The 57671-nt window shown below is 72.5% G+C and carries 52 protein-coding genes and 1 tRNA gene (2 of these 53 only partly in view); 37 read left to right on the top strand and 16 right to left on the bottom strand.

All coding sequences use genetic code 11. The features are described from left to right. The 3 genes in view from D1J63_RS16925 to D1J63_RS16915 are tightly spaced (at most 59 nt apart) and all read left to right on the top strand, a layout consistent with a single transcriptional unit that may run on beyond the window. Positions 1-552, top strand: the 3' portion of a protein-coding gene (locus D1J63_RS16925) for an alpha/beta hydrolase (RefSeq protein ID WP_125629650.1). 468 nt of this gene lie to the left of the window's left edge; 552 of the gene's 1020 nt are visible here — the last part of the coding sequence; its start codon lies beyond the left edge, outside the window; the stop codon is at positions 550-552. 59 nt (positions 553-611) lie between these two features. Further along, positions 612-1556: an NUDIX hydrolase gene (locus tag D1J63_RS16920; protein ID WP_125629648.1), complete on the top strand. Its 945-nt coding sequence runs from the start codon at positions 612-614 to the stop codon at positions 1554-1556. Further along, positions 1553-2395 (top strand): MBL fold metallo-hydrolase, encoded by an 843-nt coding sequence (locus D1J63_RS16915; RefSeq protein WP_102929370.1) that lies wholly within the window; start codon positions 1553-1555, stop codon positions 2393-2395. Before D1J63_RS16920 ends, D1J63_RS16915 begins: the two co-directional genes overlap by 4 nt. Positions 2396-2473: 78 nt before the next feature. Here D1J63_RS16915 and D1J63_RS16910 read toward each other — a convergent pair whose 3' ends face one another. Then, positions 2474-3148, bottom strand: a complete 675-nt coding sequence (locus tag D1J63_RS16910) for a Crp/Fnr family transcriptional regulator (protein ID WP_003975365.1) — start codon at positions 3146-3148, stop codon at positions 2474-2476. A gap of 369 nt (positions 3149-3517) precedes the next feature. Between D1J63_RS16910 and nth the strand changes: the two genes are divergently transcribed. From nth to D1J63_RS16890, 3 genes are all read left to right on the top strand, one after another. After that, positions 3518-4573, top strand: coding sequence for an endonuclease III (nth, locus tag D1J63_RS16900; protein WP_164712862.1), 1056 nt, complete (start codon positions 3518-3520; stop codon positions 4571-4573). 127 nt (positions 4574-4700) lie between these two features. Next, the gene (locus D1J63_RS16895) at positions 4701-5390 is read left to right on the top strand and encodes a CoA pyrophosphatase (RefSeq protein WP_164713191.1); all 690 of its coding nucleotides are present in this window, start codon (positions 4701-4703) and stop codon (positions 5388-5390) included. Between the two features lie 45 nt (positions 5391-5435). After that, positions 5436-6641, top strand: coding sequence for a MarP family serine protease (locus D1J63_RS16890; RefSeq protein ID WP_102929371.1), 1206 nt, complete (start codon positions 5436-5438; stop codon positions 6639-6641). 58 nt (positions 6642-6699) lie between these two features. Here D1J63_RS16890 and D1J63_RS16885 read toward each other — a convergent pair whose 3' ends face one another. The 6 genes from D1J63_RS16885 to D1J63_RS16860 form a co-directional block, all read right to left on the bottom strand. Next, complete coding sequence (locus tag D1J63_RS16885; RefSeq protein WP_078884646.1) at positions 6700-6885, bottom strand: hypothetical protein; 186 nt, start codon at positions 6883-6885, stop codon at positions 6700-6702. Positions 6886-7034: 149 nt separating this feature from the next. Beyond that, on the bottom strand, positions 7035-8009 hold the full coding sequence (locus D1J63_RS16880) for an alpha/beta hydrolase (protein ID WP_102929372.1): 975 nt from the start codon (positions 8007-8009) through the stop codon (positions 7035-7037). Beyond that, positions 8006-8494, bottom strand: a complete 489-nt coding sequence (locus D1J63_RS16875) for a phage holin family protein (RefSeq protein WP_102929373.1) — start codon at positions 8492-8494, stop codon at positions 8006-8008. The genes D1J63_RS16880 and D1J63_RS16875 overlap by 4 nt, the downstream gene beginning before the upstream one ends. Positions 8495-8558: 64 nt before the next feature. Beyond that, positions 8559-9983, bottom strand: coding sequence for a Na+/H+ antiporter NhaA (nhaA, locus tag D1J63_RS16870; RefSeq protein WP_102929387.1), 1425 nt, complete (start codon positions 9981-9983; stop codon positions 8559-8561). Between the two features lie 213 nt (positions 9984-10196). Beyond that, positions 10197-12152: an acetate--CoA ligase gene (acs, locus tag D1J63_RS16865; protein WP_125629642.1), complete on the bottom strand. Its 1956-nt coding sequence runs from the start codon at positions 12150-12152 to the stop codon at positions 10197-10199. 305 nt (positions 12153-12457) lie between these two features. Beyond that, a complete protein-coding gene (locus D1J63_RS16860) occupies positions 12458-14992 on the bottom strand; it encodes a SulP family inorganic anion transporter (RefSeq protein ID WP_125629640.1) in 2535 nt (844 codons plus the stop codon). A 255-nt stretch (positions 14993-15247) separates the two neighbouring features. Here D1J63_RS16860 and D1J63_RS16855 point away from each other — a divergent pair, with 255 nt between their 5' ends. After that, a complete protein-coding gene (locus tag D1J63_RS16855; protein WP_125629638.1) occupies positions 15248-16543 on the top strand; it encodes a hypothetical protein in 1296 nt (431 codons plus the stop codon). 31 nt (positions 16544-16574) lie between these two features. Here D1J63_RS16855 and D1J63_RS16850 read toward each other — a convergent pair whose 3' ends face one another. Continuing rightward, the gene (locus D1J63_RS16850; RefSeq protein ID WP_164712861.1) at positions 16575-17555 is read right to left on the bottom strand and encodes an ATP-binding protein; all 981 of its coding nucleotides are present in this window, start codon (positions 17553-17555) and stop codon (positions 16575-16577) included. 111 nt (positions 17556-17666) lie between these two features. On the opposite strand from D1J63_RS16850, the gene D1J63_RS16845 reads away from it, so the two are divergent. After that, positions 17667-18491: a Fic family protein gene (locus tag D1J63_RS16845; RefSeq protein ID WP_125629634.1), complete on the top strand. Its 825-nt coding sequence runs from the start codon at positions 17667-17669 to the stop codon at positions 18489-18491. A 419-nt stretch (positions 18492-18910) separates the two neighbouring features. Here the strand turns inward: D1J63_RS16845 and D1J63_RS16840 are convergent, their stop codons facing one another. Beyond that, on the bottom strand, positions 18911-19768 hold the full coding sequence (locus D1J63_RS16840; protein WP_206436775.1) for an HAD-IB family hydrolase: 858 nt from the start codon (positions 19766-19768) through the stop codon (positions 18911-18913). Positions 19769-20375: 607 nt separating this feature from the next. Between D1J63_RS16840 and ssd the strand changes: the two genes are divergently transcribed. The 7 genes from ssd (at position 20376) to D1J63_RS16805 (ending at position 26312) form a co-directional block, all read left to right on the top strand. Further along, positions 20376-21569 (top strand): septum site-determining protein Ssd, encoded by a 1194-nt coding sequence (gene ssd, locus D1J63_RS16835; protein ID WP_125629632.1) that lies wholly within the window; start codon positions 20376-20378, stop codon positions 21567-21569. Positions 21570-22054: 485 nt separating this feature from the next. After that, entirely contained in the window at positions 22055-23224 is a 1170-nt protein-coding gene (locus tag D1J63_RS16830; RefSeq protein ID WP_164713190.1) for a TadA family conjugal transfer-associated ATPase, read from the top strand. Positions 23225-23289: 65 nt separating this feature from the next. Further along, positions 23290-24255 carry a type II secretion system F family protein gene (locus D1J63_RS16825; protein ID WP_197923530.1) on the top strand — a complete coding sequence of 322 codons (966 nt, stop codon included), beginning with the start codon at positions 23290-23292 and terminating at the stop codon, positions 24253-24255. Then, entirely contained in the window at positions 24252-25049 is a 798-nt protein-coding gene (locus tag D1J63_RS16820) for a type II secretion system F family protein (RefSeq protein ID WP_125629630.1), read from the top strand. Before D1J63_RS16825 ends, D1J63_RS16820 begins: the two co-directional genes overlap by 4 nt. A gap of 105 nt (positions 25050-25154) precedes the next feature. Next, positions 25155-25394, top strand: coding sequence for a DUF4244 domain-containing protein (locus tag D1J63_RS16815; RefSeq protein ID WP_125629628.1), 240 nt, complete (start codon positions 25155-25157; stop codon positions 25392-25394). Then, the gene (locus D1J63_RS16810) at positions 25381-25839 is read left to right on the top strand and encodes a TadE family type IV pilus minor pilin (RefSeq protein WP_269671178.1); all 459 of its coding nucleotides are present in this window, start codon (positions 25381-25383) and stop codon (positions 25837-25839) included. The genes D1J63_RS16815 and D1J63_RS16810 overlap by 14 nt, the downstream gene beginning before the upstream one ends. An 11-nt stretch (positions 25840-25850) precedes the next feature. Further along, the gene (locus D1J63_RS16805; RefSeq protein ID WP_125635526.1) at positions 25851-26312 is read left to right on the top strand and encodes an Rv3654c family TadE-like protein; all 462 of its coding nucleotides are present in this window, start codon (positions 25851-25853) and stop codon (positions 26310-26312) included. Here D1J63_RS16805 and D1J63_RS16800 read toward each other — a convergent pair. Continuing rightward, a complete protein-coding gene (locus D1J63_RS16800; RefSeq protein ID WP_164712860.1) occupies positions 26275-28731 on the bottom strand; it encodes a DEAD/DEAH box helicase in 2457 nt (818 codons plus the stop codon). The two genes, D1J63_RS16805 and D1J63_RS16800, sit on opposite strands and share 38 nt — an antisense overlap. A gap of 82 nt (positions 28732-28813) precedes the next feature. Between D1J63_RS16800 and bldG the strand changes: the two genes are divergently transcribed. The 14 genes from bldG to D1J63_RS16730 all read left to right on the top strand — a co-directional run bounded on the left by bldG (position 28814) and on the right by D1J63_RS16730 (position 48178). Then, positions 28814-29155, top strand: a complete 342-nt coding sequence (gene bldG, locus D1J63_RS16795) for an anti-sigma factor antagonist BldG (protein ID WP_003975386.1) — start codon at positions 28814-28816, stop codon at positions 29153-29155. Between the two features lie 108 nt (positions 29156-29263). Then, positions 29264-29695: an ATP-binding protein gene (locus D1J63_RS16790; RefSeq protein WP_102931021.1), complete on the top strand. Its 432-nt coding sequence runs from the start codon at positions 29264-29266 to the stop codon at positions 29693-29695. A 299-nt stretch (positions 29696-29994) separates the two neighbouring features. Beyond that, the gene (locus D1J63_RS16785; RefSeq protein WP_102931022.1) at positions 29995-32400 is read left to right on the top strand and encodes a sodium-translocating pyrophosphatase; all 2406 of its coding nucleotides are present in this window, start codon (positions 29995-29997) and stop codon (positions 32398-32400) included. A 227-nt stretch (positions 32401-32627) separates the two neighbouring features. Then, the gene (locus D1J63_RS16780; RefSeq protein WP_061443334.1) at positions 32628-33218 is read left to right on the top strand and encodes a hypothetical protein; all 591 of its coding nucleotides are present in this window, start codon (positions 32628-32630) and stop codon (positions 33216-33218) included. A 61-nt stretch (positions 33219-33279) separates the two neighbouring features. After that, complete coding sequence (locus D1J63_RS16775; RefSeq protein WP_125629622.1) at positions 33280-34797, top strand: methyltransferase; 1518 nt, start codon at positions 33280-33282, stop codon at positions 34795-34797. Between the two features lie 225 nt (positions 34798-35022). Further along, positions 35023-35220, top strand: coding sequence for a hypothetical protein (locus D1J63_RS16770; protein WP_102931024.1), 198 nt, complete (start codon positions 35023-35025; stop codon positions 35218-35220). A 268-nt stretch (positions 35221-35488) separates the two neighbouring features. Then, positions 35489-38335 carry a type I DNA topoisomerase gene (gene topA / locus D1J63_RS16765; protein ID WP_125629619.1) on the top strand — a complete coding sequence of 949 codons (2847 nt, stop codon included), beginning with the start codon at positions 35489-35491 and terminating at the stop codon, positions 38333-38335. Between the two features lie 145 nt (positions 38336-38480). Beyond that, positions 38481-41801: a dTMP kinase gene (tmk, locus tag D1J63_RS16760; RefSeq protein WP_125629617.1), complete on the top strand. Its 3321-nt coding sequence runs from the start codon at positions 38481-38483 to the stop codon at positions 41799-41801. A gap of 273 nt (positions 41802-42074) precedes the next feature. Then, a complete protein-coding gene (locus D1J63_RS16755; RefSeq protein WP_125629615.1) occupies positions 42075-43280 on the top strand; it encodes a DNA polymerase III subunit delta' in 1206 nt (401 codons plus the stop codon). Between the two features lie 116 nt (positions 43281-43396). Beyond that, complete coding sequence (locus tag D1J63_RS16750) at positions 43397-45016, top strand: alpha/beta hydrolase (protein WP_125629613.1); 1620 nt, start codon at positions 43397-43399, stop codon at positions 45014-45016. Positions 45017-45133: 117 nt separating this feature from the next. Next, positions 45134-45207 (top strand) — tRNA-Thr (locus D1J63_RS16745). A 149-nt stretch (positions 45208-45356) separates the two neighbouring features. After that, a complete protein-coding gene (locus D1J63_RS16740) occupies positions 45357-47354 on the top strand; it encodes an aconitate hydratase (protein ID WP_240798743.1) in 1998 nt (665 codons plus the stop codon). A gap of 66 nt (positions 47355-47420) precedes the next feature. Next, positions 47421-47636 (top strand): hypothetical protein, encoded by a 216-nt coding sequence (locus D1J63_RS16735; protein WP_125629611.1) that lies wholly within the window; start codon positions 47421-47423, stop codon positions 47634-47636. A 92-nt stretch (positions 47637-47728) separates the two neighbouring features. Continuing rightward, positions 47729-48178: a hypothetical protein gene (locus D1J63_RS16730; protein WP_206436774.1), complete on the top strand. Its 450-nt coding sequence runs from the start codon at positions 47729-47731 to the stop codon at positions 48176-48178. Between the two features lie 88 nt (positions 48179-48266). Here the strand turns inward: D1J63_RS16730 and D1J63_RS16725 are convergent, their stop codons facing one another. Beyond that, positions 48267-49958, bottom strand: a complete 1692-nt coding sequence (locus D1J63_RS16725; protein WP_125629609.1) for a bifunctional 3'-5' exonuclease/DNA polymerase — start codon at positions 49956-49958, stop codon at positions 48267-48269. 50 nt (positions 49959-50008) lie between these two features. After that, positions 50009-50770: a Clp protease N-terminal domain-containing protein gene (locus D1J63_RS16720; RefSeq protein ID WP_125629607.1), complete on the bottom strand. Its 762-nt coding sequence runs from the start codon at positions 50768-50770 to the stop codon at positions 50009-50011. Positions 50771-50855: 85 nt separating this feature from the next. Between D1J63_RS16720 and D1J63_RS16715 the strand changes: the two genes are divergently transcribed. Continuing rightward, positions 50856-52010: a DUF2786 domain-containing protein gene (locus tag D1J63_RS16715; protein ID WP_125629605.1), complete on the top strand. Its 1155-nt coding sequence runs from the start codon at positions 50856-50858 to the stop codon at positions 52008-52010. A 51-nt stretch (positions 52011-52061) separates the two neighbouring features. Here D1J63_RS16715 and D1J63_RS16710 read toward each other — a convergent pair whose 3' ends face one another. The 3 genes from D1J63_RS16710 to rpmB are packed head-to-tail and all read right to left on the bottom strand — an operon-like array spanning position 52062 to position 53292. Beyond that, the gene (locus D1J63_RS16710; RefSeq protein WP_315978771.1) at positions 52062-52697 is read right to left on the bottom strand and encodes a hypothetical protein; all 636 of its coding nucleotides are present in this window, start codon (positions 52695-52697) and stop codon (positions 52062-52064) included. 53 nt (positions 52698-52750) lie between these two features. After that, positions 52751-53056 carry a 30S ribosomal protein S14 gene (gene rpsN, locus D1J63_RS16705; RefSeq protein WP_102930481.1) on the bottom strand — a complete coding sequence of 102 codons (306 nt, stop codon included), beginning with the start codon at positions 53054-53056 and terminating at the stop codon, positions 52751-52753. Continuing rightward, a complete protein-coding gene (rpmB, locus tag D1J63_RS16700; RefSeq protein ID WP_125629603.1) occupies positions 53056-53292 on the bottom strand; it encodes a 50S ribosomal protein L28 in 237 nt (78 codons plus the stop codon). Before rpmB ends, rpsN begins: the two co-directional genes overlap by 1 nt. Positions 53293-53364: 72 nt before the next feature. Here rpmB and rpmG point away from each other — a divergent pair, with 72 nt between their 5' ends. The 5 genes from rpmG to D1J63_RS16670 all read left to right on the top strand — a co-directional run bounded on the left by rpmG (position 53365) and on the right by D1J63_RS16670 (position 55794). Further along, positions 53365-53529: a 50S ribosomal protein L33 gene (rpmG, locus tag D1J63_RS16695; RefSeq protein WP_059301677.1), complete on the top strand. Its 165-nt coding sequence runs from the start codon at positions 53365-53367 to the stop codon at positions 53527-53529. A gap of 6 nt (positions 53530-53535) precedes the next feature. After that, positions 53536-53790, top strand: coding sequence for a type B 50S ribosomal protein L31 (locus D1J63_RS16690; protein WP_061443319.1), 255 nt, complete (start codon positions 53536-53538; stop codon positions 53788-53790). Then, positions 53787-54989 carry a GTP-binding protein gene (locus tag D1J63_RS16685; protein ID WP_125629600.1) on the top strand — a complete coding sequence of 401 codons (1203 nt, stop codon included), beginning with the start codon at positions 53787-53789 and terminating at the stop codon, positions 54987-54989. Before D1J63_RS16690 ends, D1J63_RS16685 begins: the two co-directional genes overlap by 4 nt. Before the next feature lie 4 nt (positions 54990-54993). Further along, a complete protein-coding gene (gene rpsR, locus D1J63_RS16680; RefSeq protein WP_125629598.1) occupies positions 54994-55233 on the top strand; it encodes a 30S ribosomal protein S18 in 240 nt (79 codons plus the stop codon). 309 nt (positions 55234-55542) lie between these two features. Beyond that, positions 55543-55794: a DUF397 domain-containing protein gene (locus tag D1J63_RS16670; protein ID WP_061443316.1), complete on the top strand. Its 252-nt coding sequence runs from the start codon at positions 55543-55545 to the stop codon at positions 55792-55794. 93 nt (positions 55795-55887) lie between these two features. Here D1J63_RS16670 and D1J63_RS16665 read toward each other — a convergent pair whose 3' ends face one another. Continuing rightward, positions 55888-56352 carry an ATP-binding protein gene (locus tag D1J63_RS16665; protein WP_125629594.1) on the bottom strand — a complete coding sequence of 155 codons (465 nt, stop codon included), beginning with the start codon at positions 56350-56352 and terminating at the stop codon, positions 55888-55890. Positions 56353-56730: 378 nt separating this feature from the next. Between D1J63_RS16665 and D1J63_RS16655 the strand changes: the two genes are divergently transcribed. Together D1J63_RS16655 and D1J63_RS16650 are read left to right on the top strand one after the other, a co-directional pair. Further along, positions 56731-57555 (top strand): helix-turn-helix transcriptional regulator, encoded by an 825-nt coding sequence (locus tag D1J63_RS16655; RefSeq protein WP_102930492.1) that lies wholly within the window; start codon positions 56731-56733, stop codon positions 57553-57555. 77 nt (positions 57556-57632) lie between these two features. Further along, positions 57633-57671: the start of an aldehyde dehydrogenase family protein gene (locus D1J63_RS16650; RefSeq protein ID WP_125629590.1), read on the top strand. 1422 nt of this gene lie beyond the right edge of the window; only the first 39 of its 1461 coding nucleotides appear in the window; it begins with the start codon at positions 57633-57635; its stop codon lies off the right edge, out of view.

Genomic DNA, 57671 nt, shown 5'->3' with positions numbered 1-57671 from the left:
GCCGGGCCCTTCGCCGGGCAGGAGTTCTACGTCTCCTACTTCCAGCGGCCCGGCCGCGCCGAGGCGGAGATCGAGCCCGACGTACGCGGCTGGCTCGCCGGCCTCTACGCCGCCCTGTCCGCCGACACCATGCCGGGCCCGGAGGCACCCGACCCGCACCTCGTCGCCCCCGGCGGCACGATGCGCGACCGGTTCCCGGCCGGCGGGGGGCTGCCCTCCTGGCTTTCCGAGGAGGACCTGGACGTCTACGCCGGGGAGTTCGAGCGCACCGGCCTGACCGGCGCCCTCAACCGCTACCGGAACATGGACCGCGACTGGGCCGACCTGGCCGCGTACCAGGGGGCCCCGATCACTCAGCCGTCGCTCTTCCTCGGCGGCGGCCTGGACGCCTCCACCACCTGGCTGTCCGAGGCGATCGAGGCGTATCCGGTCACCCTGCCCGGCCTGAGCGGCTCCCACATCCTCGACGGCTGCGGCCACTGGCTCCAGCAGGAGCGTCCCGAGGAGACGAACCGGCTGCTCACCGAGTGGCTGACCGGGCTGCCCGCCTGACGCACACCCGGTCCCGGGGGCCACTCGAACATCCGCCCGTCACCGGATAGCCTCCGGCCATGGCGAATGGTCAGGCGAATGGTCAGTGGTACCCACCGGAGTGGCCGGACCGCATCCGCGCGCTGGCGGCCGGCACCCTCACCCCGGTCACCCCGAAGCGCGCGGCCACCGTCATGCTCCTCAGGGACACCGGCGCCACCGGGTCCGGTCCCGCCGTGCACATGCTGCGCAGGCGCACCTCCATGGCGTTCGCGGGCGGCGCGTACGCCTATCCGGGCGGCGGGGTCGACCCGCGCGACGACGACCGCGCCATCGGCTGGGCGGGCCCCACGCGCGCGTGGTGGGCGGACCGGCTCGGCGTCGACGAGGCGGGCGCCCAGGCAATCGTCTGCGCGGCCGTACGGGAGACGTACGAGGAGGCCGGCGTCCTGCTCGCGGGACCGACCGGCGACTCGGTGGTCGGCGACACGACCGGCGCCGACTGGGAGGCCGACCGGGCCGCCCTGGTCGACCGCGAGCTGTCCTTCGCGGAGTTCCTGGACCGTCGGGGTCTCGTCCTGCGCTCCGACCTGCTGGGCGCCTGGGCGCGCTGGATCACCCCGGAGTTCGAGTCCCGGCGCTACGACACCTGGTTCTTCGTGGCCGCGCTCCCCGAGGGCCAGCGCACCCGCAACGCCTCCACGGAGGCCGACCGCACGGTGTGGATCACGCCGGCGGAGGCCACCGCCGGCTACGACCGGGGCGAGCTGCTGATGATGCCGCCCACCGTCGCGACCCTGCGCGGCCTCGCGGCGTGCGGCACGGCGGCCGAGGCGCTGGCGTCGGCGCCCGGCCGCGACATGACGCCGGTGCTGGCCCGCGCCCGGCTGTCCGGCGACGAGGTCGTCCTGTCCTGGCCGGGGCACGACGAGTTCACCAAGCACGTCCCGAGCACGCACACGGCCTCGGCGCCGACCCCTTCGGAGCCGACCCCTTCGGACCCGACCGGGGGAGCCTCCGCATGACCGACGCAGCAGCACTGCCCGGACAGCCGCGCGGCGGCGTCCTGTCGGGACCGGCCACCGCGCGCGCGGTGAACGTCCTCGCGCCCAACGCCTCGGCGATGACCCTGGACGGCACCAACACCTGGATCCTCGCCGAACCCGACTCCGACCTGGCCGTCGTCGTCGACCCGGGCCCACTGGACGACACCCACCTGCGGCGCGTCGTCGACACGGCCGAGCGGGCCGGCAAGCGGGTCGCGCTGACGCTCCTGACGCACGGTCACCCGGACCACGCGGAGGGCGCCGCGCGTTTCGCCGAGCTGACGCGCACGCACGTGCGTGCGCTGGACCCGGCGCTGCGGCTGGGCGACGAAGGGCTGGCCGCGGGGGACGTGATCGGGGTGGGCGGCCTGGAACTGAGGGTCGTACCGACGCCGGGGCACACGGCCGACTCGCTGTGCTTCCATCTCCCGGCCGACCGGGCCGTCCTGACGGGCGACACGATCCTCGGCCGCGGCACGACGGTGGTGGCCCATCCCGACGGCCGTCTCGGCGACTACCTGGACTCGCTGCGCAGGCTCAGGTCGCTCACGGCCGACGACGGGGTGCACACGGTGCTTCCGGGGCACGGCCCCGTCCTGGAGGACGCGCAGGGCGTCGTGGAGTACTACCTGGCCCACCGGGCCCACCGGCTCGCCCAGGTCGAGACGGCGGTGGAGGACGGCCACCGCACGCCGGGCGAGGTCGTCGCCCACGTGTACGCGGACGTCGACCGCTCGCTGTGGCCGGCGGCGGAGCTGTCGGTGCGGGCGCAGCTGGAGTACCTGGGCGAGCACGGGCTCATCCAGCGGCCCGAATAGCTCCCCCGGGGCTCCTCGGGGCGTCCTGCTCCTCCCGGGGCGTCCGGGTTCTCCCGGCCTCCCCGGGCGCTGCCGGCGTCAGCGGGAGCGCTTGGCCAGCCGCTCCACGTCCAGCAGGATCACCGCGCGGGCCTCCAGACGGAGCCAGCCGCGCTGGGCGAAGTCCGCCAGCGCCTTGTTGACCGTCTCGCGGGACGCGCCGACCAGCTGGGCCAGCTCCTCCTGCGTCAGGTCGTGCACCACGTGGATGCCCTCCTCGGACTGCACGCCGAAGCGGCGCGAGAGGTCCAGCAGGGCGCGGGCCACGCGGCCGGGAACGTCCGAGAAGACCAGGTCGGACATGGCGTCGTTGGTCTTGCGCAGGCGGCGCGCGACGGCGCGCAGCAGGGCGGTGGCGACCTCGGGGCGGACGTTCAGCCAGGGCTGGAGGTCGCCGTGGCCGAGGGCCAGCAGCTTGACCTCGGTCAGCGCCGTGCCGGTCGCCGTGCGCGGGCCCGGGTCGAAGAGCGACAGCTCGCCGATCAGCTCGCTGGGACCGACGACGGCCAGCATGTTCTCGCGCCCGTCCGGGGACGTGCGGTGGAGCTTGACCTTGCCTTCCGTGACCACGTAGAGGCGGTCTCCGGGGTCCCCCTCGTGGAACAGGGTGTCGCCGCGGGCGAGGGTCACCTCACTCATGGAGGCGCGGAGCTCCGCGGATTGCTCGTCGTCGAGCGCCGCGAAGAGCGGGTTGCGCCGCAGAACGTCGTCCACGAGTTCTCTCCTTGTCGACCGGCTCAGAGGATCTTGTTCCCCCGGTGTACCAGGGGTCCGTGGTGCCCATTTTGCCGGACAGTCCAAACAGTGTGATCTGTCACAAGGATGCCGCACCGATGTCCCGGGGTACGCGGCAGGGGTCCAATTGGGCGCCGATCTTCGAGGTCCGGGGCGGATGTCGGTGCCGGGCCGTAGGCTGGCCGGGTGTCCAAATCGCCGGTGAGAGCACAGGCTCAGGGGGATGCGAGGGTGAGTGCACGGCGTGATTCCGCTGTGGGCGAACAGGGCTCCGATGGCGGTAGGAAAACGGCAAAAGCGACGAAGAAGGCAGTGCCTGCCAAGAGGGTGACTGCGGAGAAGGGTGCCGTGAAGAAGTCCTCCGCGAGCAAGAAGACGGCCTCGGCCAAGGGGGCCGCCGCAGAGAAGACCGCCGTAGAGAAGGCCGCTGCCGAAGAGCCCGCCGGCAAGAAGACCGCTGCCAAGAAGGCTGGAGCCAAGAAGGCCACTGCCAAGAAGGCCGCAGCCAAGAAGGCGGCGCCCATGAAGCGGCAGGCGCCCGCGAAGAAGCCCGCCGTCGTTCCGAAGAAGGCCGCCGCGGCCGTCAAGGGCGTCGCCCCGGCGAAGACCGTCGCCGCGAAGCCGCCGCGCGGCGAGTCGCGCACCGCGCTGGTGCGCCGCGCCCGCCGTATCGACCGCGAGCTGGCCGAGGTCTATCCGTACGCCCACCCGGAGCTGGACTTCGAGAACCCGTTCCAGCTGGTCGTGGCCACGGTGCTGTCCGCCCAGACCACCGACCTGCGCGTCAACCAGACGACGCCCGCCCTCTTCGCCAAGTACCCCACCCCGGAGGACCTGGCAGCCGCCGTCCCCGAGGAGGTCGAGGAGATCCTGCGCCCGACCGGTTTCTTCCGGGCCAAGACCAAGTCGGTCATAGGGCTGTCCAAGGCCCTGGCGGAGGACTTCGGCGGCGAGGTCCCCGGGCGCCTCGAAGACCTCGTCAAGCTGCCCGGCGTGGGCCGCAAGACCGCCTTCGTCGTGCTCGGCAACGCGTTCGGCCGTCCCGGCATCACCGTGGACACGCACTTCCAGCGTCTGGTGCGGCGCTGGCGGTGGACCGAGGAGACCGACCCGGACAAGATCGAGGCCGCCGTCGGCGCGCTCTTTCCGAAGAGCGACTGGACCGACCTCTCCCACCACGTGATCTGGCACGGCCGCCGCATCTGCCACGCCCGCAAGCCCGCCTGCGGTGCCTGCCCCATCGCCCCGCTGTGCCCGGCGTACGGGGAGGGCGAGACGGACCCGGACAAGGCGAAGAAGCTGCTCAAGTACGAGAAGGGCGGCCTGCCGGGGCAGCGGCTGAAGCCCCCGCAGGCGTACCTGGACGCGGGCGGGAAGCCGGCGCCGCCGCTGGGGGCCGGGTGACGGAACGATCTCGGGGGCGTCTGGCGTTGGAGTCTGCAGGACGGGGGTGGAGATGACACGGGTGAGCGACACGCAGGGGCCCACGCGGGGCCACGCTCGGGACGGGGTGCTCAGCGCTCGGGACGCGATGCTCAGCAAGGAGGGCCTGCCCGGCTGGCTGGACCCGGTGGTGCGGGCGGCCGAGACGGTCCGGCCCACCCAGCTCAGCCGCTTCCTGCCGCCGGCGGACGGCGCCGGCCGCCAGTCCGCCGTCCTGATCCTCTTCGGCGACGGCAGGAGCGAGGGCCCGGACGGCGAGGAGGCCGGCCGCGGCCCCGAGCTGCTGCTCATGGAGCGGGCCGGCTCCCTGCGCTCCCACCCGGGCCAGCCCGCCTTCCCCGGCGGCGCCCTCGACCCCGAGGACGGGGATCCGCGTGGTGACGGGCCGCTGCGGGCCGCCCTGCGCGAGGCCGAGGAGGAGACCGGGCTGGACCCGTCCGGCGTCCAGCTCTTCGGTGTCCTGCCCAAGCTCTACATCCCGGTGAGCGGCTTCGTCGTCACGCCGGTGCTCGCCTGGTGGCGCGAGCCCACCCCGGTCGGTGTCGTCGATCCGGCCGAGACCGCGCGCGTCTTCAAGGTCCCCGTGGCGGATCTCACGGACCCCGCCAACCGGGTGACGACGATCCACCCCAGCGGTCACCGAGGCCCGGCATTCCTGGTCGAATCGGCGCTCGTGTGGGGCTTCACCGCCGGCATCATCGACCGGTTGCTGCACTTCGCGGGCTGGGAGCGGCCCTGGGACCGGGAGAAGCAGGTCCCGCTGGACTGGCGCGCATGACAGGGTGGCCTGCGTACCGCAGACGACAAGACGAGGCCTGAATCGGTGAACGTGCTGGACATCCTGTTGCTGCTGGCCGCCGTCTGGTTCGCGATCGTCGGCTTCCGGCAGGGCTTCGTCGTCGGCATCCTGTCGGTGATCGGCTTCCTCGGCGGCGGTCTCGTCGCCGTCTACCTGCTGCCGGTGATCTGGGACGCGTTGACGGACGACGCGGAGGTGAGCACCACCGCCGCCGTCGTCGCGATCGTCGTCGTCATCGTGTGCGCCTCGGTCGGCCAGGCCCTGACGACCCATCTGGGCAACAAGCTGCGCCGCTACATCACGTGGTCCCCGGCCCGCGCCCTGGACGCCACCGGCGGCGCCCTGGTCAACGTCGTCGCCATGCTCCTGGTCGCCTGGCTGCTCGGCTCCGCCCTGGCGCGGACCACGATGCCGACGGTCGGCAAGGAGGTGCGGCAGTCCACGGTGCTGGCTGGCATACAGGAGGTGCTGCCCGCCGGCGCGGACAACTGGTTCGACAACTTCACCTCGGTCCTCGACAAGAACGGCTTCCCGCAGGTCTTCAGCCCGTTCTCCAACGAGCCGGTCCTCGACACACCGTCACCCGACCCGGCGCTGGCGAACAGCCCGGTCGCCGTCAACGCCAAGCGCTCCATCGTCAAGGTCATGGGCACCGCCCCCGACTGCGGCAAGGTCCTCGAAGGCACCGGCTTCGTCTTCGCCGACCGCCGCGTCATGACCAACGCCCATGTCGTGGGCGGCGTCGACGAACCCACGGTGCAGATCGGGGGCGAGGGCCGCAAGTACGACGCGACGGTCGTCCTCTACGACTGGCGGCGCGACATCGCCGTACTGGACGTGCCGGAACTGGACGCGCCCGCGCTGCGGTTCACCGACGAGGACGAGGACGCCGAGCGCAACGACGGCGCGATCGTCGCGGGCTTCCCGGAGAACGGGGCGTACGACGTCCGTGCCGCCCGGGTGCGCGGGCGCATCACGGCCAACGGCCCGGACATCTACCACCGCGACACCGTCCGCCGGGACGTCTACTCCCTGTACGCGACCGTCCGTCAGGGCAACTCGGGCGGCCCGCTGCTGACCCCGGAGGGCGAGGTCTACGGCGTGGTCTTCGCCAAGTCCCTGGACGACCCCGACACCGGGTACGCGCTCACCGCGGACGAGATCCGCGACGACATCGGCAAGGGCCGCACGGCCGACCAGCAGGTGGACAGCGACAGCTGCGCGCTCTAGGCCCGCCCGTTGCGGGACCGTCTGCGTGCCGGGGCGCCGGTGCGGTGTCCCGGGTCCCTCAGGTCCGTGGGTGGCGCAGGCGTACGGACACCCAGCGGGCCCGGCGGCGCAGGATGCGCGGAATGCCCACCCGCAGCTCCGCACCCGCGAGTTGCGGGGTGCCGCCGCGTCGGTGGGTGCTGCTCACGCCGCTCGTGGAGCGGCCGTCGCGTGCTACGTCACTGTAGTCGTGCGTCCAGCCCATACCCGGACGTGTGCCCCCGCCCCAAGGTCGATAACCGCTTCCGGGGCCCCCAATTGGCCTATGCGCCGGGCAAGTGGCCGTTCATAGGACAAGCGTTCCGGTTCGGATACCGGGTGCGTCCGTTCGGTGACCGATCGCTCACGAAACGGTCACCGGTCGGGTTCGGGATCCTTCAGCCAGTTGATCAGTTCGGTGGAGAACGCGACCGGATCCTCTTCGTGCGGGAAGTGCCCGAGCCCGTCGAACAGCCGCCAGCGGTACGGCGCCTCGACGTACTGCCCCGACCCGGCGGCGCTCCGCGTCCGCATCACGGGGTCGAGGGAGCCGTGCAGGTGCAGGGTCGGCACGCGCACCGGCCGCTTCATGCGGCGGTAGAACTGGATGCCGTCCGGGCGGGCCAGGGAGCGCACCAGCCAGCGGTACGGCTCGACGGAGCAGTGCGCGGTGGAGGGGATGCACATGGCGCGGCGGTACGCCGCCACCGCCTCGTCGTCCAGCAGCCGCGGCCCGGTCCAGTCGTGGAGCAGCCGGCCCACCAGCGCGCCGTCGTCCGCGGTCAGTTGACGCTCCGGCACCCAAGGGCGCTGGAAGCCCCAGATGTACGAGCCCGCCCGGCTCTGGCGGACGTCCCCGAGCATGGCCGAGCGCCAGCGCCGGGGGTGCGGCATCGAGGACACCGCGAGCCGCCGTACGAGCTTGGGGCGCATCGCGGCGGCCGTCCAGGCCAGATAGCCGCCGAGGTCGTGACCGACCAGCGCGGCGTCCGGCTCGCCGAGGGAGCGGATCACGCCGGTGATGTCGAGGGCGAGCCCTGCCGGGTCGTAGCCGCGGGGGGTGCGGTCGCTGCCGCCGACGCCGCGCAGGTCCATGGCGACGGCACGGAAACCGGCGTCGGCGAGCGCCACCAGCTGGTGCCGCCAGGTCCACCAGAATTGCGGGAAGCCGTGCAGCAGCAGCACCAGCGGCCCGTCGCCCAGCTCGGCGATGTGGAAGCGGGCGCCGTTGGCCGCGACGTCCCGGTGGGTCACCTCGGGCCCGCCGGGGATGCCGAGGCGTACGACCGAGGTGGGGTTGGGGTGCTGCGGCGAGGGGGATTGCCCCGAAGGGGTGGTGGAGCCCGTCATGAGGACGAGCGTGCCACAGCCTCGATCGCCTCGGGGGACCGGTCCGCGGGCAGTTCCGGACGCGGGTGCGGCTTGGCGTTCTGGAGGACGCCCGCCGACTGCTTCACCGAGGAGGCGACCTTCTGCGGTCCGCGGCCCTTCTTGGCCTTCTTCGCGAAGACGATGCCGATCAGGGCCAGGAGGCCGGCGATCAGGACATTGGCGGCGAAGGACAGCAGGAAGCAGACCGCGAGGTTCCAGTGGCTCCAGGTCCGGATGCCGTAGGCCAGCGCGAAGCTCAGCATCGGCAGCGAGAACACCAGGAGCAGGCCCGCGGCGGAGAACGCGCCGCCCGCCGTCGCCCCGCGCTTGACGTCCTGCTTCAGCTGCGCCTTCGCCAGTGCGATCTCGTCGTGCACGAGCGCCGACATTTCGGTGGTCGCCGAGGCGAACAGCTGGCCGATGCTGCGTTCGGTGCCGACCGGGCTGCCGTCGGGTGCGCTCATCGCGGTCTCCCTCTTCTGCTGGCTCTTCTGAGTACGGTTCCGTCTTTTGTACCGTCTCGTCAGATCATGCCGGACGGTCGTCCTCCTCGCCTGCCCCGCCCGTCACTTCGGCAAGCCGTGCCGACTCCATCTCCTCGGCGATCCGGCGGTGCTCGGCGGCCTTCTTCTCGAGGAGGGCGGCCATGCGCAGGTGGTACGCCGGGTCGTCCTCCTCGTAGATGTCCGGGACACCGCTGAGGTCGTCGTCGCGCTCCTCCTCCGCGACCATCCCCCGGTACTTGGCGTTGCGGATCTTCAGCAGCACCGTGGCCAGCGCCGCGGCGATCAGCGAGCCGGACAGCACGGCGGCCTTGACCTCGTCGGTCATCGCGGTGTCGCCCTCGAAGGCCAGCTCGCCGATGAGCAGCGAGACGGTGAACCCGATGCCGGCCAGGGTCGCCACCGCGAACACGTCGGCCCACTCCAGGTCGTCGCTGAGCGAGGCCTTGGTGAAGCGTGAGGTCAGCCAGGTGCCGCCGAAGATGCCCAGCGTCTTGCCGACGACGAGCCCGAGCACCACGCCGAGGGTCTCCGGCTTGGTGAACACGTCGGCGAGCGCCCCGCCGGAGACGGCCACCCCCGCGCTGAACAGGGCGAACAGCGGCACGGCCAGGCCGGCCGACAGGGGGCGCACGAGGTGCTCGATGCGCTCGCCGGGGGAGTGGTCCTCGCCCTCGCGCGTGTGGCAGCGCAGCATCAGGCCCATCGCGACACCGGCGATGGTGGCGTGGATGCCGCTGTTGTACATCAGGCCCCAGATCACCAGGCCGAGCGGGACGTACACGTACCAGCCGCGTACGCCCTTGCGCAGCAGGAACCAGAAGACGACGAGGCCGACGACCGCGCCGCCCAGCGCGGCGAAGTTCAGGGTGTCGGTGAAGAAGACCGCGATGATCAGGATGGCGAACAGGTCGTCCACCACGGCGAGCGTCAGCAGGAAGGCGCGCAGGGCACTGGGCAGCGACGTCCCGATGACGGCGAGCACGGCGAGCGCGAAGGCGATGTCGGTGGCGGTCGGCACGGCCCAGCCGGACAGTGAGCCGCCGCCGGCGGTGGCGGTGACCGTGTAGACGACCGCCGGTACGGCCATGCCGCACAGCGCCGCCACCACCGGGAGCGCCGCGGCCTTGGGGTCCTTGAGGTCACCGGCGACCAGTTCGCGTTTGAGCTCGATACCGGCGACGAAGAAGAAGATCGCGAGGAGTCCGTCGGCCGCCCAGTGCGCCACCGACAGGTTGAGACCGAGGGCCCCGGGGCCGAAGTGGAAGTGGCTGACGCTCTCGTAGCTGTCGTGCAGCGCCGGTATGTTCGCCCACACCAGGGCGGCGATCGCGGCGAGCAGCAGCAGGACGCCGCCGACGGTCTCGGTGCGCAGCGCATCCGCGAGGTAGGTGCGCTCCGGAAGGGACAGCCGTCCGAAGGCCTTGCGGGGGGTGCGGGGCGCGGTCACGGGGAAGAACCTCCGGTGGGTGGGCAGCACGGAACACGTGCCGACCAGACTTCCCGGCGCACCATGAGGATCCTGAAAAGGATCTTGATGAGTCTCTTACGTTCTCCCAGCTTACCCGGGACCCGGACGTCACACAGAGCGAGGGCGCCCGGCGCGTGCGCGACGCCGGGCGCCCTCGGTGTGCGTGGCTCAGTCCCAGGTTCCGTCCTCGGCTCAGTCCTCGCTGGGCGCCGCCGGGAGCTTGGACTGGATGAGGTCCATGACCGTCGAGTCCGTCAGGGTCGTGACGTCCCCGAGCTGCCGGTTCTCCGCGACGTCGCGCAGCAGGCGGCGCATGATCTTGCCGGAGCGGGTCTTCGGCAGCTCCGCCACCGGCAGGATCCGCTTGGGCTTGGCGATCGGGCCGAGGGTGGCGCCGACGTGGTTGCGCAGCTCGGCGACCAGGTCCTCGCTCTCCGCCGCCGCGCCGCGCAGGATCACGAAGGCGACGATGGCCTGGCCGGTGGTCTCGTCCGCCGCGCCGACCACGGCCGCCTCGGCGACCGACGGGTGGGAGACGAGGGCCGACTCGACCTCGGTGGTGGAGATGTTGTGCCCGGAGACGAGCATCACGTCGTCGACCCGGCCGAGGAGCCAGATGTCGCCGTCGTCGTCCTTCTTGGCGCCGTCGCCCGCGAAGTACTTGCCCTCGAAGCGCGACCAGTAGGTGTCGATGAACCGCTGGTCGTCGCCCCAGATGGTGCGCAGCATCGACGGCCACGGCTCGGTGAGGACCAGGTATCCGCCGCCGCCGTTGGGCACCTCGTTGGCCTCGTCGTCGACGACGGTGGCCGAGATGCCGGGCAGCGGGCGCTGGGCGGAGCCGGGCTTGGCGTGGGTGACGCCCGGCAGCGGGGTGATCATCATCGAGCCGGTCTCGGTCTGCCACCAGGTGTCGACGACCGGGGTGGCGTCCGCGCCGATGTTCTTGCGGTACCAGATCCACGCCTCGGGGTTGATCGGCTCGCCGACCGAGCCGAGGACGCGCAGGGAGGACAGGTCGAACTTCGCGGGGATGTCGTCGCCCCACTTCATGAACGTCCGGATCGCGGTGGGCGCCGTGTAGAGGATCGTCACGCCGTACTTCTGCACGATCTCCCAGAAGCGGCCCTGGTGCGGGGTGTCCGGGGTGCCCTCGTACATGACCTGGGTGGCGCCGTTGGCGAGCGGGCCGTAGACGATGTACGAGTGCCCGGTGACCCAGCCGACGTCGGCGGTGCACCAGAAGACGTCGGTCTCCGGCTTCAGGTCGAAGACGGCCCAGTGCGTGTACGCCGTCTGCGTGAGGTAGCCGCCGGAGGTGTGCAGGATGCCCTTGGGCTTACCCGTCGTGCCGGACGTGTACAGGATGAACAGCGGGTGCTCGGCCTCGAACGCCTCGGGCGTGTGCTCGGCGGACTGGCTGTCGACGGTCTCGTGCCACCACTTGTCGCGGGAGTCGTCCCAGGCGACCTCCTGGCCGGTGCGGCGGACGACGAGCACGTGCTCGACGATCCCGGCGCGCTCGACGGCCTCGTCGACGGCCGGCTTCAGCGCGGACGGCTTGCCGCGCCGGTAGCCGCCGTCGGCGGTGATGACGACACGGGCGTCGGCGTCCTGGATGCGGGTGGCCAGCGCGTCCGAGGAAAAGCCGCCGAAGACGACCGAGTGCGCGGCGCCGATGCGGGCGCAGGCCAGCATCGCGATCGCGGTCTCGGGGATCATCGGCATGTAGATGGCGACCCGGTCGCCCTTCTGCACACCCAGCTCCAGCAGGGCGTTGGCGGCCCTGGAGACCTCGTCCTTGAGCTGGGCGTAGGTGATGGCGCGGCCGTCGCCGGACTCGCCCTCGAAGTGGATGGCGACGCGGTCGCCGTTGCCGGCCTCCACGTGCCGGTCGACGCAGTTGTAGGCGACGTTCAGCGTGCCGTCCTTGAACCACTTGGCGAACGGCGGGTTCGACCAGTCGAGCGTCTCGGTCGGTTCCTTCGCCCAGGTCAGCCGGCGGGCCTGCTCGGCCCAGAAGCCGAGCCTGTCAGCCTTGGCCCGTTCGTACGCCTCTGCCGTGACGTTGGCGTTCGCGGCCAGGTCGGCGGGGGGTGCGAACCTGCGTTCTTCCTTGAGCAGGTTGGCCAAGGATTCGTTGCTCACGACATCTCCCTTTCTCAGGGTTGTCCGTTGTGTCCCAGGCCACAGCTCATCAGACCCGGGGGGCCGATGACAAGGGTCGACGGGCAAATGGTTTAGACCTGTTCTGGTCGCCGTCTGCCTGCTGAGTCTCCTTCGTGGCTTCGTGGTCCGTGGTCACCCGTACCCACGGACGCCGACGGCGCGGGGTTCAGCGTGTGTAACGCCGCTCACACCGGCCCGCGCCTCGGCTCTGCCCGGACCGCCGCTCGGACGGCCGGACCGTCAGGCGGTCAGGCGGTCAGTGGGTCGGTCAGTGGGGCACTCGGTCAGGCGGTCAGGTCGGTCTCCAGCACCAGCTGGAACACGCCGCCCTTCGCGTCCTCGGACAGCAGGTACGACTGGGCCTCGCCGACGTGGAAGTACATGCCGTGCAGCTCCAGGTCCCCGGCGTCCAGCGCGCGGGCCACCGACTCGTGGGCGCGCAGGTGCTCCAACTGCTGGACCACGTTGGCCAGGCACAGCCGCTCGGCCGCGTCGGCGGGCGCGCGTCCGGCCAGCCGGGGCAGGGGCGGCCGGTCAGGGCGGTGGCCGCTCGCGTGCGCGTCCTCGTCCTCGTGCGCGTCCCCGTCCGCGTCCGCGTGCGTCTCCGCGGGGACGCGGTCCAGGCTCGGCAGTCCGTGCCGCAGCCACCGCTGGAGGGGAGTGCGCGTGTCTCCCGGCCCGGCGCCGAGCAGCGCCTGCATGGCCCCGCACCCGGAGTGCCCGCACACGGTGATGGACCGCACCTTCAGCACGTCCACGGCGTACTCGATCGCGGCGGCCACCGAGTCGTCGCCGCTCTCCTCGCCGGGCAGCGGTACGAAGTTGCCGACGTTGCGCACGACGAACAGGTCGCCGGGGCCACTGGACGTGATCATCGAGGTGACCACCCGGGAGTCCGCGCAGGTCAGGAACAGCTGGGAGGGCTGCTGTCCCTCTCGCGCCAGCCGGGCCAGCTCACGGCGCATCAGCGGTGCGGTGTTGCGATGGAACGCGCTGATGCCGCGGGCGAGTTCACGTCCGGTGGCTCTCGTGACGCGGGCGGATCCGTCGGGGGTGCCGGGTGGGCCCGGGGCGGCGGCCGGGGTGGTCGCTGTGCCGGTCGTCCTGCTTGTCCTCTTGCCGGTCGTCGGGCCGGAGGCCGCGCCGTGGGGACCGTCGGTGGTGGGCTGCCGGTCCGTGCCGGGTGGAGGTGCTGTCGAGGGGCGTTCGCACTGGTGGTTGCGCCACGGCGTCCAGGGGCGGCAGCGGCAGCCGTCCACCTCGGCCGGCTCGGAGATGCGGGTGCCGGGACGACGGCCGGTGATGTCGACGGCGCCGCCCTGGGCGGTGTGCGTCTTCTGCCAGTCCTGCAGCGTCTCGTACGCCGCGTGGTCCATGAACGACCCGTCCAGCTCCACGACCGCGTCCGCTCCGTGGGGCACCTGGTGCAGGACCCGGCTGAGCCGCGGCACGGCGAGGAACGTCAACTGGCCGCGCACATGTACGTGATGGACTCCCTCCGCGTCGTCGTGGGTGATCCGGGTGCGGGTGAGGCGGTGCAGGGCGACACCGACGGCTACGGCGATGCCCAGCGCGACGCCCTCCAGGACGCCGAGGAACACCACGCCGCAGGTGGTGACCGCGTAGACGAGCACCTCACGGTGGCGGGTCACCGTGCGAATGTGGTTCAGCGAGACCATCTTGAAGCCGACGGTCATGACCAGGGCGGCGAGCGAGGCGAGCGGGATGAGCTCCAGGGCCGGGACCAGCAGCAGTGCGGCGATCACTACGAGAACGCCGTGCAGCATCGTGGAGTTCCGGCTGACGGCGCCCGCCGCCACATTCGCGGAACTGCGCACGGCCACACCGGCGACGGGCAGCCCGCCCAGCGACCCGGAGACGACGTTGGCGGCACCCTGACCCAGTAGTTCGCGGTCGAGGTTGGAACGCTTGACGTGACCGGTCGTGGCGGGCCGGGCGGCGACCAGTTTGTCCACGGCGACGGCGCCGAGCAGGGACTGCACGCTGCACACCAGCGTGGTGGTGAGAACGGCGGCGACGAGGCCCAGCACCGGCCCGTCGGGCAGGGTGGCCAGGGCGTGGCTGCTCCAGGACGGCAGGTCGACCTTGGGCAGGAGGAGCCCGGTGAGGGCGGCGACCGCGGTGGCTCCGGCGACGGCGATCAGGGCGGCGGGCAGCTTGCCCAGCAGCTGCCCGGCCCGGCCGGGGATACGGGGCCAGAGCAGCAGCAGGGTCAGGGTCAGCACGCTCACGGCCAGGTCGGCGGGGTGGACGTTCGCCAACTGGGCGGGCAGCGCGACCAGGTTGTCCGGCACGGAGCTCTGGGGGGTGCCGCCGAGGACGATGTGCAGCTGTGCGACGGCGATGGTGACGCCGATGCCGGCGAGCATGCCGTGCACGATGGCGGGGCTCACGGCGAGCGCCGAGCGGGCCACGCGCAGGCAGCCGAGGCCGAGTTGGGCCAGTCCGGCGAGCACGGTGATGGCGCAGGTCGTACGCCAGCCGTACTGCTGGATGAGGTCGGCGGTGACCACGGTGAGTCCGGCGGCGGGGCCGCTGACCTGGAGCGGGCAGCCGCCGATCCGTCCGGCGACGATCCCGCCCACCGCGGCGGCGACGAGGCCGGCCTGGAGGGGAGCGCCGGTGGCCAGGGCGATGCCCAGGGAGAGGGGCAGGGCGATCAGGAAGACCGCGATCGCGGCCGAGACGTCGGCGCCGGCGACGCGGAAGCGCCGGCGGCCGCCGGGCGGCGGGCTGTGGGGTGGGTGGACGTGCTTGGTCCGGGCCGAATCGGCACGGGCGGGGACGCAGGCTGACATGTTCCCGACTCCTGTGTGTTCGTTCGATTACAGCGAGTAAATAGAGAGTAATTCAGAGTAAAGAAGAGGCATAGGTTTTTAGCGCGAATGGAGTAACGGCCCGCGTAGTCGAGTGAATCGAGCATTTCATCGGCTTGTCGTACTAATTCCTTCTCATTTCCGTGTCACCTTGACGGCGCTGACGGAACGGCCCGGCTCAGCACCCGACATCGCCTTGTCGGCGTTGGCCCGAGAGAAGGAAGAAGGTGGGCGGACATGGCCGCCACCCGCAGAATGGCCTCCCGCAGGATGGCCGCGCGCGCCGTGGTCGCCGCGGTCTGCGCCGCGTCGCTCGCCGGTTGCGCGATCGACGACGGCACCGGTTCCGGGGAAGGCACGCAAGGTCCGGAAAAGGAGAAGGGGAAAGCGGCGCCGGCGCCGAAGAACGCGGTCCGGCTGATCGGCGACGGTTCCACCGCGTACACCGGGGCCCAGCCGCACCTGCCCCGTCCCGAGCGCCTCAAGCCCGGCCAGAAGCCTCCGCAGTTCGTGGTGTTCTCGTGGGACGGCGCGGGTGAGGACAGCCAGAAACTGTTCTCCCACTTCCGCGAAGTGGCCAAGGAGAACAACGCCACGATGACGTTCTTCCTGAGCGGCGTCTACATGCTGCCGACCGAGAAGCGGGACCTGTACAGCCCGCCCCAGCACTCCCCGGGCCGCTCCGACATCGGCTTCAACGACGAGCAGGGCATCACCGACACCGTCAAGCAGCTGCGGCTGGCCTGGCAGGAGGGCAACGAGATCGGCACCCACTTCAACGGCCACTTCTGCGGTGCGAACGGCGGGGTCGGCGAGTGGTCCGTCGAGGAGTGGAAGGAGGAGATCAAGCAGGCCAAGCAGTTCGTGAAGACCTGGAAGACCAACACCGGGATGAAGAACGCGGCGCCGCTCCCCTTCGATTACGACAAGGAGCTGATCGGCGCCCGCACCCCGTGCCTGGAGGGCCAGAAGAACTTCGTCAAGGCCGCGAGCCAGATGGGCTTCCGCTACGACAGCAGTGGGGTGAACAACCAGGTCTGGCCGTCGAAGAAGGAAGGCCTGTGGGATCTGTCGATGCAGCTCGTGCCGTTCCCCGGCCACTCCTACGAGCAGCTGACCATGGACTACAACTACATGGTCAACCAGTCGGGCAGCGCCACCCAGGGCGACCCCGACAAGCGCGAGTTCTGGGGCGACCAGATGCGTGACAGCCTGCTCCAGGGCTTCGAGCGGGCCTACGACGGCAACCGTGCGCCCCTGATCATCGGCAACCACTTCGAGTCCTGGAACGGCGGCACCTACATGCGCGCCGTCGAAGAGGTCGTCGAGACGGTGTGCAACAAGAAGGAGGTGCGCTGCGTCTCCTTCCGGCAACTCGCGGACTGGCTCGACGCCCAGGACCCGAAGGTGCTGAAGAAGCTGCGCACCCTCGGCGTCGGGGAGGCTCCCGAGAAGGGCTGGGCGTCGTTCCTCTCCGCCGCGCCCGCGCCGGCGCCGAAGGGAGTGCCCGGGGCGCCGGCCGCCAAGCAGTAACACCGCCCGCACCCCGTGAGGGACGCGACAGTCACGCGGGGGCGGTGACCTCCTCGCCGAGCACGAAACCGGGGTCGACCTGCGCCGCCAGGTCGGCTCCGGTGCGCTCGTTGCCCCAGCTGTGGGCGTTCTTCAGGTGGAAGTGGACCATCTGCCGTGTGTAACGCGCCCAGTCCCGCAGCTCGTACGTCGCGTCGGCGGCCGTGTGCAGGGTGCGCAGCGCCCGGCCGTTGACCTCCTCCAGGAGCTCGAACCGGGGCGGGCGGCCCTTCTCCATGGCGCGCACCCAGTCCGAGTGCCCGACGGTGACCAGCAGGTCGTCCCCGACCTGGTCGCGCAGGAAGTCGAGGTCGTCCTGTCCCTGCACCTTGTTGCCGACGACCTTCAGGGTGACGCCGTAGTCCCGGGCGTACTCCTTGTACTGGCGGTAGACGGAGACCCCCTTCCGGGTCGGCTCGGCGACGAGGAACGTGATGTCGAAGCGGGTGAACATGCCGGAGGCGAACGAGTCCGAACCGGCGGTCATGTCCACCACGACGTACTCGTCACGGCCGTCGACCAGGTGGTTCAGGCACAGCTCCACCGCTCCCGTCTTGGAGTGGTAGCAGGCGACCCCCAGGTCGGCGTCCGTGAAGGGGCCGGTGACCATCAGGCGGACGGCCCCGCCGTCGAGTTCCACCGGCCGGGCGCAGGCGTCGTAGACCGGGTTGTCCTCGCGCACCCGCAGCAGGCGCGAGCCCTCGCCGGGCGGCGTCGTCTTGATCATCTGCTCGGCGGAGGCGATGCGCGGGTTGGTGCCGCGCAGATGGTCCTTGATCAGCGGCAGGTGCTCGCCGAGCGCGGGCAGGGCGGCCGCGTCCGCGTCGTCGAGGCCCAGCGCGGCCCCCAGGTGCTGGTTGATGTCGGCGTCGATCGCGACGACGGGTGCGCCGGTGGCGGCGAGATGGCGGACGAACAGGGAGGACAGGGTCGTCTTGCCGCTGCCGCCCTTCCCGACGAAAGCAATTTTCATGTTCACCAACGGTAGTGGGTCGATAGCTGTACGTGGCACGCGAGCGTGGTGCGGGGTGAAGAAGACCACTCATTCGTGGGGCGCGGCGCGGGTTTGCGTAGGGTCTTACCCATGAGTACGACAGGCGCGAACGCCGATCCGCTCGCGGCCCTGGGCGGCCTGCCCGGGGTGGCCGAGTCAGTGGAGTCCGTACGCAAGGCCGTGGACCGGGTCTACGGCCACCGGATCATGCGGCGTCGCAGCAACGAGATCACCTCCGAGGCGGCCCTGCGCGGCGCCCGGGGCTCGGCGGCGCTGTCCGGGGCGGACTGGGCCCTTGAGGAGGTGCGCCGGCGCAGCGACTTCAGCGGCGACGACGAGGCGCGCACGGTCGGCGCCGCGCTCCGTCTCACCGCCGAGGCGGGACAGCTGCTGTCCATCTGGCGCCAGTCGCCGCTGCGAGTGCTGGCACGGCTGCACCTGGTGGCGGCCGCGAACCCGGACGACGAGGTGGGGCGGCCCCGCCGGAAGGACGAGCCGGTGGACGAACCGCTCGTCGAGTTGCCGCTGCCCGACGCCGAGGAGGCGCACGGCCGCCTGGAGGGCCTGGCCGGGCTCGTCACCGCCGGAGGGTCCGCGCCGGCGCTGGTGACGGCCGCCGTGGTGCACGGGGAACTGCTGGCGCTGCGCCCCTTCACCTCCCACAACGGACTGGTCGCGCGCGCGGCCGAGCGCATCGTCCTGGTCGGCAGCGGACTGGACCCCAAGTCGGTGTGCCCGGCCGAGGTCGGTTACGCCGAGCTGGGACGCGCGGCGTACCTCGCGGCGCTCGACGGCTACGTGTCCGGGACCCCGGAGGGCATGGGCGCCTGGATCGCCCACTGCGGCAAGGCGGTCGCCCTGGGTGCCCGCGAGTCGACGGCGGTGTGCGAGGCGCTCCAGCGCGGGGCGGCGTAGGGGTCGCGGGGCGGGCCCGACAGACAGAAATGCGGCGGTACGAGTGCTCGTACCGCCGCTGGCACGACCACCGGGTTACCAAGCGTCCTCGGTTATGTGCCCATCAGGTCGGAAACTTCGCCCGTCACCTGGTGCGGCTGGCCCGTAATCGACGGGTCGACGTCGCGTGGGTGCCCGGTGTCCGTGCTCGGTCCGTGGGGCCAAATGCGTGTTTAAGGTGATCCTTTCGGATGTCCTTGGTCTCGCGGGCCGTTGAGTCCTTTGTACTCCTGGGCCCGAGCAAGCGGAAGGTTTCCCCGCACTTCTTTACTTTCGCGCTCATACGCCGGTGAAAGGGCTGATAGGGCCCCTGACGGCCTGACCCGCCGGGCCCCTGCCCGGGCGGGCCGAGCCCCGGCGGATCAGGCCCGTCAGGCCCGTCAGGCCGCCGTGGACCGGCGTCGGCTCGCGTACCACACGAGGCCGGCGGTGGCGGCCGCGGCGCCTATCGCGGCGGCGGCGACGAGCGCGGGCCGCGGCGGCACGGACAAGCCCCCGAGCCGCTGCTTGAGCCGCACCGGACGATGGAAGTCCAGAATCGGCCACTCGCGCGCGAGAGCCTCCCGGCGCAGCGCCCGGTCCGGGTTGACCGCGTGCGGATGCCCGACGGCCTCCAGCATCGGCAGGTCGGTCGCCGAGTCGCTGTAGGCGTAGCAGCGGGTCAGGTCGTACCCCTCGGACCCGGCCAGCTCCCGGATGGCCTCCGCCTTGGTCGGTCCGTACGCGTAGTACTCCACTTCGCCGGTGAAGCAGCCGTCGTCACCCACGATCATGCGGGTCGCCACCACCCGGTCCGCGCCGAGCAGCTCGCCGATCGGCTCGACGACCTCGGCGCCCGACGTGGACACGATCACGACGTCGCGGCCGGCGGTGTGGTGCTCCTCGATCAGGGAGGCCGCCTCGTCGTAGATGATCGGGTCGATCAGGTCGTGCAGGGTCTCGGCGACCAGCTCCTTGACCAACTGGACGTTCCAGCCGCGGCACAGCGCGGAGAGGTACTCCCGCATCCGCTCCATCTGGTCGTGGTCGGCTCCGCCGGCGAGGAAGACGAACTGGGCATACGCGGTGCGCAACACGGCCCTGCGGTTGATCAGCCCGCCTTGGTAGAACGACTTGCTGAACGTGAGCGTGCTCGACTTCGCAATGACCGTCTTGTCCAGGTCGAAGAAGGCCGCCGTGCGGGGCATGGAGTGGGGCGCGGAGTGGGGCAAGGAGTGGTTTTCCACAAGCCTGAGCATAGGCGCAGCCCATTCGGCGTAAGGTGGGGCGCGTGGGTTTGCCTGAGAAGGCTCTCGGGTACACCATGGAAGTCACGGATCGTTCGCGACCGTGCTAACCCGGTCCGACTCCTCCCCCCCCCGAGTCGGCCGTGGAGACGACCCCCGCTCTCCCCCCCGGCGGGGGTCGTCGCATGTCCGGGTGGGTTTTTGCGTTCTTCCCATGATCGGGTCCCGTGCCGTTGCGGCGCGGGGCCCGTTTCTTGTCGCGGGCGCGTTCGACTACCCAGTGTGACTACTGGACTGCTCTCCGGGAGTCGTGCGGAGTCGTGCGCGGAGTGGGGCGGGGCCGGAGACGGCTCACCGGTTCGAGTGAGTCGATATTCACAACCATCGAGTTGTCCACAGTTTTTGACCAAGATCCACACGATTTCCCGGATCGCTGCACCGTGATTCCCATGCGTTCGGGCCGCGCCGAGTTCTCTGGCCGGATCTGTTTGCCGAACGCGTGTTGTCGGCCGCTCGTCACGAGACGACGAGACACGGCGTCAAGAGACGAGACACGGCATCAAGCAGTGCCGCGAACACCGCGCGACCGCGGGCGTCGCGCCGAAGGGGGATTCGAACCATGACCGGAACCATCACGCACGACCCGCCGCCCGCCGCCGGAGGGCGACAGAGCGGGCCCCTGATCGTCACCGAGGACCCGGACCTCCTCGACGACCTGCTGCGCCTGTGCGCCGCCGCGGGCGCCACGCCGGAGGTGTACCACTCGCTGCCCGGGACGTCCCCTTCGGCACCCGCGGTGTTCACTCCCGCGGCGACGTCCTCAACGACCCCGACACCCTCGGGGTCCGCGCGGCCGGCCGGCTGGGAGGCCGCGCCACTGGTCCTCGTCGGGGACGACGCGGCGCGCCGGGTCCGCGGAGCCGTCCGGAGACGCGGAGTGGTCCTCGTGGGCCGCGACCAGGACGACTCGGGGGTCTGGCAGCGGGCGGTCGAGATCGGCGCCGATCATGTCCTGATGCTGCCCGACGGCGAGCAATGGCTGGTCGACCGCATCGCCGACGTCGCCGAGGGCGTCGGCCGCCCGGCCCTCACCGTCGGCGTCATCGGCGGCCGGGGCGGCGCCGGAGCGTCCACGCTGGCCTGCGCGCTGGCCGTCACCTCCGCGCGGGAGGGGCTGCGCAGTCTGCTGGTGGACGCCGATCCGATGGGTGGCGGCCTCGACGTCCTTCTCGGCGGCGAGACGGCGGACGGGCTGAGGTGGCCGGCGTTCGCGGCCTCCCGCGGGCGGGTCGGCGGCGGCGCCCTGGAGGAGTCGCTGCCCGAGCTGCATTCGCTCCGGGTGCTCAGCTGGGACCGGGGGGACTGCGTCGCGGTACCGCCCCAGGCCGTACGTGCGGTGCTCGCGGCGGCCCGGCGAAGGGGCGGCACGGTCGTGGTGGACCTGCCACGCCGGATCGACGACGGCGTCGCAGAGATCCTCGCGCAGCTCGACGTCGGAATCCTCGTCGTCCCCGCCGAACTGCGGGCCGTCGCGGCGGCGGGCCGAGTGGCCGCCGCGGTCGGCATGGTCCTGCGCGACCTGCGCATCGCGGTACGCGGGCCGTACGCCTCCGGACTCGACGACCGCGAGGTGGCCCGGCTGCTCGGCCTCCCCCTCGCCGGTGAAGTGCCGGTCGAGTCCGGGCTGCTGCGCGCCACGGAGAGCAGACGGCCCCCGGGCACGCCTTCCCGCGGCCCGCTGGCGCGCTTCTGCCGGGAGTTCTGGGAGCGGGCGCTGGCGGAAACCGACGGGCGAGGAGGGAGCGCCGCATGACGGACATGGCCGGGGTGGTCGCCGCGAGAGACGGAAGACGGGTCGAGATGGACGTGACGAGTGTGGGGGAGCCGGGCGGGAGGTCGGGGGTCCCCGCCGGGCCGACTCCGGGGAAGGACGCGGGCGGGACAAGTCCCGGGACGCCGGTGGGCCAGACGGCGTCGGCGGTGCGCGAGGAGCCGGCCGCGCGGGCGGTGCCGGGCTGGGCCTTTCGACGGTCCGGAGCCGTGTCTGGCGGAGCGCCTGCGGAACGGGCTGCGCCCCGCGTCGCCCAGCCGTCGATGGGACCGGCGTCCGCCGTATTGCCGGGAGCGGCCTCAGGACCGGGACTGGGACCGGGACTGGGGCTGGGCGCGGCTTCCGTGCGGTCCTCGGCGAGGACTTTGACCTCTTCGATCCCTTCGACCCGTTCGACCTCTTCGGCGAACTCGGCGACTTTGCGGAGACGCCAAGGTGCCGTCCCGGATACGCCGGCCGTGGCCGGGATGCTCGACGGCGTGCGGCGCCGGCTCGCCGAGAGCGGAGCGGACCCCACGCCCGCGCGTGTGGCGCAGGCCCTGCGGGAACAGGGGCGGGTGCTCGGGGACGCCGAGATCCTCGGTGCCGCCGAGCAGCTCAGGTCGGAACTGGTCGGCAGCGGGCCCCTCGAGCCGCTGCTCGCCGACCCGTCGGTGACGGACGTACTGGTGTCCGCACCGGACCGGGTGTGGGTGGACCGCGGCGGTGGCCTGGAGCTGGCGCCGGTCGCCTTCCCGGACGCGGGGGCCGTACGACGGCTCGCGCAGCGCCTCGCCACCGTTGCCGGGCGCCGGCTCGACGACGCCCGCCCCTGGGTGGACGCCAGACTGCCCGACGGCACCCGGCTGCACGCGGTGCTGCCGCCGGTCGCCGTCGACTGCACCTGCCTGTCGCTGCGAGTGGTGCGGCCGCGCGCCTTCACGCTCGACGAGTTGGCGGCGGCGGGCACGGTGCCGCCCGGAGGTGACCGCGTGCTGTGCGCCCTCGTGCGGGCCCGGCTGTCCTTCCTCGTCAGCGGCGGCACCGGCAGCGGCAAGACGACACTGCTCAGCGCCCTGCTCGGGCTCGTCGGACCGGACGAGCGCATCGTGCTGGCCGAGGACTCGGCGGAACTGCGACCCGACCATGCCCACGTCGTCCGTCTGGAGGCCAGACCGGCGAACCAGGAGGGCGCGGGCCTGGTCACGCTCGAGGACCTGGTGCGGCAGGCACTGCGCATGCGCCCGGACCGCCTGGTCGTGGGCGAGGTCCGCGGCCCCGAAGTGGCCCATCTGCTCGCCGCGTTGAACACGGGGCACAGCGGGTGCGGGACCGTGCACGCCAACGCGGCCGCCGACGTCCCGGCCCGGCTGGAGGCGCTCGGCACGGCCGCCGGCCTGGACCGCGCGGCCCTGCACAGTCAGCTCGCGGCGGCCCTGTCGGTGGTCCTCCACCTGGTCCGTGACCGCACGGGCCGGCGCCGGATCGCCGAGGTGCACGTACTGGAACGGGACCCGTCCGGGCTGGTGCGGACGGTACCGGCGCTGCGCTGGGGAGCGGAGGCCTTCGTGGCCGAACGCGGCTGGCCGCGGCTGCGGGAGCTGCTGCGCGCCGCAGGGCTCGAAGAGCGGGCCGCCGCACGAGAGACGCAGAGGTGACGGCCATGACGGGGACAGCGATGACGGTGACGGCCATGACGGGGACAGCCATGACCGGGGCGTTCATGACGGGCACGGGCGAGGTGTCGACGGGTGTGGCACTGGTGTGCCTGGGAGCGGCCGCGTGGCTGGCCGGCGGATGGCACTCCGGCGTCCGGCGAGCGCGACTGGTGCTCGCCGAAAGCCGGACCGGCCGGACGGCTGGGACCGGCGGAGCAGGCGGTGCGGGCGGCGCGTGCGGCGCCGGGCCGCCGTCTCCGGCGCGCCGGGTGACCGACGGGCTGCGGCGTGCCCGTGGCCGGCTGAGGCCCGAGTGGGCGTCACTGGCCGCCGGGCTGGTCCTGGCGCTCCTGGGTGACTCGGTGCTGCCGATCGTCGCGGGAGCGGCCGGGGTGCCGATGCTGCGGCGGATCCGCCTGGCCGGCCGGCAGCGCAGGGCCGGGGAACGCCGGCAGGACGCGGTGATCGCGCTGTGCGGGACCCTCGCCGGAGAGGTCCGGTCGGGGCGGCAACCGGGCGAGGCGCTGCTGTGTGCCGCACGGGACTCCGCTGTGCACGATCCCGTCGGACACCGTCGCGCCGCGCACGACTCCGGCGGGCTCGGTGAGGCGCAGGCGGCGGTGCTGGCGGCAGCCCGTTTCGGCGGGGACGTTCCCGGGGCGCTCGCGGCGGCGGCCGGGCAACCCGGTGCCGAGGGGCTGCGGGGTCTCGCGGCGTGCTGGCGGGTCGCGGTCGACCAAGGCGCGGGGCTCGCGGCCGGGCTCGACCGGCTGGAGGGGGCGCTGCGCGCCGAGCGGGACCAGCGTTCCGACCTGCGGGCCCAGCTGGCGGGTGCTCGGGCCACGGCCGTGATGCTCGCCTGTCTTCCGGCCTTCGGCCTCCTGCTCGGCGTCGCCCTCGGGTCCGACCCCCTGCACGTGCTGCTGCACACCGGAGCCGGGTTGGGCTGCCTGCTGGCCGGCGGGCTGCTGGAGGGACTGGGCGTCTGGTGGGTGGCGCGGATCGTGCGCGGAGCGGAGGCGGCGTCGTGAACGGCGACCTCGTCCACAGGCTGGGGATCGTGGTGGGGATGGTGCTGCTCGTCGGCCGGCTGACGCACGGCCTCGCCGCCACCCGGCGGGAGCGGGTGCTGCGCAGAAGGATCACCGGTCTGCTGGCACCGGAGCCGGCTCCTCCCGCCCCGCGACACAGCAAGGTACTGAGCACCGTCCGCCCGTGGTTGCCGCTGCTCGGCCCGGTGGGCGTCGGCTGGACCCTGATCGGCGGTGTGGCCGGAGTCCTGGTGGGACTGGTGGGCGCCGGAGCACTGTGGCGTTGGAATGCCCGTCGCTCGGCCGCTGGAACATCGGCGGCGGAAGCGGCCACCGCGGCGGCCTCCCGCCAACTGCCGCTGGCAGCGGACCTCCTCGCGGCCTGCATCGCGGCGGGCGCGAGCCCGGTCACGGCCGCACGGGCGGTCGGCGACGCCCTGGGCGGTCCGGTCGGAGACGCGCTGGGACGCGGCGCCGCGGAGGTGCGCCTCGGTGGTGAACCGGACGGTGCCTGGCGAGGGTTGGCGGCCGTGCCGGGGGCGTTGCCCCTGGCACGGCTGTTGGAACGGGCCGAGGTGTCCGGCCTGCCGGCGGCGGGCCCGGTTGCCCGGCTGGCCGCCCAGGCCCGTGCCGACTGGGCCCGCACCACGACGGCCCGGGCCCGTCGAGCGGCCGTCATGGTGACCGCCCCGGTGGGCCTGTGCTTCCTGCCCGCGTTCATCGCGGTGGGCGTGCTGCCGGTGGTCATCGGGCTGGCGGGAGGGGTGCTGGCGCGCGGGGGAGGGGGTGGCTGACGGAGCGGGAGGGACCGGCGACAGGACCGGGGAGCGAGCGTCCGACGCACGAGCGGCGGACGGACGAGCAAGTGAGCAACGAAACCGAACCTTACGGGGGTTGCGATGTATCAGGCGGTACGGGCACGGCTGCGTGCCCTGGTGAACGGAGCGGGTGAGGCACTGCGGCGGCGCGCCGTGGGGCGGGCCTTTCGGCGGGACGCGGGCATGGTCACGTCGGAGTACGCGATGGGGATCGTCGCGGCGGTGGGTTTCGCCGTGATCCTCTACAAGGTCGTGACGAGCGACGCGGTCAGCGCGGAGCTGCAGGGCATCGTGAAGCGGGCGCTCGATGCGCGGATGTGAGCGGGCGGCGACGAGGAAGGCACGGACCCGGGGCGTTCGCGGACGCCGGCCGCACAGCGGACCGGACGGCGAACCCCGCAGCGGACGGGACGGCGGCTTCGTGACGGCGGAAACGGCCGTGGTGCTCCCGGTGCTGGTGGTGTTCGCGACGGCGTTGGTGTGGGGCCTGCTCGTGGTGGCCGCTCAGATCCAGTGCGTGGACGCGGCTCGGACGGGCGCCCGCGCGGCGGCACGACAGGACCCGGCCGACGCGGTCGTGAAGGTCGCCCGCGCGGCGGCACCCCGGGGAGCCCGGGTCACGGTCAGCCGGGAGGCGGGCCTGGTCCGCGTGGTCGTGGTGGCCGACCCGCCGGCTCTGCACGGCCTGCCCTTCGAGGTGCGCGAGGAGGCCGTGGCTTCCGTGGAGCAGTCGGTGGGGACCGCGCCGGCGGGGGCGGAGTCGTGAGGTGCGACGCCCTGAGGACCGCGTCCGACCGGGGTTCGGCGACCGTGTGGAGCGTTGGAGCCATCGCCGTTCTGTGTCTGGTGTTCGGCGTCGTGCTCGCGCTGGGGCAGGCCGTAGTGGCCCGGCATCGTGCGGCCGGTGGCGCCGATCTGGCGGCGCTCGCGGCGGCGGACCGCTGGGCCGGGGGTGGCGCGGCGGCGTGCGACAGGGCGGAGCGGGTCGCGCGGGCCCAGGGGGTGCGGTTGGTGCGGTGCGCGCTCACCGGGCAGGTCTCGGACGTGACTGCGGCGTCCGGCACGGGGCCGTTCACGGCGGAGGTCAGGGCCAGGGCGGGCCCGGCCTCGCCCACGTCCCCCGCACCGATCGTCCCGCTGGCACCGCCGGGGCCAATGGCACCACCCGTGCCGCCGGCACCGCCCAGCCCCTCCGCACCCCCTACGCCGCCTCCGCCGCCCCTTTCAGCAGCACCGTGAGGAGCCGCACCGCTCCCCGCTTGTGCAGCGGATCGTTGCCGTTGCCGCACTTGGGGGACTGGATGCAGGACGGGCAGCCGGCGTCGCACTCGCAGGAGGCGATGGCCTCCCGGGTGGCCGTGAGCCAGTCACGGGCGGTGTGGAAGGCGCGCTCGGCGAACCCCGCGCCCCCGGGGTGGCCGTCGTACACGAAGACCGTCGGCAGCAGCGTGTCCGGGTGCAGGGGGACCGACACGCCGCCGATGTCCCAGCGGTCGCAGGTCGCGAACAGGGGCAGCATGCCGATCGAGGCGTGCTCGGCGGCGTGCAGGGCCCCGCCGAGGATCTCCGGGTTGATCCGGGCGGCGTCCAGCTGGTCCTCGGTGACCGTCCACCACACGGCGCGCGTGCGCAGTGTCCGGGGAGGGAGGTCGAGCTTGGTCTCGCCCAGCACCTCGCCGGTGATCAGGCGCCGGCGCAGGAAGGAGACCACTTGGTTGGTGACCTCGACGGAGCCGTAGCAGAGGCGCCCGTCGCCCCAGGGGACCTCGACGTCGGTCTCCAGGACCGAGATCGCCGTCGTGTCGCGGGCCACGGTCGAGTAGGCGGGGGTCGCCTGCTCGACCAGCGCGACGGAGTCCTCCAGGTCGAGGGAGCGGACGAGGTACGTGCGCCCCTGGTGGAGGTGGACGGCGCCCTCGTGCACGGTCGTGTGGGCGGCACCGGCGTCCACCGTGCCCAGCAGCCGTCCCGTGCCGGCCTCGACGACCTGGACAGGGCGCCCGCCCTCGCCGCGGATGTCGGTGAGGTCGGCGGCCCGCTCGCGGCGGGTCCAGTGCCAGGCCCGGGTCCGCCGGCGCAGCAGCTTCGCCGCCTCCAGCTGGGGCAGCAGTTCCTCGCAGGCGGGGCCGAAGAGCTTCAGGTCCTCCTCGGTCAGAGGAAGTTCGGCCGCCGCCGCGCACAGGTGCGGGGCGAGGACGTACGGATTGTCGGGGTCGAGGACCGTGGACTCCACCGGCTGGTCGAACAGGGCCTCCGGGTGATGGACGAGGAAGGTGTCCAGCGGGTCGTCACGGGCGACCAGCACGGCCAGCGCCCCCTGACCCGACCGCCCGGCCCGGCCCGCCTGCTGCCACAGCGAGGCGCGCGTGCCCGGGTACCCGGCGATCACCACGGCGTCCAGGCCGGAGATGTCGAGGCCGAGTTCCAGGGCGTTCGTCGCCGCGAGGCCGAGGAGGTCGCCGGAGTGCAGGGCGCGTTCCAGGGCGCGGCGTTCCTCGGGGAGGTAACCGCCGCGGTACGCCGCCACGCGCCCGGCCAGGGAGCGGTCGACCTCGGCCAGGCGCTCCTGGGCGATGACCGAGATCAGCTCGGCGCCGCGCCGGGAGCGTACGAAGGTGATCGAGCGCATGCCCTGCACCGTGAGGTCGGTGAGCAGGTCGGCGGCTTCGGCGGTGGCCGTGCGGCGGACCGGCGCGCCCTTCTCGCCCTCCAGTTCGGTCAGCGGCGGTTCCCACAGGGCGAACACCAGTTCCCCGCGTGGTGACGCGTCGTCGGCGACCTCGGTCACGGGCAGCCCGGTGAGCCGGCGGGCGGCCACCGCGGGCTCGGCGGCGGTGGCGGAGGCGAGCAGGAAGACGGGCGACGCGCCGTAGCGGGCGCACAGTCTGCGCAGTCTGCGCAGCACCTGGGCGACGTGGGAGCCGAAGACGCCGCGGTAGGTGTGGCACTCGTCGATGACGACGTATTTCAGCGCCCTCAGGAAGGAGGACCAGCGGGGGTGGGAGGGCAGGATGCCGCGGTGCAGCATGTCCGGGTTGGTCAGGACGTACGTGCCGTACTGCCGGATCCACTCGCGTTCCTCGAACGGCGTGTCGCCGTCGTAGACGGCCGTTCGCACGGATGCGCCCAGGGGTTGTGAAAGTTCCTTCACCGACCGGCACTGATCGGCCGCCAGCGCCTTGGTGGGGGCCAGGTAGAGGGCGGTGGCGCCGCGCCCGTTCGGGGCCTCGGAGCCGTCCAGGAGGGCCGACAGGACCGGCACCAGATAGGCCAGGGACTTGCCGGACGCGGTGCCCGTGGCGACGACCACCGAGTCGCCGTCGAGGGCGTGCTCGGCCACGCGTGCCTGGTGGGCCCAGGGATGTTCGATCCCCGCGGCCTGCACCGCCGCGAGAACCTCCGGCCGAATCCGGTCCGGCCAGACGGCATGACGGCCCGCACGCGGGGGCAAGTGCTCCGTATGAGTGATGCGCGCAGCCCGGCTCGGTCCCGCGGCGAGCCGGTCCAGGAGCATGCCCGGTTCCGGCCGGGAGCCGGGCTCCGCCGGGGATCGATCGGGTCGGTGATTCTTGGCCATCGGCACCGAGTCTGTCACTGGCGTGACGGACAATGGGACCAAGGCGTCGTGCACGCCTGCCGGTAAGTGATTGAATGCCATCGCGGCTGGCGAACCGTCCTGGGGGCTTCAAGCCGAGGTGTCCCGAGGGACGACCGCTCGATAGCAAGGTGCTGGAGGATCCGTGGACCTGTCCCTGTCGACCCGTACCGTCGGCGATCGTACGGTCGTCGAGGTCGGTGGCGAAATTGACGTATACACCGCGCCCAAGCTGCGTGAGCAGCTGGTCGAGCTGGTGAACGACGGGAGTTTCCATCTCGTCGTCGACATGGAGGGCGTGGACTTCCTCGACTCCACTGGGCTCGGCGTCCTGGTCGGTGGACTGAAGCGGGTGCGTGCCCATGAGGGCTCGCTGCGGCTGGTCTGCAACCAGGAGCGCATTCTCAAGATCTTCCGTATCACCGGCCTCACCAAGGTGTTCCCCATTCACACCTCGGTCGAGGAAGCGGTGGCGGCCACCGACTGACGACCGGTTCCGGGCCCTCGGGGCCCGGAGCGGCAAGGAGAACGAGGGGGGTCCGGGCTGTCGGCGGCCCGGACCCTCGAAAGCACGCCCGTAGTCCGAGGGGGATGCATGGCCACCGTCGAACTCCGCTTCAGCGCGCTGCCCGAGCACGTCCGCACCGCCCGTCTGGTGGCGGCCGCGGTGGCGCGCAGGGCCGGAGTGGACGAGGCCGTCCTCGACGAGGTCAGGCTCGCCGTCGGCGAGGCCTGCACCCGGGCTGTGGGCCTGCATCAGCACGTCGGCATCACGGCGCCGGTCAAGGTGTCGCTGATCGAGGAGGAGAAGCAGTTCTCCATCGAGGTCGGTGACGAGGCGCCGCACGCGGTCCCCGGGGTCAAGACCTCCGGGGACGCCGCCGAGGAGCTGGAGGCCGAGGAGGACGAGATGGGTCTGGCGGTCATCAGCGGACTCGTCGACGACGTGGAGGTCTCGGCGGGCGAGGACGGCGGGCTGATCCGCATGACCTGGCCCACCGCGCCGGCGGTGCTGCCGCCGATCTGACCCGCCGCGTCACTTCCGCATCACCCGTGTCACCCGGAGGGCCCCACCTGGTGGGGCCCTTTGCCGTGCGCGGACATACATTGGTGCCGTGCGGGCGTTAAGTGAATTCATTCACGATCAATCGCACAGAAAATTGATCAGCAAACGGATCACGGCATTAATGCCGGAGGGGCATTACTACTTCCGGCTCCCTTGTGGTTGACAGGTCAATTCCTTTTGTCGTGCACTGTTTTGATCAGGTTCCGGTACCTACAATCCCGTCCACATCTTGAGCTCAGCCCAAGCGTCAAGGAGGACGAATGGCGGAGCTTTCCACCCCTCATCAGTTGGGCGATCCCTCCCACCTCGCGGCTGCCGTGCTGACCGACGGAAACCGCGCCCTGGTCGCGGTCATCGCGGTCGTCGCGCTGGCCGCGCTGGTGCTCGCGGGCGTCCTGGTGCGCCAGGTGCTCGCGGCGGGCGAGGGAACCGACAGCATGAAGAAGATCGCGGCGGCCGTTCAGGAAGGCGCGAACGCCTACCTGGCCCGGCAGTTGCGCACGCTCGGCGTATTCGCCGTCGTCGTGTTCTTCCTGCTCATGCTGCTGCCCGCGGACGACTGGAATCAACGTGCCGGACGTTCGATCTTCTTCCTGATCGGAGCGGCGTTCTCGGCGGCCACCGGCTATATCGGCATGTGGCTCGCGGTACGCAGCAATGTGCGCGTCGCCGCGGCGGCGCGGGAAGCGACACCGGCGCCCGGCGAACCGGAAAAGGATCTCACTCTCGTCTCGCACAAGGCGACGAAGATCGCGTTTCGTACGGGCGGCGTCGTCGGCATGTTCACGGTGGGGCTCGGCCTGCTGGGCGCCTGCTGCGTGGTGCTGGTGTACGCGGCCGACGCGCCGAAGGTGCTGGAGGGCTTCGGCCTCGGTGCCGCGCTGATCGCGATGTTCATGCGGGTCGGCGGCGGCATCTTCACCAAGGCCGCCGACGTCGGCGCCGACCTGGTCGGCAAGGTCGAGCAGGGCATTCCGGAGGACGATCCGCGCAATGCCGCGACCATCGCCGACAACGTGGGCGACAACGTCGGCGACTGCGCGGGCATGGCCGCCGACCTCTTCGAGTCGTACGCCGTCACCCTGGTGGCCGCGCTGATCCTGGGCAAGGTCGCGTTCGGCGACTCGGGGCTGGCGTTCCCGCTGCTGGTCCCGGCGATCGGCGTGATCACGGCGATGATCGGCATCTTCGCGGTGGCTCCCCGGCGGTCCGACCGCAGCGGCATGAGCGCGATCAACCGGGGCTTCTTCATCTCCGCGGTGATCTCGCTGGTGCTGGTGGCGGTCGCCGTCTTCGTCTACCTGCCCGGCTCGTACGCCGACCTGGACGGCGTCACCGACGCGGCGATCGCGGGCAAGAACGGCGACCCGCGGATCCTCGCGCTGGTCGCGGTGGCGATCGGCATCGTGCTCGCCGCTCTGATCCAGCAGCTCACCGGCTACTTCACCGAGACCACCCGGCGCCCCGTCAAGGACATCGGCAAGACCTCGCTCACCGGTCCCGCCACCGTCGTCCTCGCCGGAATCTCACTCGGCCTCGAATCCGCCGTCTACACCGCCCTGTTGATCGGCCTCGGCGTCTACGGGGCCTTCCTGCTCGGCGGTACGTCGATCATGCTGGCGCTGTTCGCGGTGGCGCTGGCCGGCACCGGCCTGCTCACCACCGTCGGCGTCATCGTCGCCATGGACACCTTCGGTCCGGTCTCCGACAACGCGCAGGGCATCGCCGAGATGTCCGGCGACGTCGAGGGCGCCGGCGCCCAGGTCCTCACCGACCTGGACGCCGTCGGCAACACCACCAAGGCCATCACCAAGGGCATCGCCATCGCCACCGCCGTACTCGCCGCCGCGGCCCTGTTCGGGTCGTACCGCGACGCCATCACCACCGGCGCGGCGGACGTGGGCGAGAAACTCAGCGGCGAGGGCGCGCCGATGAACCTGATGATGGACATCTCGCAGCCCAACAACCTCGTCGGGCTCATCGCCGGCGCCGCGGTCGTCTTCCTCTTCTCGGGGCTGGCGATCAACGCGGTGTCCCGGTCGGCGGGCGCGGTCGTCTTCGAGGTGCGCCGGCAGTTCCGGGAACGGCCCGGAATCATGGACTACAGCGAGAAACCCGAGTACGGCAAGGTCGTCGACATCTGCACCAGGGACGCCCTGCGGGAGCTCGCCACGCCCGGACTGCTCGCCGTGATGGCGCCCATCTTCATCGGGTTCACCCTCGGTGTGGGGGCGCTCGGCGCGTTCCTGGCGGGCGCGATCGGCGCGGGCACGCTGATGGCGGTGTTCCTCGCCAACTCCGGCGGTTCCTGGGACAACGCCAAGAAACTCGTCGAGGACGGCCACCACGGCGGCAAGGGCAGCGAGGCCCACGCCGCCACCGTCATCGGCGACACCGTCGGCGATCCCTTCAAGGACACCGCGGGCCCGGCGATCAACCCGCTGCTGAAGGTCATGAACCTGGTGGCGCTGCTCATCGCCCCCGCCGTCATCAAGTTCTCCTACGGGGCCGACAAGAGCATCGGCGTACGGGTGCTGATCGCCGTCGTCGCGTTCGTCGTCATCGCGGCGGCGGTCTACGTGTCCAAGCGGCGCGGGATCGCCATGGGCGACGAGGACGACTCCGACGAAAAGCCCAAGTCGGCCGATCCGGCGGTGGTTTCGTAGGCATCCGCCCCGGGGCCGCTCTGCGGACTGGCCAGGGGGCGGAGGCAAAGGACGGGCGGGCGGCGCGTGTTGACGCGTCGTCCGCCCGTTTCGCGCGTGCGCGCCCCTCAGGCCGTGAGCCTTCTCTCCCTTGTTCGTCTTGGTGCAAATGGCTTCAATACCGTCATAACGGATGTTCGTCCAGTGGATGTCCCCCATCCGGCGTGTATGTTCCGGGGCCGAGAGCCATGGAAGGGACCAATCCGGTGAACAAGAAGCTCGCGGTCGCACTGTCCGGCGGTGCGGTACTGGTACTGGCGCTGACGGGATGCGGCGGCAGCGACGACAACGAGAAGCTGGACTCCTGGGCCAAGGAGGTCTGCGAGGGAGTGCAGCCGCAGGCCAAGAAGATCGCGGCGGCCAACGCGGCGATCCAGAAGGAGACCTCGGACAGCAGCACGCCGGCCGAGGTCCAGAAGACCGACGCGAAGGCGTTCCAGGACATGTCCGACGCCTACAAGGCGATGGGCGCCACCGTCCAGAAGGCCGGCCCCCCGGACGTCGACGACGGCGAGAAGAAGCAGAAGGACGCCGTCACCGAGCTGAACGGCCTCTCCTCGTCGTACGCCTCCCTGCGCAAGCAGGTGGAGGAGCTCAACACCAAGGACCAGGCGGAGTTCGCCGACGGCCTCAAGGACATCGCCACCGAGCTGAACAAGCTCAGCAAGAGCGGCAACGACGCGCTGAAGACCCTGGAGGAGGGCGACGTCGGCAAGGCGATGGCCAAGCAGCCCAGCTGCAAGTCGGCCTCGGCGACCCCGTCGGCCGCCAAGGGCTGACGGAGCGGCGCCAACACGCGGACGCGGGGCGGGGCCCGGACCGCCGGGCCACAATGGGGGTGTGAGTAACGCCAGCCTGTCCCCCCTGCCCGCCGCCGACCGCCCCGACGTCACCGCCCGGCTGCGGGACGCCCTGCTCGGGGCGTCCTTCACCGCCGACGGACTGCTGGAGCTGCTCGGCGCCCCCGCCTACGCGGCCCTGTCGCGCAGCGAGACCGTGCCCGCGCTCCGGGCGACCCGCGGCGACACGCCGCTGGAACTGCTCGTCCGGCTGTTCCTGCTCCAGCAACCCGTGCCCCACGCGCGCGTGGCGGACGTGCTGCCCGCCGACGCCTGCCTGGAGAGCGGATGGCTCGAGCACGCGGGCGACGACGAGGTCACGGCCACCGTGGACGTGCGGCCCTACGGCGGCCCCGACGGCGAGGACTGGTTCATCGTCTCCGACCTCGGCTGCGCGGTCGGCGGCGCGGGCGGCATCGGCAACCACGCCGAGGGCGTCGTCCTCGGCGTCGGCGGCGCCTCCACGACCCTGGCCGGCCTCACCGTCCGTACGCCCGTCTCCGCCGCCCTCGACCTCGGCACCGGCTCCGGCATCCAGGCGCTGCACGCCGCCGCGCACGCCACGCGCGTGACCGCCACCGACGTCAACCCGCGCGCGCTGCACATCACCGCGCTCACCCTCGCCCTGTCCGGGGCCCCGGCCGCCGACCTGCGCGAGGGCTCCCTCTACGAACCGGTCGCCGACGACGAGACGTACGACCTGATCGTCTCCAACCCGCCGTTCGTGATCTCACCGGGCGCCCGGCTCACCTACCGCGACGGCGGGATGAGCGGGGACGATCTGTGCCGCACGCTCGTTCAGCAGACGGGGGAGCGCCTGAACGAGGGCGGGTTCGCGCACTTCCTCGCCAACTGGCAGCACGTGGAGGGGGAGGACTGGACGGACCGGCTGCGCTCCTGGGTGCCGCGCGGCTGCGACGCCTGGATCGTGCAGCGCGAGGTGCAGGACGTCACCCAGTACGCCGAGCTGTGGCTGCGGGACGCGGGCGACCACCGCGGCGACCCGGCCGCGTACCAGGCGCGGTACGACGCGTGGCTGGACGAGTTCGAGGCGCGCAAGGTCAAGGCCGTCGGCTTCGGCTGGATCACCCTGCGCCGGACCGGGGCCGCCGAGCCCTCGGTCGTCGCCGAGGAGTGGCCGCACCCGATCGAGCAGCCGCTCGGCGAGACCGTGCGCGCCCACTTCGACCGGGTCGACTACCTGCGCTCCCACGACGACGCGGCCCTGCTGGAGGCCCACTTCACGCTCGCCGGCGAGGTCGTCCAGGAACAGGTCGGGCTGCCCGGCGCCGAGGACCCGGAGCACGTCGTCCTGCGCCAGAACCGCGGCATGCGCCGGGCCACCCGGGTCGACACGGTCGGCGCCGGTTTCGCCGGCGTCTGCGACGGCACCATGAGCGCCGGCCGCATCCTGGACGCCATCGCCCAGCTGGTCGGCGAGGACCCGGTGGCCCTGCGCGACCGCACGCCCGCACAGATCCGCCTCCTGGTGGAGCAGGGCTTCCTCGAACCGGCGTAGGGCGGCCCGGTCGCCGGGCGTGGGTGCGCGCACCCATTTCCTTCCGCGCCGTCCCGTACCGCCCGCACCGCCCCGCCCGTGCAGCCGGTGCCGCACGCGTGCCGCGGTCCCGTCGTCTCCCCGTTCACCTCGGGTTCGCCTGCCCGCCTCCCGTGGGTGACAGCCTCCGGGAGGCCGGACACGCGGACCGGCTTGCGCCGGCTGGAGAAAAGGGGCACGGGGACCATGGAGAGCGGGCCGGCGATCTTCGCGGGATTGGTGTTCGCCCTGTTCGGGGCCGGTCTGCTGGCGTGGACCACGACGCGGGTGCGGCACGGCCGGCCCGTCGCGCTCGGTGTGAGCCCCGTCGCATCCGCGACCGTCGCGAGCGTCGCCGCCGTGATCGCGCTGGGCGTCGGGGCGTGGTGCCTGACGCAGGCGTGAGGAGCAGGTCGGCGGCCTCGGCCGAAGCGCCGCCGAAGTAACCGGGGGATCGCGCTCCGGATACACGCGTCGGGGCAGGTGAGCACTCCGGGCGGCAGGAACAGGGTTCGTCGGGTTACCGTTCGAGTGGCCGTTGTGGGCTTTTCCCGTTTGACACGGGGGCGGGAGGTACCGTCACACTCCGCAGCGTCACGATCGAAACACAGAACGACCCGACCCGGGACCACGCCCTGGGGAGGCCCAGCGTCGACCGGAGAGAAGAGCGAAGTTGTCCCCGACCAGCGAGACCGCGAAGGGCGGCCGCCGACTCGTCATCGTCGAGTCGCCTGCCAAGGCGAAGACGATCAAGGGCTATCTCGGCCCTGGCTACGTCGTCGAGGCGAGCGTCGGGCACATTCGCGACCTTCCCAGCGGCGCGGCGGAGGTGCCGGAGAAGTACACCGGCGAGGTGCGCCGCCTCGGTGTGGACGTCGAACACGACTTCCAGCCCATCTACGTGGTCAACGCCGACAAGAAGTCCCAGGTCAAGAAGCTCAAGGACCTGCTGAAGGAGTCCGACGAACTCTTCCTCGCCACCGATGAGGACCGCGAGGGCGAGGCCATCGCCTGGCACCTGCAGGAAGTCCTCAAGCCGAAGATCCCGGTCAAGCGCATGGTGTTCCACGAGATCACCAAGGACGCGATCCGCGCCGCCGTCGCCAACCCGCGCGAGCTGAACCAGAAGCTGGTCGACGCCCAGGAGACCCGCCGCATCCTCGACCGCCTCTACGGCTACGAGGTCTCGCCGGTCCTGTGGAAGAAGGTCATGCCGCGCCTGTCGGCAGGCCGCGTCCAGTCCGTCGCCACCCGGCTCGTCGTCGAGCGGGAACGCGAGCGCATGGCGTTCCGCTCCGCCGAGTACTGGGACCTCACCGGCACCTTCGCGACGGGCCGCGCGGGAGACGCCTCCGACCCGTCGTCGCTGGTCGCCCGCCTCCAGACGGTCGACGGACGGCGTGTCGCGCAGGGCCGCGACTTCGACTCCCTGGGGCAGCTCAAGAGCGCGAACACCCTCCACCTCGACGAGGCGAACGCCCGCGCGCTCGCCGCCGCGCTGGAGAACACGCGCTTCGCCGTCCGCTCCGTCGAGTCCAAGCCGTACCGGCGCTCGCCCTACGCCCCGTTCCGCACGACGACGCTGCAGCAGGAGGCCTCGCGCAAGCTCGGCTTCGGCGCGAAGTCGACCATGCAGGTCGCCCAGAAGCTGTACGAGAACGGCTACATCACCTACATGCGTACGGACTCCACGACCCTGAGCGACACGGCCGTCTCGGCCGCCCGCGCCCAGGTGACGCAGCTGTACGGCGCCGACTACCTGCCGCCCCAGCCGCGCACGTACGCCGGCAAGGTCAAGAACGCGCAGGAGGCGCACGAGGCGATCCGCCCCTCCGGCGACCGCTTCCGCACGCCCGCCGAGACCGGTCTGACCGGCGACCAGTTCAAGCTGTACGAGCTGATCTGGAAGCGGACCGTCGCCTCCCAGATGAAGGACGCGACCGGCAACAGCGTCACCGTGAAGATCGGCGGCGCCGCCTCCGACGGCCGGGACGTCGAGTTCAGCGCCTCCGGCAAGACCATCACCTTCCACGGCTTCCTCAAGGCCTACGTCGAGGGCGCCGACGACCCGAACGCCGAGCTGGACGACCGCGAGCGGCGCCTGCCGCAGGTCGCCGAGGGCGACGCGCTGACGGCCGAGGAGATCACGGTCGACGGCCACGCCACCAAGCCCCCGGCCCGCTACACCGAGGCGTCGCTGGTCAAGGAGCTGGAAGAGCGCGAGATCGGCCGCCCGTCGACGTACGCGTCGATCATCGGCACCATCCTGGACCGCGGCTACGTCTTCAAGAAGGGCACGGCACTCGTCCCGTCCTTCCTCTCCTTCGCCGTGGTGAACCTCCTGGAGAAGCACTTCGGGCGGCTCGTCGACTACGACTTCACCGCCAAGATGGAGGACGACCTCGACGCCATCGCCCGCGGCGAGGCCCAGGCGGTGCCGTGGCTGCGCCGCTTCTACTTCGGCGAGGGCGACGGCGCGGGAGGCGGCGGCGCGGCCGACGCGGGCAACGGCGACGGCGACCACCTCGGCGGCCTCAAGGAACTGGTGACCGACCTCGGCGCGATCGACGCGCGCGAGGTGTCCTCCTTCCCCGTCGGCAACGACATCAAGCTGCGCGTCGGCCGCTACGGCCCGTACGTCGAGCGCGGCGAGAAGGACGCCGAGAACCACCAGCGCGCCGACGTCCCCGAGGACCTGGCCCCGGACGAGCTGTCCGTGGAGCTGGCGGAGGAACTGCTCGCCAAGCCGAGCGGCGACTTCGAGCTGGGCACCGACCCGGCCACCGGCCACGCCATCGTCGCCAAGGACGGCCGCTACGGCCCGTACGTCACCGAGGTGCTCCCCGAGGGCACCCCGAAGACCGGCAAGAACGCCGTGAAGCCGCGCACCGCCTCGCTGTTCAAGTCGATGTCGCTGGACACCGTGACCCTCGACGACGCCCTCCGGCTGATGTCGCTGCCCCGCGTCGTCGGCACCGACGCCGAAGGCGTCGAGATCACCGCGCAGAACGGCCGCTACGGCCCGTACCTGAAGAAGGGCACGGACTCGCGGTCCCTCCAGACCGAGGAGCAGCTCTTCGACATCACGCTGGAGGAGGCGCTGGCGATCTACGCCCAGCCCAAGCAGCGTGGCCGGGCCGCGGCCAAGCCGCCGCTGAAGGAGCTGGGCACCGACCCGGTCAGCGAGAAGCCGGTCGTGGTCAAGGACGGCCGCTTCGGCCCGTACGTCACCGACGGCGAGACCAACGCGACCCTGCGCTCCGGCGACAGCGTCGAGGAGATCACGCCCGAGCGCGGCTACGAGCTGCTGGCCGAGAAGCGCGCCAAGGGTCCCGCCAAGAAGACGGCGAAGAAGGCCACGAAGAAGACGGCCGCCAAGAAGGCCCCGGCCAAGAAGGCGGCGGCGACCAAGAAGACCGCCGCCGCCAAGACCACGGCGGCCAAGAAGACCGCCGCCAAGAGCACGGCGAAGAAGACGACCGCCAAGAAGGCGACCGCGGCGAAGGCGTCGGAGGACTGAGCCCGGCTCAGACCCCCGCCTTCTCGCAGGCTCTTCGTCACACTCTCTTCGCGAAACGAACGCCCCGGCATCAATTCGGTGTCGGGGCGTGCGTACGTTCGGCCGGGCACACCGGACTGTCGGCGCCGACCGATAGGCTGAACGCATGACGCGAGCCGAGCAGCCAACGGCCCCTCACCCCGCCCCGGACGACGCCCTGGTCGCGGACTCCCGCGAGCGCGCCGTCCGCGCCCTGCTGCGCCGTCCGCAGCTGAGGCGTTTGTGGAGCGCACAGCTCGTGGGGGGTGTCGGCGACATCCTCGCCCTCCTGGTGCTGGTCCTCCTCGCGGTCCAGGCCGCGATCGGCGCGGGCTCCTTCGGCGGGGGCTACCGGGGCGTGGCGTTCGCAGTGGCGACCGTTTTCGGCGTCCGCATCCTGGCGACGCTGCTCTTCGGCGCCGTCCTGCTCGGGCCCCTGACCTCACTCACCTCACAGGACGGCCCGCTCGACCGGCGCTGGACCATGGTCGGCGCCGACGGGCTGCGGGCAGCCCTGCTGATCGTCGCCCCGCTGTGGATCGACTGGACACCCGACAACGCGCTCGCCGTCCTCCTGGTGACCGTCTTCGTCACCGGCGTCGCCGAGCGCTTCTGGACCGTGTGCCGGGAGAGCGCGGCCCCCGCGCTGCTGCCCGCCCCGCCTCTGGAGGGCGCGACGGTACGGCCGCTGCCGGACCACATGGACGCGCTGCGCCGCCTGTCGCTGCGCACGAGCTTCGTCGCGATCCCCTTGGCGGCCGTCGTCCTGGTCGTCGCCGGGCTCCTGAACAACCTGCTGGGCGCCGGCGTCGACTGGTTCGCCGAGCACCAGGCGGCGCTCGGCTCGTACGTGGCGGCCGGGCTGTTCGCCGCATCCCTGTCCGTCGTGACCTTCCTGGAGCTGCCCGCGGTGCGCACCCCGCGCGCGCGGTCCCCGCTGGAGGGCATGCGCCGGCCCAAGAGCGGCGGCGGCAACAGCGGCGGCGTCGACAAGGGCCGCACCGGCGCGCTCCCGCTGCTGGTGTTCGCCTGCGCCGCGGTCGCCGCGGTGGTGGCCGCCACCGTCGCCGTGGCCGTCCTGCACGCCAAGGACCTGGGCGGCGGCCCGGTGCTCTACGGCCTGGCGGTGGGCGCGCTGACCGGCGGCGTCGTCGTCGGCATCCGCACCGCCCCCGCCCTGCTGCCCTCCCTGTCGCGCCGGCGGCTGCTCGCCCTGGCGATCGCCTTCGCCGGCGTCACCCTGCTGGCCGCCGGACTCGTCCCGGACGACACCACCGTGCTGCTGCTCCTGGCGTTGACGGGGGTCGGCGCGGGCGTCGCCGCGAACACCGGACACGCGCTGCTCGACCAGGAGACCGAGGACCACCGCCGGGCCCGGATCACCGAGCACCTGCACGCGGTCGTCCGGGTCTGCGTGGCGCTGGGCGCGGTCGTCGGACCCGTGCTGGCCGCGGCGATCGGACCGCACCGGCTGGAGAGCGGCAAGTTCGTCTTCGCCCACGGCGGCGCGGCGTTCGTCCTGATGCTGCTCGGCGCCCTGCTGCTGCCGCTGGCCGCGCTGGTGCTGGCCAAGGTCGACGACCGCTCCGGCGTGCCGCTGCGGCACGACCTGCGGGACGCGCTGCTCGGCGGCGACGACCCGGTGCCGACGCCCGCGACGAACGGTTTCTTCATCGCCCTGGAGGGCGGCGACGGGGCGGGCAAGTCCACCCAAGCCGAGGCCCTCGCCGAGTGGATCCGCGGCAAGGGCCACGAGGTCGTGCTCACCCGCGAGCCGGGGGCGACCCCGGTGGGCAAGCGCCTGCGCTCCATCCTGCTGGACGTCTCCAGCGCCGGGCTGTCGCACCGCGCGGAGGCGCTGCTGTACGCCGCCGACCGCGCGGAGCACGTCGACACCGTGGTCCGGCCCGCCCTGGAGCGCGGCGCCGTGGTCGTCTCCGACCGCTACATCGACTCCTCGGTCGCCTACCAGGGCGCCGGCCGCGACCTGTCGCCGACCGAGATCGCCCGCATCAACCGCTGGGCCACCAACGGCCTCGTCCCGCACCTGACCGTCCTGCTGGACGTGGCCCCCGAGGCCGCCCGCGAGCGGTTCACCGAGGCGCCGGACCGCCTGGAGTCGGAGCCCGCCGAGTTCCACGCGCGCGTGCGCTCCGGCTTCCTCACCCTCGCCGCCGCCGACCCGGGGCGCTATCTCGTCGTGGACGCCGGGCAGGAGCCCGAGGCCGTCACCAGCGTCGTACGCCACCGGCTCGACCAGGTGCTGCCGCTGTCCGAGGCCGAGATCAAGGCCCAGGAGGAGGCGCGCCGCAAGGCCGAGGAGGAGGCGCGCCGCAAGGCCGAGGAAGAGGCCGCGCGCAAGGCCGAGGAGGAGCGCCTGGAGCGCGAGCGCCTCGAGGAGGAGGCGCGGGTGCGCGCCGAGGAGGAGGAGCGCAAGCGGCGCGAGCTGGAGGAGGCGCAGCGGCGCGAGGCCGAGCGGCAGGCCGAGGAGGCCAGGCAGCGGGCCGAGGAAGCACGCCGCAAGGCCGAGGAGGAGCGGGCCCGGCTCCTCGCGGAGGAGAAGGCGCGCGCCGAGGAGGAGGCGCGGCTGCGGGCCGAGGAGGAACGGCGCCGCAAGCAGGCCGAGGAGGAGGAGCGGCTGCGCGCCGAGGCAGAGGCCCGGCGCCTGGAGAAGCAGCGCAAGGCGGAGGAGGCCCTGCTGCGCGCCGAGGAGGCGCGCCGGGCGGCGGAGCAGGCGGCGGCAGCGGCGGCGGCCGGACCCAAGCCGGCGGCCCCCGCGGCGGCGGACGCACCCCGCCCGAAGCCGGCGGCCTCGGCACCCTCCGACGCGGCGACCGTGCCGACCCCGGTGGTGACCCCGACCAACGCCTCCGGCGGACCGGTGGAGGACACAGCCGTACTGCGGCCGGTGCGCGACACGCCGGACGACGACCGGGCCGACGACGCCGGCGACGGCGCCCGCGGGCCCGACGACGGCGGCCGGGCGTCCGGCGAGTCCGAGTCCGAGGTGACGACCGAGCTGCCCAAGCCGCAGGTGCCGTCCGGTGCGGCGGACGAGACGGCGGTGCTGCCGGCGGTCGAGCCGCGGGACGCCGAGGAGACGGCGGTCCTGCCGCCCGTGACGCCGCCGGGTGCCGCCGACGAGACGGCCGTACTGCCGCCCGTGCGCGGGGACGACCCCGCCGACCGGGTCCCGCCGGGCTACTTCCGGGAGGACGCCCCGGCCGAGGAGGCCCAGGACCGCACGCGCGAGCTGCCCCGGATCGACCCCGACCAGGCACCGCCCCGCAGGCGCCGCTCCGACTGGGCCGAGGAGACCCCGCTGGACGACCTGCCGACGCTGGCGGACGAACTGCTCGGGCCGCACGACGAGGACGAGGCGGGTCGGGACGACGACGGCCGCGGCGGCAAGGGCGGCGGCCGAGGCAGGGGCCGAGGACGGCGCTGACGACGGCGACGGCGCTGACGACGGCGACGGCGCTGACGACGGCGACGGCGCTGACGACGGCGACGGCGCTGACGACGGCGTCGAGCAGCTGAGCACCTGAGTACCGGGACGCCCGGGGCCCACGCCCCGGGCGTCCCGCCGCGTTGCAGGTGCCGCCCCGCACGGTTGTCGGTGCCGCCCCGCACAATGGAGGGCGCGCCGCGGATCAGCGAGGCGTATCAGCGGGGCGGCCCGGCGCGGCCGGCCCAGTGCGACGGAAGGACGGCGTGACCCATGACCGTGTGGGACGACCTCGTCGGGCAGGAGAAGGTGTGCGAGCCGCTCGTCGCCGCCGCCCGGGATGCCGACGCCTTCGTCACCGCCGCCGCGGCCGACGGCCCCCTCCCGCAGGCGACGAGCATGACGCACGCCTGGCTGTTCACGGGCCCGCCCGGTTCCGGCGTGACCCAGGCGGCCCGGGCCTTCGCCGCCGCCTTGCAGTGCGTGAGCCCCGACCGTGCCCTCGGCGGCGTCCCCGGCTGCGGCTTCTGCGACGGATGCCACACGGCGCTGGTCGGCACCCACGCGGACGTCAGCACCGTGGTCGCCATGGGCGCCGAGATCCTCGCCAAGGACATGCGGGACACCGTCCGCAAGTCGTTCACCTCGCCCGCGAACGGCCGCTGGCAGATCATCCTCGTCGAGGAGGCCGAGCGGCTCAACGAGAAGTCGGCCAACGCCGTCCTGAAGGCCGTGGAGGAACCGGCCCCGCGCACCGTCTGGCTGCTGTGCGCCCCCTCCGTCGAGGACGTCCTGCCCACGATCCGCTCCCGCTGCCGCCACCTGAACCTGCGCACGCCGTCGGTCCAGGCCGTCGCCGACATGCTCGTCCGGCGCGAGGGCATCGAGCCGGACGTCGCCGCCGCGGCGGCCCGCGCCACCCAGGGCCACATCGACCGTGCCCGCCGCCTGGCCACGGACCAGGCCGCCCGGGCCCGCCGGGAGGCCGTGCTGAAGCTGCCGCTGCGGGTCGAGGACGTCGGAGGGGCCCTCAAGGCGGCCCAGGAGCTGGTCGACGCCGCGGCGGAGGACGCCAAGCAGCTCGCCGAGGAGATGGACACCAAGGAGACCGAGGAACTGAAGGCGGCGCTGGGAGCGGCCCAGGGCGGTCGACTGCCCCGCGGCACGGCCGGCGTGATCAAGGAGCTGGAGGCCGACCAGAAGCGTCGCAAGGCGCGCACCCAGCGCAACAGCCTCGATCTGGCCCTGAGCGAGCTGACCGGCTTCTACCGCGACGTCCTGGCGCTCCAGCTCGGCTCCCGCGTGGCGATCGCCAACGCCGACGCGGAGGACTCCCTGGAGCGGCTCGCCCGCGGCAGCACGCCCGAGTCCACGCTGCGCCGCATCGAGGCGATCGCGGCCTGCGGCGAGGCCCTCGACCGTAATGTGCCCCCACTGCTGGCGGTGGAGGCGATGACGATGGCCCTCAGAGCGGGCTGAGCAGGCGTTTCCGTGCTCCGTCCCGCGGAAGGCACCGGGCGTTGACGCCGTAGCCCGTACGAGGCATACGGGCCACGCACCGCGATGAGGTGGTCGCGGAGCGTTACGCTCGACGGATGCACACAAGGCGCACTCACCGCAGGACCCGCACCGGCAGCACCCGTTTCCGAGCCACGCTGCTCGCCGCCGCGCTGCTCGCCACCGCCTGTTCGGCCGGCGGCGCGTCCACCTCCGCCGGATCCCCCGCGGCGGAGGCGGCAGGGTCGACGGAAGCGGCCACGGCGACCCTGACCCCGCTGCCGAAGGGCACGCCCTCCGAGCTGGCGCCGTACTACGAGCAGAAGCTCGGCTGGCGCGACTGCGGCGTCCCCGGTTTCCAGTGCGCCACCATGAAGGCACCGCTCGACTACGCCAAGCCCACCGAGGGCGACGTCCGGCTCGCGGTGGCCCGCAAGAAGGCCACGGGACCCGGCAAGCGAATCGGATCGCTGCTGGTCAACCCGGGCGGCCCGGGCGGCTCGGCGATCGGTTACCTCCAGCAGTACGCGGGCATCGGCTACCCGGCGAAGGTCCGCGCCCAGTACGACATGGTCGCGGTCGACCCCCGCGGGGTGGCCCGCAGCGAGCCCGTCGAGTGCCTCGACGGCCGCGAGATGGACGCGTACACGCAGACCGACGTCACGCCCGACGACGCGGACGAGACGGACGAGCTGGTCGACGCCTACAAGAAGTTCGCCGAGGGCTGCGGAGCGGACGCCCCGAAGCTGCTGCGCCACGTGTCGACGGTCGAGGCGGCGCGGGACATGGACGTCCTGCGCGCGGTGCTGGGCGACGAGAAGCTGAACTACGTCGGAGCCTCGTACGGCACGTTCCTCGGCGCGACCTACGCCGGCCTGTTCCCGGACCGGACGGGCCGCCTGGTCCTGGACGGCGCGATGGACCCCTCCCTGCCCGCGCGCCGCCTGAACCTGGAGCAGACGGCGGGCTTCGAGACGGCGTTCCAGTCCTTCGCGAAGGACTGCGTGAAGCAGCCGGACTGCCCCCTCGGCGACAAGGGCACCACCCCCGACCAGGTCGGCAAGAACCTCAAGTCCTTCTTCGACGACCTGGACGCGAAGCCCCTCCCCGCCGGCGACGCAGACGGCCGCAAGCTCACCGAGTCCCTCGCCACCACCGGTGTGATCGCGGCGATGTACGACGAGGGCGCCTGGCAGCAGCTGCGCGAGTCCCTCACCTCGGCGATCAAGGAGAAGGACGGCGCGGGCCTGCTGATCCTCTCCGACAGCTACTACGAGCGCGAGGCCGACGGCGGCTACAGCAACCTGATGTTCGCCAACGCCGCCGTGAACTGCCTCGACCTCCCCGCCGCCTTCACCTCCCCGGACGAGGTGCGCAAGGCCCTCCCCGACTTCGAGAAGGCATCCCCGGTCTTCGGCGAGGGCCTGGCCTGGTCCTCCCTGAACTGCGCGTACTGGCCGGTGCGGCCCACGGGCGAGCCGCACCGCATCAAGGCGGCGGGCGCCACCCCGATCGTCGTCGTCGGCACCACCCGAGACCCGGCCACCCCCTACCGCTGGGCCGAGGCCCTGGCCGACCAGCTCTCCTCCGGCCGCCTCCTCACCTACGAGGGCGACGGCCACACCGCCTACGGCCGCGGCAGCGCCTGCATCGACTCCGCGATCAACACGTACCTGCTGACCGGCACGGCCCCGAAGGACGGCAAGCGCTGCTCCTGACCACGCGGATTCCCTCGTACCGGCCGCGGAGCCCGAGCGCCCGGGGCCGGTACGAAGCACCCCCGGAAACTGTGTAGACTTACCGACGTTGCTGATCGCACCATGGGTGCACAGCGCGCCGCCTTAGCTCAGATGGCCAGAGCAACGCACTCGTAATGCGTAGGTCTCGGGTTCGAATCCCGAAGGCGGCTCGGAGAAAGGCCAGGTCGGTTACTCCCGATCTGGCCTTTTTGCGTCTCGGGAGGCGTTCTTCCCCGCCGTTACGGAAAGGGCCCCGCCCAGTCCGCCGGCCGTGTGCGTCCGCTTGCCGGTCCCCGTCGGAGCGCGCAGCCTGGGCGTTGTGACCCTCTCCCATGGCACGCTGGCGCACCGGCTCATCGCCGACCATCTCGTCGACGGGAAGATGGAGCCGGGCGGCGAGATCGGACTGCGGATCGACCAGACCCTCACCCAGGACGCCACCGGCACCCTGGTGATGCAGGAGCTCGACGCCCTCGGCCTGGACCGGGTCCGTACCGAGGTCAGCGTCCAGTACGTCGACCACAACCTGCTCCAGGCGGACGAGCGCAACGCCGAGGACCACGCCTTCCTGCGCTCCGCGTGCCGTCGCTTCGGCATCTGGTACTCCAAGCCGGGCAACGGCGTCTCGCACCCCAGCCACATGCAGTACTTCGGTGTCCCCGGCAGGACGTTGGCCGGGTCCGACTCGCACACCTGTGCCGCGGGCGCGCTCGGCATGCTGGCCCTGGGCACCGGCGGCCTGGAGGTCGCGCTCGCGATGGCCGGACGGCCCCTGCACGTGACCATGCCGGAGATCTGGGGCATCCGGCTGACCGGCAGCCTGCCGGAGTGGGTGAGCGCCAAGGACGTGGTGCTGGAGCTGCTGCGGCGGCACGGCGTCAAGGGAGCGGTCAACCGGATCCTGGAGTACCACGGTCCGGGACTGGAAGGGCTGACGGCCATGGACCGGCACGTCATCGCCAACATGGGCGCCGAGCTCGGCGCGACCACCTCCGTCTTCCCCTCCGATGCCGCAGTACGGGCCTTCCTGCGCGCCGAGGACCGCGAGGCCGACTTCCGTGAACTGGCCGCCGAGCCGGACGCCGTGTACGACCGCACCGACGAGATCGACCTCTCCACCCTCGAGCCGCTCATCGCCCGTCCCACCTCGCCCGGCAACGTCGTGCCGGTGCGCTCGGTGGCGGGCGAACCCATCGGGCAGGCCGTCATCGGCTCCTCCGCCAACCCGGGACTGCGCGACTTCGCCATCGCCGCCGCCGTCGTCGCCGGCCGTCAGACCCACGCGGCCGTCAGCTTCGACGTCAACCCCACCTCGCGCGAGATCCTCGCCGACCTGACCAGGATGGGCTCGACCTTCGACCTGATCACCGCCGGCGCCCGGATCCACCAGGCCGGCTGCCTGGGCTGCATCGGCATGGGCCAGGCCCCGGCGGCCGGCCGCAACAGCCTGCGCACCTTCCCGCGCAACTTCCCCGGCCGCTCCGGCACCGAGGACGACGCGGTGTGGCTGTGCTCCCCGGAGACCGCCGCCGTCTCCGCGCTCACCGGCGAGATCACCGACCCCCGGGACTGGGCGGACCGGGAGGGCGTGCCGTATCCGCGGCTCCGGCTGCCCGAGCACGCGTCGGTCAACCGCTCGATGCTGGAGCCCCCGCTGCCGCCCGAGCAGGCGGCGCACGTCGCGCTCGAACGGGGACCCAACATCTCCGGGCTCCCCGAGTTCGACCCGCTGCCCGACCTGCTGGCGGGGCCGGTCCTGCTCAAGTGCGGCGACAACGTCTCCACCGACGAGATCTCCCCGGCCGGCGCGAAGGCACTGCCGTACCGTTCGAACATCCCCAGGCTCGCGGAGTTCACCTTCACCCGGCTCGACCCGGACTACCCGCGGCGCGCCGCCGAACTGGCCGACGACGGCGGGCCGGGCCGGCACTTCGTCGTCGGCGGGGAGAACTACGGCCAGGGCTCCTCCCGCGAGCACGCCGCCATCACCCCGCGTCACCTGGGGCTGCGTGCCGTGGTCGCCAAGTCCTACGCCCGTATCCACTGGCAGAACCTGGCCAACTTCGGGGTATTGCCGCTCGAGTTCGAACAGGCGGACGACTACGACCGTATCGACGCCGGCGACCGGCTACGGCTCGAGAACCTGCACGCCTCGCTCGCCCCCGGAGCCGAGCCCCGCCTGCGGCTGCGCAACACCACCAAGGACGAGACCTACCCGGTCCGCCACCACCTCTCCGACGGCCGCCGCCGCACCGTACTCGCCGGAGGAACGATCGCGGCCCTCGCCCGCGAGGAGCGGCAGCACCCCGGAGAATGACCCGCTGCCGCCCTGATGGGTGGACCGTGCCTGCATGGGCCGCCCGGCGAGGGGCACACCGTAGACATGGAAGAGGCGCCTGTGATCGTGCAGCCGCCGAGCCCCGACGGCGGCAGGCGGGTCGCGATCCGCGGTGAGTACGCCGGGATCGCGTACCACCTGCTCGACGTGGTCGAGTTCCTGCGCCGGGCGGGTCTGCCCGAGTCCGACACGACGCTCGACGACCCCGGGCTGATCGAGTGGCGGGGCGGTGGGCCGGAGGCCTGGGCGGCGGACGAGTAACGCCCCGGGCCCGGTGACCGGCCGGGCGGGCGGGACGTGCGGCGCCCTTGTGCCACCACCCCGGTTCCCGGTACGGGAAGGGAGGCAGTGACGTGGCCCGGATCCTCGTGAGGGACGACGACCTCGTGGTGCGCCTCTCCTGGCGGGAGAGGGCCGCCGCGCGCCGCGGGACCGTGCGCGTGCCGCTGACGGCCGTACGCCGGGTGACGGTGGAACCCGACTGGTGGCGGGCCCTGCGCGGAGTGGCTCTGCACGGGGTCTGGATTCCCGGCGTGCTGAGCGCCGGCACGCGGGGGCACGCCGGCGGACGGGACTTCGTGGCCCTTCGGCCCGCCGGGCCCGTGGTGTGCGTGGAACTGCGGTCCACGGCTCCCTTCGACTTCCTGGCCGTCTCGGTCCCGGGCGACGCGCAGGCCGTGGCGGAAGGGCTGCGGCGTTCCGCACCGGACATCGACGCGTCCACCGCCTGGCGGCAGCCCCTCCCCGTCGCCGAGGAGACGGAGACCTCCTGGCGGGAGCTGGACATGTACCGCAAGCGCTGAGCGCGCGGTCGTGCCCCCGGACGCCGGCATCGAAGTCGCAAGCCGCCAGCTCTGCCTTTTGTGTCCTGCCGCCACCCCCCGAGCCCGCTCATTTCGCGTCCGCGTAGCACTCCACCACCGCCGTCGTGAACGGGAACCGCACCGGCGTCGCCCCGAACGTCAGCCGCCCCGCCAGCTCCGCCGCGTCCCGGATCGCCGCGACGACGGTGTCGGCCTCCTCCTCGGGACAGTGCACGATCACCTCGTCGTGCTGGAAGAAGACCAGCTCGGCCGCCAGGTCCGCGCAGGCCCGGCGCAGCGCGGCGAGCAGCAGCAGGGCCCAGTCGGCCGCGCTGCCCTGGACGACGAAGTTGCGGGCGAAGCGGCCCCGGGCGCGGGCGTTGGTGGACGCGTACCCCGGCACCCACTCCTGCGGGCGGCCCGCGGTGTCGGCGGGGTCGTCCTGCGGCAGGCCCGCCTCCTCGACGCCGTCGGCCGCCCCGGCCGCGGGCGGGCAGGTGCGGCCCAGCCAGGTGCGCACCAGCCGGCCCTCCTCGCCGGCGCGGGCCGCGTCGTCGACGTACGCCACCGCCCTGGGGAAGCGGCGTCGGAGCGTGGCGAGGTTCTTGAGGCCGTCGCCGGAGGTCTGGCCGTAGACGGCGCCGAGCACGGCGAGCTTGGCATGGGCGCGGTCGCCGGCGAAGGCGCGGTCGGAGACGGACTGGTAGAGGTCGGTCTCCCGGCCGGCCACCTCCATCAGGCCGGGGTCGCGGGAGATCGCCGCCAGCACGCGCGGCTCCATCTGGTCGGCGTCGGCGACGACCAGCCGCCAGCCCGGGTCGGCGACGACGGCCCGCCGGATCACCTTGGGGATCTGAAGCCCGCCCCCGCCGTTGGTCACCCAGCGCCCGGTGACCGTGCCGCCGGCCAGGAACTCGGGGCGGAACCGCCCGTCGCGCACCCAGTCCTGGAGCCAGGACCAGCCGTGGGCGACCCAGATCCGGTACAGCTTCTTGTACTCGATCAGCGGCTTCACGGCCGGGTGGTCCACCGACTCCAGCTCCCAGCGGCGGGTGGAGCCGACCTTCACGCCCGCCTGCGCGAACGCCTTGACCACGTCGGCGGGCAGGTCGGGCCGTACCCGGCGGCCGAACGCCGCCGACACCTCCTCGGCCAGCTCGGCCAGGCGGCGCGGCTCGCCCCCGCCCGCATACCGCTCGCCCAGCAGGCCGTGCAGCACCTCGCGGTGCACGTCGGCGCGCCAGGGCAGACCCGTGCGGTTCAGCTCGGCGGCGACCAGCATCCCCGCCGACTCGGCGGCCGTCAGCAGCCGCATCCGGTCCGGGTGCTCGCAGCGCTCGTGCCGGCGCTGCTGCTCGGCGTAGACGGCGAGCAGGTCGGTGAGGGGGAGGTGGACGGCCTGGGGTTCGAACAACGACGACTGCGCGCCCGGCTCGGCGGAGCGCTGCGGCGGGTCGGGCGGCACGGGTCCGCCGTGCAGCCGGGCCAGGGCGGCCGCGGCCGAGCGCGGCTCGCCGTACCGCCCCTCGTGGCCGAGCAGGAGGGTCTCGGCGGCCTCCACGTCGTAGCACCGCTCCGCTCGCACCCCCGCGGCGAGCAGGCGCGGCGCGATCTCGGCGGTGGACCGCCACACCCAGCGCGCGACCTCCGGTCTGGCCCGTACGGCCTCGGCGGGATCGCGCTCGCGCCGCACCGGCCCGGCGGGCAGCCCGTCGGGGCCGAGGGGCGCGACGTCCACGCCACCGCCCTCGGCCACCGCGAGCGCCCACCTCTCGGCCATGACGCGAGTGTCGCACCGGGGTCTGACAACGGCCCCGGAGCGGCCGGGGCTCAGGCCTCCCCGTCCCCCGTTCGGCCTTCCCCGCCCTTCTCGGTCACCTCGATGAACTGCGCCAGCGCCTCCGTGACGAAGCGCTCGGTGGCCTCCTTGGTGAGGCCGAGCCCGCTGAGCACACCCGCGCCGTCCTCGTGCTCCAGCAGGGCGAGCAGGATGTGCTCGGTGCCGATGTAGTTGTGGCCGAGGCGCAGGGCCTCGCGGAAGGTGAGTTCGAGGACCTTCTTGGCGGCGGGCCCGTAGGGCACCAGCTCCGGGACCTCGGCGGCGGCGGGCGGGAGGGCGGCGAGCGCCGCCTCGCGGACCGCGTCGAGGGTGACGCCCTGCCTGGCGATCGCCTTGGCGGACAGGCTCTCGTGCTGCGTGAGCAGGCCGAGGACGAGATGCTCGGGCAGGCCCTCGGCGTTGCCGGCGGTCTTGGCCGCGTTGTGGGCGGCCATCACGGCCTCCCGCGCGCGGGTCGTGTAGCGGCTGAAGCCCTGGCTCGCGTCCAGGTCGGCGGACTCCTTGGGCACGAAGCGCTTCTGCGCCGCCTGCCGGGTGACGCCCATGCTTTTGCCGATGTCCGTCCAGGACGCGCCCGAACGCCGGGCCTGGTCCACGAAGTGGCCGATGAGGTGGTCGGCCACCTCACCGAGGTGCTCGCCCGCGATGACGGCGTCCTGGAGTTGTTCCAGGGGCTCCTGGTGCACCTTCTTGATCGCGGTGATGAGTTCGTCGAGGCGTACGGATGACGTGATGCTCGGGTCGGTCGTCATGTGTCAACCGTAGGTTGCGCTCCCGTCACTGTCAACCGATGGTTGACAGTCCTTTTCCGTTCGGCGGTCGTGGCACCATCGCCGGGTGAGTACGCCCCGCACCGTCGACCGTGCCTTCGAGACCGCCCTGTACGACACCGGCGACGACGCCCTCGACACGGCGGCCTCGCTGCTGGCGGCCGATCCGGCGGCGGATGCCGAACTCCTCGCCCGGGGAGAGGAGTTCGTGGCCACGGCCTGGCGGCGGGGCTGGCAGCCGGCCGACCTCGTCCGGATCGTGCGGCGCGAACTCGACGACGTGCACGTGCGGCTGGTGGCCGCGCTGATCCGCGCCCAGGCGCCGCACGACCGCCCGCGCGGGCCCCGCTGGGCCGCCCAGCTCGACGCCGTACCGGATCAGGCGCCGCCGCGCACCGACCGTTTCTCGCACGCCACGGACGTACTGCGGCTGTACCGCCTGCTGCTGCGGCTGCCCGCGCTGGAGCCGCTGGACGACGCGCCGGGCGCGCCTCGTCGCGAGGCCCGGCCCGAGTCGCGTGCCCTCGCCCGCATCCGCGCGCTGCTCGCCAAGGCGGAGGCGACCGGGTACCCCGAGGAGGCGGAGGCGCTGAGCGCCAAGGCGCAGGAGCTGATGGCCCGGCACAGCGTCGACGAGGCGCTGCTGGCCGCGCGGGCCCAGGGGTCCGCGGTCTCGCCCGACACCCCCGGAGCGTGCCGGATCGGGGTGGAGCCGCCCTACGAGCAGGCCAAGGCGGTGCTGCTGGACGCGGTGGCCGACGCCAACCACTGCGGGGCCGTGTGGAACGAGCCCTTCGGCTTCTCCACCGTCGTCGGCTTCGAGGCCGACCTGGAGGCGGTCGAACTCCTCTACACCTCACTGCTGGTGCAGGCCGAGACCGCGATGACGAAGGCGGAGGCCGGGCAGCGGGCCGGCGGGCGCAAGCGCACCAAGACCTTCCGGCAGTCGTTCCTCGCCGCCTACGCCCACCGCGCGGCCACCCGGCTGCGGGCCGCGGCCGAGGCGGCCACCGCCGAATCCGCCGCGACCGGCGCGGCGGCGGACGTGAACCTCCTGCCGGTGCTCGCCTCCCGGGAGGTGGCGGTCACCGAGCGGCTGGAGCGGCTGTTCCCGGAGACGACCACGACCCGCCTGCGCGGCGTCTCGGACGCGGCGGGCTGGACGGAGGGCACCCGCGCGGCCGACGACGCCCACGTCGAACGCCGACGGCCCTTGCGCTAGTCCGCCGACGGGGGGGCCGGACCGGCCGGTTCGGGAGCGGACCGGCCCGGTTCAGGAGCCGAGGCCCTCGGTCGGCAGTCCGGGCGGCATCGAACCGCCCTCGGACCTGGTGTACGTCTCCTCGCCGACGCCGCCCTCCCACGTCACCTTGAGCGAGGTGTCGTCGACCGACTCGACCGTGCCGGTCGCCCGGTCGTCGCCGCCCGTGCACTTCAGGCGGATCGTCCGGGTGCCCGAGGTCTCGGCGGCGGTGCCGCTGCACACGGTCCCGCCGGTGGCGAAGAGGGCGGCCTTGTCGCCGGTGACCATCAGGGCGACCGCCTGGCCGTCGGAGGTCGCCAGCCAGCTGCCCTCCAGCTCGCCGGCGGCACCCGCCGACGGCGACCCGCCGCCGGAACCGCCGGTCTCCGCGCTCGCGGAGGCGCTGGGCGCCGCGGACGACGCGTCACCACCGCCGGAACCGCCCCCGGAACCGCCGTCCGAGCCGTCGTCGGAGCACGCGGTCAGCGCCAGCGCGCCCACCAGCCCGACGGCCATGGCCGCGGCCCGCACGGAGCGCCGCCCCGAGCGTCGCCCCGAGCGCGGGCGTGGCCCCGGGGCGCGGTCGGGGGCGCCCGCAGCCCCGCCCCCGGCCGTACGCGCCGCGTGCGCCGTGCTCGCCGTACTGTCCACAGTCACCCCTGCCACCGCAAGCTCCAAGCTGTCGCCGGACGGCCGTTCGGCCCCAAGACAGCCGCAAGCTACCAGGACGACTTGCGGACCCCGGGCAGATGTCCGGCGTGCGCCTGCTCACGCAGATTGACCCGGGAGAGCCCGAAGACCCTGAAGTACCCGCGCGGGCGCCCGTCGACCTGGTCGCGGTTGCGCACCCGCGTGGGGCTCGCGTCGCGCGGCTGCCTGCGCAGTTCCCGTTGGGCGGCGAGCCGTTCGGCCTCCGTGGACGAGGGGCGGCGGACGATCTCCTTCAGCTCGGCCCGGCGCGCCGCGTACCGCGCGACGATCTCCCGCCGCCGCTCGTTCTTCGCGACCTTGCTCTTCTTCGCCATCAGATCCTCACTCCCCGGGCACGGATGCGCGCCACCGCCGCCTCGACGCCGATGGAGTCGACCGTCCTGATCCCCTTCGTGCTCAGCCGCAGCCGCACGTGCCGGTTCTCGCTCGGCAGCCAGTAGCGCTTGGTCTGGATGTTGGGGTCGAAGCGGCGCGAGGTGCGCCGGTGGGAGTGGGAGACGCGGTTGCCGAAACCGGGCTCGGTCCCGGTCAGCATGCAGTGGGCGGACACGGTGACGTACCTCTCCTCCGGGCCGGAAGGGCCCTAGCTGTTAATGGAATTCATTTTCAGTAAGATAGCAGCATGGCACGCAACGAACTCCGTCCGGTCATCAAGCTCCGGTCCACCGCCGGGACCGGCTACACCTACGTCACCCGCAAGAACCGCCGCAACGACCCGGACCGGCTGGTCCTGCGCAAGTACGACCCGACGGCCGGCCGGCACGTCGACTTCCGAGAGGAGCGCTGAGGCACCGTGCGCAAGGGCATCCACCCCGAGTACCGCCCGGTCGTCTTCCGCGACCGCGCCGCCGACTACGCCTTCCTCACCCGCTCGACCATGACCAGCGAGCGCACCGTCGAGTGGGAGGACGGCCACACCTACCCGGTCGTCGACGTCGAGATCTCCCACGTCAGCCACCCCTTCTACACCGGCACCGCCCGCGTCCTGGACACCGCCGGACGCGTGGAGCGCTTCGAGCGCCGGTACGGCAAGGAGGGCGGGGCGTGAGCGGGCCGGGCCCCCGCCACGACCTGCCGGTGGTGATCGTCGGGGGGCTGCACGCCGACGCGCGCCGGGCGGCCGTGGCGCGGCTGCTGGCCGACGTTCCGGGCAGCGTCGTCCTCCACCACGACCTGGCGACGGCCACCGCGGGCACGGTCGTGCGGACCGTGCGGGACGCCACCGGCATCCTCGACGCGGGCGAGGCACCCCTGGTCAACGACTGCGCGTGCTGCGCCCTGCGCGAGGACCTCGTGCCCGAACTGGTCCGGCTCGCGGAGGCCGGCGGCACCCCGCTCGCGGTGGTCGAGCTGTGGGACTCCGTCGAGCCCAAGGCGATGGCGGAGGTGGTCACCGCCGGCGGCTTCACCGTCACCGGCGTGATCACCGCCGTCGACCCGGCCCTCGTCCTGCCGTACCTGGGCAACGGCGACGACCTCGCCGAGGGGGGCCTCGCCGCGGCGGCCACCGACCAGCGCACCGTCGCCGACACCTTCGCGCGGCAACTGGAGTACGCCTCCGTCCTGGCCCTCGCCGAGTCCCTCCCCGGCTCGCCGGAGGCCGACGACGAGGACCGCGAGCTGCTCACCCAGCTCCATCCGACAGCCCGCCGGGTCCCGATCGGCCACGGTGACCCGGCGGGCGCCCCGGCCCCGTCCGTATCCGCGCCCTCGGAGCTGGCGCGGGCCGCCCTCGCCGGGTTCGACGTGGAGGCCGCGGCCGCCGCCCAGCACCCGGCCTGCGCCCTGCTGCCCGCCGAGGCCGACGCGCACGGCGTCGCCACCCTGGTCTGGCACCGCCGCCGCCCCTTCCACCCGGAGCGGCTGTACGCGGCGCTGGAGGACCTGACCTGCGCCGCGGCCCGCAGCCGGGGTCGGTTCTGGCTCGCCGGCAAGGGGGACACGCTGCTGCACTGGGATGCCGCGGGCGGCGCCCTGTGCGTGGAGAGCGCGGGCCCGTGGCTCGCCGCGCTCCCCGACGCCGCCTGGGAACTGGTGCCGCCCGTACGCCGTGCCGCCGCCGCGCTGGACTGGCACCCCGAGCACGGCGACCGCTGCCAGCACCTGGTCTTCACCTCCCCCGGCCTCGACCGCGACGGCCTGGAACGGCTCCTGGAGTCCTGCCTGCTGACCGACGCCGAGTACGCCGCGGGACAGGCCGCCTGGGAGCGGCTGCCGCCCGCCTTCGACACCCTCCTGGAGGTCTGACCCGATGCCCCGACCCCGTAAGAACGAGCGCGCGTCCGCCCGGCAGCGCCCCAACCCGCTGGACCGGGCGGGGGTGACGTACATCGACTACAAGGACACCGAACTGCTGCGGAAGTTCCTCTCCGACCGCGGCAAGATCCGCAGCCGCCGCGTCACCCGCGTGACGTCCCAGCAGCAGCGGCAGCTGGCCAGGGCGATCAAGAACGCGCGCGAGATGGCGCTGCTGCCGTACGGCACCCGCTGACCGGCCCGCCGCACCCGGCGCACCAACGGCACCACCGGGGCCCACCCGTAGCGACCGGGCCCCGGTGGTGTCGCATGTTGTTGCATATTCTTCGAATTCGGGGGCACATGCGGGAACGACTTCCCGGGACCCGGCGTCGTAGAGGGCAGGGCTCGGTAAAGCGGTCGTCAAAGCTGTAACCGCGGGAGCACCGCGCGTGCACGTGCATTTGCTCATGCATCTGCACGTGAACAGGGTTATGATCCGGATCAGTTGACCACTGCATCAATGGCCACATCAGCCAGTGCACCAGCCACCGGGGAGCGACCTGTGGACCACGACGTGTACGACGTGTACAACGGCATGGCCGCCACGCAGTTGCACGATGCGGCCTGGCAGAAGAGCCGGCGCAGCAACTCGCAGGGTTCGTGCGTGGAGTTCGCGCGCCTGCCCGACGGCGCGGTGGCGGTGCGCAACTCCCGCTTCCCGGACGGGCCCGCGCTCGTCTACACGCGTGCCGAGATCGAGGCCATGCTGCTGGGCGTCAAGGACGGCGAGTTCGACCACCTGATCGCGGGCTGACGGACCGACGGACCGACGGGCAGACGGACTGAAGAGCCGACGGACCGACGGGCCGGCCCGCAACGGTCCGGAGCCGGGCCGCCCCGTCTCCGGCTAGATCCGGAACAGTGCCCAGACCACCTTGCCGTTGAGGGTCCCGGCGAGCGGGTGCCAGCCCCAGCTGTCGCTGAAGGAGTCGACGAGGAACAGGCCCCGGCCCGACTCCGCCGAGAAGTCGTCCGTCTCGCGGGCCACCGGGCTGTCGTGGCTGGGGTCGCGCACCGCGCACACCAGCCGTTCCGTCCAGCGCATCAGATGCAGCCGTACGGGACCGTGCCGCTCGTCGTGGCGCGGGGTGTCCGCGGGGAGGGCGTGCCGCAGGGCGTTGGTGACGAGTTCGGAGACCACCAGGCAGACGTCGTCGAAGCGGTCGCCGGTGTCCCAGCCGTCGAGTGTTCTGCGGGTGAACCGCCGGGCCTCGCGCACCGCTTCGTAACGGGGCGGCAGGGCGCAGGAGGCGGCGTTCGACACGGCTGCGGGGTCGAGTGGCGGAAGGCCCTGCCGTAACGGCTCGAGCATGGTCGATCCATTCGTCCCCATGCGAGGCACTCCCGGGAATTCGCGGTCGTAGCGATATGGCGCGGTGGTGCGGGGACCATGGTTTCGGATGCGTACCGCAGATGCAAGGGCAGATGCACGTGCAGGTGACCGAAATGGACCTGCCCGTACCGCTTGTTGGCCAATTTTTCCGTCATCTTCGCCTCATCTTCAACTCCTTCGACGGCCGGTTCCGGTCCACCGGGTGCAGGATCCTGCACGATTCCTTTGGCTCGATTCCGTTTCCGTAACCGGACGAGTACTGCTCGGAGTGTTTTAGTGGCAGACTTCGGCCCCTGAAGACGGTTGGGGAGGCTGGCGAACGTGAGCGCGGGAGAGCCCGGATCGGTGGTGCGGCGCATGCTGCTCGGATCACAACTCAGGCGACTGCGTGAGACGCGGGGGATCACGCGAGAGGCGGCGGGCTACTCGATCCGCGCCTCGGAGTCGAAGATCAGCCGGATGGAGCTGGGCCGGGTGAGCTTCAAGACCAGGGACGTCGAGGACCTGCTGACGCTCTACGGCATCACGGACGAGCAGGAGCGCGCCTCCCTGCTCTCCCTGGCCAAGGAGGCCAATGTCGCGGGCTGGTGGCACAGTTACTCCGACGTGCTGCCCAGCTGGTTCCCCACCTACGTCGGCCTGGAGGGCGCCGCCTCGCTGATCCGCGTCTACGAGGTGCAGTTCGTGCACGGCCTGCTGCAGACCGAGGAGTACGCCCGCGCGGTGGTCCGGCGCGGCATGAAGGGCGCCGGCGACGCGGACGTCGAGCGGCGGGTGGCGCTGCGTCTGGAGCGGCAGAAGCACCTGGTCGCGGAGAACGCCCCCGAGTTCCACATCGTGCTCGACGAGGCGGCCCTGCGCCGCCCGTACGGCGACCGCGAGGTGATGCGCGGCCAGCTGCAGCACCTGATCGAGATGTCCGAACGCCCCAATGTGCGCCTCCAGGTGATGCCGTTCGGCTTCGGCGGGCACTCCGGCGAGAGTGGCGCGTTCACGCTCCTCAGCTTCCCCGAGTCCGACCTCTCCGACGTCGTCTACCTGGAGCAGCTCACCAGCGCGCTGTACCTGGACAAGCAGGAGGACGTCACCCAGTACGAGACGGCGCTGAAGGAACTCCAGCAGGACAGTCCGGGCCCGCACGAGAGCCGTGACCTTCTGCGAGGACTCCTTCAACTCTCCTGAAACATAAGTACGATGACGCTCAATCAGGCGGCTCGCGCTCGCGGCGGCTGCGGCAGTTGAGGGGATTGAGGGTTCTCATGTCGTCGTACTTCACCGACCTCGCCCAGCAGTACATC

The sequence above is a fragment of the Streptomyces sp. KPB2 genome (genome assembly GCF_003950055.1).
Taxonomy (GTDB): Bacteria; Actinomycetota; Actinomycetes; order Streptomycetales; family Streptomycetaceae; genus Streptomyces; species Streptomyces salinarius.
The sequence above is the reverse complement of the archived record's forward strand: the minus strand, read 5'-3'. Positions and strand labels throughout refer to the sequence as shown.

Bases quoted from the DNA above. Each gene is read 5' to 3' on its own strand.
- D1J63_RS16920 (WP_125629648.1), top strand. From the start codon at position 612: ATGGCGAATGGTCAGGCGAATGGTCAGTGGTACCCACCGGAGTGGCCG.
- D1J63_RS16915 (WP_102929370.1), top strand. From the start codon at position 1,553: ATGACCGACGCAGCAGCACTGCCCGGACAGCCGCGCGGCGGCGTCCTG.
- D1J63_RS16895 (WP_164713191.1), top strand. From the start codon at position 4,701: ATGCTCAGCAAGGAGGGCCTGCCCGGCTGGCTGGACCCGGTGGTGCGG.
- D1J63_RS16885 (WP_078884646.1), bottom strand. From the start codon at position 6,885: ATGGGCTGGACGCACGACTACAGTGACGTAGCACGCGACGGCCGCTCC.
- D1J63_RS16880 (WP_102929372.1), bottom strand. From the start codon at position 8,009: ATGACGGGCTCCACCACCCCTTCGGGGCAATCCCCCTCGCCGCAGCAC.
- D1J63_RS16875 (WP_102929373.1), bottom strand. From the start codon at position 8,494: ATGAGCGCACCCGACGGCAGCCCGGTCGGCACCGAACGCAGCATCGGC.
- D1J63_RS16860 (WP_125629640.1), bottom strand. From the start codon at position 14,992: ATGTCAGCCTGCGTCCCCGCCCGTGCCGATTCGGCCCGGACCAAGCAC.
- D1J63_RS16855 (WP_125629638.1), top strand. From the start codon at position 15,248: ATGGCCGCCACCCGCAGAATGGCCTCCCGCAGGATGGCCGCGCGCGCC.
- D1J63_RS16850 (WP_164712861.1), bottom strand. From the start codon at position 17,555: ATGAAAATTGCTTTCGTCGGGAAGGGCGGCAGCGGCAAGACGACCCTG.
- D1J63_RS16845 (WP_125629634.1), top strand. From the start codon at position 17,667: ATGAGTACGACAGGCGCGAACGCCGATCCGCTCGCGGCCCTGGGCGGC.
- D1J63_RS16840 (WP_206436775.1), bottom strand. From the start codon at position 19,768: ATGCTCAGGCTTGTGGAAAACCACTCCTTGCCCCACTCCGCGCCCCAC.
- ssd (WP_125629632.1), top strand. From the start codon at position 20,376: ATGACCGGAACCATCACGCACGACCCGCCGCCCGCCGCCGGAGGGCGA.
- D1J63_RS16830 (WP_164713190.1), top strand. From the start codon at position 22,055: ATGCTCGACGGCGTGCGGCGCCGGCTCGCCGAGAGCGGAGCGGACCCC.
- D1J63_RS16825 (WP_197923530.1), top strand. From the start codon at position 23,290: ATGACGGGCACGGGCGAGGTGTCGACGGGTGTGGCACTGGTGTGCCTG.
- D1J63_RS16815 (WP_125629628.1), top strand. From the start codon at position 25,155: ATGTATCAGGCGGTACGGGCACGGCTGCGTGCCCTGGTGAACGGAGCG.
- D1J63_RS16810 (WP_269671178.1), top strand. From the start codon at position 25,381: ATGCGCGGATGTGAGCGGGCGGCGACGAGGAAGGCACGGACCCGGGGC.
- D1J63_RS16800 (WP_164712860.1), bottom strand. From the start codon at position 28,731: ATGGCATTCAATCACTTACCGGCAGGCGTGCACGACGCCTTGGTCCCA.
- D1J63_RS16790 (WP_102931021.1), top strand. From the start codon at position 29,264: ATGGCCACCGTCGAACTCCGCTTCAGCGCGCTGCCCGAGCACGTCCGC.
- D1J63_RS16785 (WP_102931022.1), top strand. From the start codon at position 29,995: ATGGCGGAGCTTTCCACCCCTCATCAGTTGGGCGATCCCTCCCACCTC.
- D1J63_RS16780 (WP_061443334.1), top strand. From the start codon at position 32,628: ATGGAAGGGACCAATCCGGTGAACAAGAAGCTCGCGGTCGCACTGTCC.
- D1J63_RS16770 (WP_102931024.1), top strand. From the start codon at position 35,023: ATGGAGAGCGGGCCGGCGATCTTCGCGGGATTGGTGTTCGCCCTGTTC.
- tmk (WP_125629617.1), top strand. From the start codon at position 38,481: ATGACGCGAGCCGAGCAGCCAACGGCCCCTCACCCCGCCCCGGACGAC.
- D1J63_RS16755 (WP_125629615.1), top strand. From the start codon at position 42,075: ATGACCGTGTGGGACGACCTCGTCGGGCAGGAGAAGGTGTGCGAGCCG.
- D1J63_RS16750 (WP_125629613.1), top strand. From the start codon at position 43,397: ATGCACACAAGGCGCACTCACCGCAGGACCCGCACCGGCAGCACCCGT.
- D1J63_RS16735 (WP_125629611.1), top strand. From the start codon at position 47,421: ATGGAAGAGGCGCCTGTGATCGTGCAGCCGCCGAGCCCCGACGGCGGC.
- D1J63_RS16725 (WP_125629609.1), bottom strand. From the start codon at position 49,958: ATGGCCGAGAGGTGGGCGCTCGCGGTGGCCGAGGGCGGTGGCGTGGAC.
- D1J63_RS16720 (WP_125629607.1), bottom strand. From the start codon at position 50,770: ATGACGACCGACCCGAGCATCACGTCATCCGTACGCCTCGACGAACTC.
- rpsN (WP_102930481.1), bottom strand. From the start codon at position 53,056: ATGGCGAAGAAGAGCAAGGTCGCGAAGAACGAGCGGCGGCGGGAGATC.
- rpmG (WP_059301677.1), top strand. From the start codon at position 53,365: ATGGCACGCAACGAACTCCGTCCGGTCATCAAGCTCCGGTCCACCGCC.
- rpsR (WP_125629598.1), top strand. From the start codon at position 54,994: ATGCCCCGACCCCGTAAGAACGAGCGCGCGTCCGCCCGGCAGCGCCCC.
- D1J63_RS16665 (WP_125629594.1), bottom strand. From the start codon at position 56,352: ATGCTCGAGCCGTTACGGCAGGGCCTTCCGCCACTCGACCCCGCAGCC.
- D1J63_RS16655 (WP_102930492.1), top strand. From the start codon at position 56,731: ATGCTGCTCGGATCACAACTCAGGCGACTGCGTGAGACGCGGGGGATC.